Here is a 57,671-nt window from a genome sequence, read left to right as displayed (position 1 = left end):
CCATCATCTGGAAGGCGCGGGAATAGAGGAAGTCCCCCACCAGTACGCTGGGCGCGTTGCCCCACTTGGCATTGGCGGTGAGGCGGCCGCGGCGCATCTCCGAGACGTCCACCACATCGTCGTGCAGCAGGGTGGCGGTGTGGATAAACTCGATGATCGCCGCCAGGCTGATGTGGTCGCGGTCCCGGTAGCCGGTGGCGCGGCTGCAGAGCAGTACCAGCAGCGGCCGCAGCCGCTTGCCGCCGGCCTCTACCAGGTAGTGACCGATGTTTTCCACCAGGGGGACGTCCGAGTGCAGTTGGTCGATAATCAGCTGGTTGACCGCGGCAAAATCCTCGGCGGCGACCCGGTGGAAAGGCAACATGCATTGATTCCTTATACTGCTTTGTAGAGGCCTGCCCGGTGGCTCCGGAGTGGCGAAGGGCGGCTATTGTATCAATCCGGCGAATTGATTAGAATCTGCGCCCCGCTGTAACCGGGCTCTTTCGGCCCGCGGCGGCAGTTTTAAAACAACACGGCGCAAGCTCCCGAAATGCGGAGCAGTGACTGAACGGTCCTACCCGCTGCTTCGTGTCGTCCATATCGGAGCATAGAAATATGTACGCTGTTATCGAGAGCGGTGGCAAACAGCACCGCGTAGAAGAGGGCGAAGTGCTTCGCCTGGAGAAGCTGGAAGTAGCCACCGGCGAAACCATCGATTTCGACAAGGTGCTGATGGTTGTGGATGGCGACACCATCAACATCGGCGCGCCCCTGGTGGGCGGCGCCAAAGTGACCGGCGAAGTGGTAAGCCACGGCCGCGGCGACAAGGTGAGAATCATCAAGTTCCGCCGCCGCAAGCACTCCATGAAGCGCCAGGGCCACCGTCAGTGGTACACCGAAGTCAAGATCACTGGCATCAAGGCATAAGAGAGGAGTAACGACTCATGGCACACAAGAAAGCTGGCGGTAGTACGCGCAACGGTCGCGATTCCGAAAGTAAACGCCTGGGCGTGAAGCGCTTTGGCGGCCAGTCCGTATCGGCGGGCAGCATCATCGTGCGTCAGCGCGGCACCAAGTTCCACGCCGGCGTCAACGTAGGTATGGGCAAGGACCACACCCTGTTCGCCACCGCCGAAGGGGTGGTGAAGTTCGAGGTGAAGGGCCCCAACAACCGCAAGTTCGTTTCTATTGAAACAGCCTGAACGGTTGCGTAGCCCGGAGAAGCCCCGCCTAGTGCGGGGTTTTTTCATTCGGGCCATCCATGGCCCTCAGCCTTCGGCTGTACAAAACGGCTGTCCTGCCGTTTTGTGTCTCTGCTGGGAGCGCCGAGCCCCGGCTCGGCTTGCGGGCCGCAGGCCCGCCCAATAGATTGAAAACACCATGAAATTTGTCGACGAAGCTCCCATTCACGTCCAGGCCGGCAAGGGCGGTAACGGCTGCCTGAGTTTCCGCCGGGAAAAGTTCGTCGAGAAGGGCGGCCCGGATGGCGGTGACGGCGGCGACGGCGGCTCCGTGTACCTGTTGGCGGACGACTCCCTCAACACCCTGGTGGATTACCGCTACCAGCCACGCTACCGCGCCGAGAGTGGCGAGCCGGGTCGCGGGCGCAACTGCACCGGCGCCAAGGGAGAGGATCTGGTACTGAAAGTGCCGGTGGGCACCACGGTTATCGACGTGGACACCGGCGAGACCCTGGGCGATATGACCGAGCCCGGCGAGCGCCTGCTGGTCGCCCAGGGCGGTTTCCACGGCCTCGGCAACACCCGCTTCAAGTCCAGTACCAACCGCGCGCCACGCCAGACCACCAACGGCACCGAGGGGGAAGAGCGCAGCCTGAAGCTGGAACTCAAGGTGCTGGCGGACGTGGGCCTGCTGGGCCTGCCCAATGCCGGCAAGTCCACCTTTATCCGCGCCGTTTCCGCGGCCAAGCCCAAGGTGGCCAACTATCCGTTTACCACCCTGGTGCCCAATCTCGGCGTGGTACAGGTGCAAAGGCACCGCAGCTTTGTGATCGCCGATATCCCGGGCCTGATCGAAGGGGCCGCCGGGGGCGCCGGTCTGGGTATCCGCTTCCTCAAGCACCTGACCCGCTGCCGGGTGCTGCTGCACCTGGTGGACCTGGCCCCCTTCGACGGCTCCGACCCGGCGGAAAACGCCCGCGCCATCGAGCGCGAGTTGGCCGCCTTCAGCCCCACCCTAGCCGGCCGCGAGCGCTGGCTGGTGCTGAACAAGACCGACCTGGTGCCGGCGGCGGAGCTGGATCAGCGCTGTAACGCCATCGTCGAAGCACTGGATTGGCAGGGGCCGGTATTCCGGGTGGCCGCAATCCGCGGCGAAGGCACCGGCGTCCTCGCCGGCCGGCTGATGGACTATCTGGAAGAGCGCAAGGAGGAGGAGTCCGCCGACCCCGAGTTGGCCGAGGCGGAGCTGGAATCCCAGCGCCGCATGCAGCGCGAGGCCCGGGAGCGCATCGACGAGTTGCGCGAGGCTCAGCGGGCCAAGCGCCGCGTGGCTGGCGAGGATGATGAAGATTGGGACGACGACGATCACGACGTCGATATAGAATACCGCCATTGAAACGGGGCCCCGCCGGGAGCGTCGAGTTGTCTACCTTCAGCTGAGGGCTCCAGCTCGGCACGCGGGCCGAAGGCCCGCTGTTGAATTGTTTCGGGGGAAAAATGGGTTCCGCATCCGCTCGTCAGCGCCTCACTGCCAGCAAACGCTGGGTCATCAAAATCGGCAGCGCCCTGCTCACCGACAACGGCCGCGGTGTCAACCGCGCCGCCATCTTCAACTGGGTGGCGCAGATAGCCGCCCTGCGCGAACGGGGTATCGAGGTGCTGCTGGTTTCCTCCGGCGCCGTGGCCGCGGGCATGGATCGCCTCGGCTGGCGCCGCCGCCCGGATTCAATTCATCAGCTCCAGGCCGCCGCCGCCATCGGCCAGAGCCACCTGGTGCAGATCTACGAGCACGCCTTCGGCCAGTTCGACTGCCGCACCGCGCAGATACTGCTCGACCACGACGACCTCTCCAATCGCACGCGCTATCTCAATGCGCGCAGCACCCTGCGCACCCTGCTGTCCCTGGGCGCCGTGCCCGTTATCAATGAAAACGACACAGTGGTCACCGACGAGATACGCTTCGGCGACAACGACACCCTGGCGGCACTGGTGGCCAACCTGGTGGAGGCGGATGCACTGCTGATCCTCACCGATGCCGGCGGCCTGTTCACCCAGGACCCGCGGGACAACCCCGCCGCCGAACTGATCCGCGAGGCCTCGGCGGCGGATCCCAAACTGATGGCGATGGCCGGCGGCTCGCGCAGCGGTCTGGGCCGCGGCGGCATGACCACCAAGGTGCGCGCGGCCCAACTGGCGGCGCGCTCCGGCGCCTGCACGGTAATCGCCGGCGGCGCCACGGAAAATATTATCGAGCGCGTGTGCGGCGGCGAGCCGTTGGGCACGCTGCTGTTGCCGGAGGCGGACCCGCTCACCGCGCGCAAACGCTGGCTCGCCGGCCAATTGCAGGTGCGTGGCAGGCTCACCCTGGACGCCGGCGCCGAGACGGCGCTGCGCACCGGCGGCAGAAGCCTGCTGGCGGTGGGGGTAACCGGAGTGGAGGGGCGCTTCCGCCGCGGAGAGCTGGTCTCCTGCTACAACAGTTCCGGCGAGGAAATCGCCCGCGGGCTGGTGAATTACGACAGCCAAGAAGCCGGGAAAATTCTCGGCCAGCCGTCGGAGAAATTCACCGAGTTGTTGGGCTACCGCGACGACAAGGAACTGATCCACCGCGACAACCTGATTCTGCTGTAGGAGCCGGCCGCTGGGAACGCCGAGCCCCAGCTCGGCATTGCGGGCCGCAGGCCCGCTGATTCGCGAATGACTCGCACATCTATGTGCCTCGGCTTTTGGCCAACTGAAGCTGCCCAAATCCGCTATCCTGGCCCATTTGATCGCGGCCAACGGCCGCTCCTACAGGTTCTTGCAATCTGCGATAACGGAGATATCGATGATTTCTCTAACCGAATGGCTGGTATTCGCCGGCGCGGCGCTGCTGGTGGTGCTGACGCCGGGTCCGAACATGATTTACCTGGTTTCCCGGGCGGTTTGCCAGGGCAGGAGGGGCGGGTTCATTTCGCTGCTGGGGGTGATCGCCGCATTTCTGGTGCATATCCTCGCCGCCGCCGCGGGGCTGACCGCGCTGCTACTGGCGGTGCCGCTGGCCTACGAGCTGCTGAAATGGGCCGGGGCCGCATACCTGTTGTGGCTGGCCTGGCAGGCATTGCGCCCGGGTTCCCGTTCGCCGTTCGACCCCAGGCAACTGCCGCCTGATACTCCGACCCGGCTGTTTGCCATGGGCTTCCTTACCAACCTGCTGAACCCCAAGGCCGCGGTGTTCTACCTGTCCATCTTCCCGCAGTTTATCGACCCGGAGCGAGGAGGAGTGTTTGTGCAGGGGCTGCTGCTCGGCCTGACGCAGATTTCTGTGAGTTTTTCCGTGAACCTGTTGATCGTACTTTCGGCCGCGGGCGTTTCCCGCTGGTTTGCCCGCAATCCCCTGTGGCTGGCGGTGCAGCGCTATGTGATGGGTTTTGTGCTGGCCGGCCTGGCTGTGCGGCTGGCGGCGGAGCAGCGGCGGGCCTGATTCGATAAAAAGGAATGGCTATGAAATTAAATCTGATTCGCCAGGGAGACTGGCGCCGATTGCTGGTGGATACACTGGTTGTGTTGATCGGGGTGCTGGCGGCGCTGGTGTTGAACAATGTCCGCGAGGATGTGGTGGCGGAGCGGGCTGCCCGCGTGGCCACGGTGCGATTGATACAGGAGGTAGAGCAGAATGCCGAGGAATTGCGGAATATCCACGAAGAGGTGGAGCGGCGTTTGTCCCTGCTGCGCGAACTGCGCGAACAGCTGCCGGCTGACAAGAGTCTGAGGGATCTGGTGGGGCAATTCCACGGCTACTCGATGCCGGAACTGAATGCGTCGTCCTGGGAGTACCTCTCCCGCAGTGCCCTGGCGGACGCTGTCGATTCCGAACTGCTGCAGGAGGCGTTTGCCTTGTACAGCATCAACAAGCATTTCGACCGGCTGAACGAACAGATCCAGGATATTGTTTACTCTGAACTCTTTGTCTCCCCGGACAAGACTGCGGCCGCGATCGATATTTCCGAGACAATTATGTGGCAGCAGTTGCTATGGATGGAGGAGTTATTGCCAAAATACGAGCAGTTTCTTTCCCGCTATTCTGCGGAGCCTCGTGAAGGGGAGATGGGAGTCGATCTTAAATAATGCCCGCTGCCGAAGACGGCGGGGTTTTGTCGAACTGGATGGATATTCGCTGATGGCGACCCCTCCTCCACCGTCGGCTGATTTGCACATTTTGTTCAGCCGCTTTTACGCTATTTCAGGTGCCGCCTGGCGCGCCGCGAAGCCCTGCTTCTCCTGGCGCCGGTTCGAAAAGGGGGCGCATTTTATCGAGGCGGGCGCGCCGGTGGCGGAGCTGTTTTTCCTCACCGACGGCCTGGCCCGCTTTTACTACCTGGATGTACAGGGGCGGGAATTCAATAAAAGTTTTGCCGAGACGGGGGCGGTGTTGAGCAGTGTATCCGCTCTGGTTTCCGGCTCGCCCTCGTCGTTTTTTGTGCAGGCGTTGCAGTCATCGCAGTGCCTCAGCGTCGCTTACCGTGATTTTCTTGCATTGACGGAAGAGTTCGATGCGTGGCGCCAGTTGCAGTTACGGCTGCTGGAGCAACTGGTTATCAGGAAGGAGCGCCGCGAGGCCGATTTCCTGCGCCTCTCCGCCACCGAGCGCTACCAGCAGTTCCTGCGGGAATACGCCCGCGTTGCCCACGCCATTCCCAACTATCATATCGCCTCCTATCTGGGGATTACCGAAGTCGCGCTTTCGCGCATTCGCAGGCGCCTGAAATTAACTCGGGTTAATGACCCTGCGTCCGGCTGAATGAATGCTGTCGCCCTTCAGTCAACGGAGGGGAGTTTATGCATCTGAGCGGCAATACCATTCTGATCACCGGTGGCAGTGAGGGCGTCGGCTTGGCCCTGGCGCGATCGCTGATTGCAGTCAACAGAGTAATCATCTGTGGGCGCAGCAGGGAAAAGCTGAGTCGCGCAAGGGCGGAGTTGCCGGACCTGCACACTCACGCTTGTGATATCACCGACAGCGCCCAGCGGGCCCAGTTGGTGCGCCGGTTGGGCGAGGATTTCCCCGAACTCAATGTCCTTATCAACAATGCCGGGGGTAAGTCCCCCGCCGATCTGCTCGATCCCGCCGACGCAGAGTCGGCGCTGGCGATGGATATGGCGCTGAACTTTGCCGCGCCGGTGATGCTGGCCACTCAGCTATTGTCCGGTCTGCGCGCCCGGCCCTGCGCGGCGGTTGTCAATGTCACAACCGGTCTGGTGTACCTGCCCAAGGCGGAGCAGGCATTTTACTGCGCGGCCAAAGCGGCGCTGCACTCTTACAGTCGCAGCCTGCGGTGGGCGCTGCGGGATTCCAAGGTGGAGGTGTGCGAGGTACTGTTGCCACTGGTGGATACCAATTTCCACCGCGGCCGGCTGCCGCGGAATATCCGGGCGATCAGCGCCGAGCGCGCCGCCGAGTTGGTCCTGCGGGGCATTGCCCGCGGCGCGCCGGAGCTGCGCCCGGGAAGGTCGGCGCTGGCACGCTGGCTGGACTTCCTCGCACCCCATCGAGGTCTGGCTGCGGTCAACCGCTGAGGGGTCTTTTGTGGCGACCAGATATACATTTTTTATGCATCTCAACGCTACGCGCCACTGGCTGTCCCTAAGCCGGGAGGAGCGCAGGGCATTTTTCAGCGATTCGCTCGCTGGAATCTTTGCCCGCTACCCACGGGTTTCAGTGCGTTTTTACGACGTGGAGGCGTTTAGCGGCCAGTGCAGCGATATTGCGGTCTTCGAAACCGCATCGCTGCGGGATTATCGCTTCCTGATCGATGCGCTGCGGGACAGTGAAATCTATACCCGTCCCTTCTTTGAGGTGGTGGGGCTCTTTCCGGCGGTGGAGGATGGTTTTGTGGAATATGAGGGCGAGTTGCAGCGCGGCCGGACATAAAAAAAGCCCCGTCGGTTGGCGGGGCTTTTTATTCTCGCTTGCGCGGCGAAGATCAGGTGGCCAGGGCCTTGATCTGCGCGTTCAGGCGGCTCTTGTGACGGGCGGCCTTATTCTTGTGAATAATGTCCTTGTCCGCCATGCGGTCGATGACCGGCACCGCTTCCGCGTAGGCGGTCTTGGCTTTTTCCGCGTCACCTGCATCAATGGCCGCAACTACCTTCTTGATGTAGGTGCGCACCATGGAGCGCAGGCTGGCGTTGTGTTGGCGACGCTTGTCGTTCTGGCGCGCGCGCTTTCTGGCTTGAGGTGAGTTGGCCACCGATTGCTCCTGTCTGGAATCTCTGAAATCTGTATCTTCGGGCCCGGGGCCCGATTGGGACGCGACATTATCCCCAGGACCGGTTGTTTGTCAACCATGGCGGGCCCCGGATCCCGGAAAGAAAGCCGGAGCCCGGTGCGAAGGCCTGATGCCGGAGCCCGTTCGTGAAACGTTTGCCGATGAGGCTGTTGAGCGAACGGGCTCCGGCATCAGGCCGCCACGGCTTGCCCGGAGGGCACCGGGAGCCGGGGGCCCGGAAGGGAAGATCAGCGCGGCAGCCCCAGGGTGAAGACCACTCCGCTGCCATCCTCCCGATCCGCGGCGCCCAGGTGGCCGCCGTGGAAATCGGCGATCAATCGGGCGATATGCAGCCCCAGCCCCAAATGGCCGGACCTGCCGCCGTCGTCGCGCACCGAGACCAGCGAGTCGAACAGCTTGTGGGAGAAGCCCTTTGGCAGGAGGGGCCCGTCGTTGCTGACCGAGAGGCGGTATTCGCCGCTTCCCCGGGCCAGCGCCAGCTGTATTTCGCTTCCCGGCGGTGCGAAGCTGCAGGCGTTGTCCACCAGCTTGTCCAGTAACTGGGCCAGCAGCTCCGGTGCGCCGTGGGCAGGCAGTTCGCCTGCGGGCTTGTCCAGGGCGAAGCGGTGATGTGGTTGGGCATCGGCGTAGCTCTGTACCAGCACTTCCAGCAGATCCGCCAGGTCGAAGTCCTGTTTATGGCGAGCTGAAGGCTCCGTTTCCGCCTGCTGGATGCTCGCCTCCAGGTGACTGGCGGCGGAGAGGCTGTTGAGTATCCCGGACAGCCGCGCGCCTCCCTCCATGGCCCGCTCCGCGTAGCGGCGGCTGTCGCCGTCCAGTTCTCCTGCGGTCAGGTTGTCCAGGGACGAGCGCACCACCGCCAGGGGGGTGCGCAACTCGTGGGAGAGTTTGCCGGCCAGGGTGCGCAGGTACTGGTGGTACTGGTCCAGTTCCGCGAGCAGGCTGGCGAAGGCCCGGTTCAGCGCTCCTATCTCATCTCCCAGGCGGGCGCGGGGAAAGTCGCCGCGCAGCCTGCCGCTGGCATCCACGGCGTTGCGCGCCGCCCGGTGCAGCCGGCGGATGCGCCAGGACAGCCAACTGGCGTAGCCCAGCAACAGCAGCAGCGCGGTACCGGCGGCGGCGCAGGTGACCAGCCACAGGCGGTGGGCGGCGGAGCCGGTCAGGGATTGCAGGGCGTCACCAGACTGCATGGCGATCACCCGGCCCAGGAGTGGGCGCTCGACGATGTCGTCCGCACGGGTGATCACCGGTGTGCTCACCGCGCCGATCCGGCTGTCCCGCGGGCCGCGAAACCACTGCTGGGCGGTGGTCCGGCTTTCGATCATCGACTGTGGCAGTCCTTCTTCGGGAGCCGGGGGCAGTGTTTCCCGCGCCAGCAGACGCCGGTAGATCCAGTTGCGCAACCAGTGCACATCGCCGCTATCGGTGTCTGCCGATTCAACCTGGCCGGCGGAGGCGAGCAGGAAACCCTCGCTGTCCACCACCGCCAATTGCAGTTGCGGGCGGGCGAAATGCTCCAGTTCCGCCTGCAGCGGAGCCAGGGGCTGCACCAGTTTGCCCGGAAGTCCGTCCGCGGGCAGGGTGCCGGCGCTGCGCTGCGGGGTGCCGCCATCGCTGGCGTCGCGGTCCTCGACGACGATTGCCAGCTCGCCGCCGGTCAGGGTGTAAGGAAGCGCCAACTCCAGTTGGTAGCCACCGGCGGAGGCGGTCCAGCGGCCGCGCAGGCGCAGCTCGCGCTCGCGGGTGCCGCGACGGAAGTTGTGCCACAGGGCGTGGGCGGCGCCCTGGCTGGCCACCGGCAGGGTGTAGTGATTGGTTGCTGTATACAGCTGGATGGCGTCGCCACTGGCGAGCAGGCCTGTGCGAGGGTCGTGGTGGCTGGGGGTCTTGTCCAGCACAGTGAGCAGCAGGTAGACCCGTTCGCCAAATCGGCCGAGGGTGACGCGGGCCAGGGGTTCGCCGCCGGCGTCTGCCAGGGTTCGGGGGTGGAGTCGCCAGTGGCGCCAGTCGTCGCCGTAACCGTCCACGACCGGCGCCTGATCCAGCGGGTTCAGGTAGAGCTGTGCCCCGGTGGGGCGCCCCTGGCGCTCCGGGTCCGGCGCGATCAGTTGCGGCGCGCTGGCGAGCCTGGCGGCCACGGCGCTGGCGGTGGCTTCCAGCGCCTGTATCTGCCCCTGGGCGAGGGCGCTGTCCACCTGCCGCAGGTACTGGCAGCCGGCCCAGGGCAGAGCCAGGGAGACCAGGCTCACGAGCAGGAGTTGGCGGCGGAGTTTCATGGTTTTGCTGTTGCCGGGAGCGCCGAGCCCCAACTCGGCAACGTTGCACACAGCCATCCGCCATATACCGAGCTGGGGCTCGGCGCTCCCCGCGTTACACCTGCCACCGGTAACCCATACCGTAAGCAGTGCCGATGGCGTCAAAATCCTTGTCCAGCACCTGGAACTTGCGCCGGATACGCTTGACGTGGGAGGTGATGGTGTTGTCATCCAGCACCACCCGCGCGGCCTCCATCAGCTGGCTGCGGGATTTCACGTGACCAGGCCTTTTCGCCAGGGCGTGCACTATCCAGAACTCGGTGACGGTCAGGTCCACAGGCTCGCCGCGCCAGCGGCAGTGCAGGCGGGAGATATCCAGGTCGAGGTGGCCCTGGGCGAGGGTCTCGCCGTCGTCGCTCTGGTCCCGCAACACGCTCACCCGGCGCAGCAGGGCGTTGATGCGCGCCTGCATATGGGGCAGGGAGATGTCCTTGGTCAGGTAGTCGTCGGCGCCCAGGCGCAGCCCTGAGATGATGTCCAGTTCGGAGTCCCGCGCGGTCAGGAACAGGATCGGCAGGGTGGGGGCCATGGCGCGCAGTTCCCGGCACAGCTCGAAACCGCCCTCGATCTCCGCGCCCAGGCCGACATCGATCACCGCCAAGTCCGGCAGTCGCTGGCGGAAGGCACCCAGGGCTTCGGGGCGCGAGCTGTAGAGGTCGACCCGGTAGCCGCTGCGGCGCAGGGCGTCGCGGTAGTTCTCGGCGATGGCGCGCTCGTCTTCGACGATGGCAATGGTGGCAGTCATATGGAATGCGGAATGGTGAATGCGGAATGACGAATGATGCCTTATTCACGCGGAATCAAAAAGGCGGGCGCAGAGTGCCCGCAAGGTACAGCAAGTACAACAGGGGTTCGGACAAGAGCGAGTCGAGAGGGATTTGCAGTCCTATGTGCTCTTTAATGCCGTGGTCCCGGGTCCCGGGTCCCGGGTCCCGGGTCCCGAGCTCCGCGGTCCCGGGGGTTTAAAAATTCCCGGCCATGGACTCCGGCAGGCTGAAGTGGATATCCACGCGGCGCTCCAGCGCGTAGGCGTCCGCGTCCCCGCGGGGGGCCTGGGACTGGCTGGCGCCCAGGGCGCGGCGGTTGATGCGGCCGGAGTTCACACCGAAGGTCTCCAGGGCGCGCTGCACGGAGAGGGCGCGCTGGTCGGAGAGGACGTTGTTGTAGCCGTCGCTGCCGCGGGGGTCGGCGCGGCCCTCCAGGTGCACTTCGACCTGCGGGTGGCGCTGGAGGAAATCCGCCAGCGCAGACAACTGGTGTAACTGCCCCTCCTGCAGTTGGTCGTCACCGGTGGTGAACAGCAATTGGAATTGGAGGGAGTCCACAGCCAGCTCGCTGGCGTCGTTGGCCGACAGGCGGGCTGCGTCCAGTTGTTGCGCCAGAGTGCTCAGCTCTGCGCGGCTTTCGGTGAGTTGTGATGCCAGCATAGTCGCCTCTTCTGCCTGTTCAATCTGCTCGCCCAGCCAGGCCCCGCCCAGGGCGCCGGCGATAAATCCCACCGGGCCTCCCACGGCGGCGCCCGCGATGGCGGCGCCGGTGAATACGGTGGCCTGTTTGGCCTGTGTCAGTTTCGATCCCTGGAATTCCTCTGCCTGGGCGCCGGTGGTGATCAGGGAACCCAGAGCTACGGCCATCAGTGCTTTTTTCATGATTTGTCTCCTTGCGGTCTTTTGTGTCTCTCGATCTGGGCCAACTCTGTATTCCGGCCCGGTCGAGGCTTATTTAAAAGCCGCAAGACGGCACTGGCGTGGCGCCAGTGGGACAAATCTGCGCTCAATTGTGGCGAAATATGGCGGTGGGGATGTCAGCGGTATCGGCGGCGGTAGCGGCGGTCCCGGGGGGCTTCGATGCGCACGCGCACACGTTGGGGACGGGGTCCGAGCGCTACTGCGGCATACAGCAGAATTGCCAGCGCCAGAGCGATAATCAGTGCGTTGATGGTCATCCGTATCTCCTTACGCCGCCAATCCATTGGGACGCGCCACTAGCTCACTGTGAGTATAGTGTCCGTATACGTTTCCAGTAGGGAGCTGGGCCGGGCCACGCCAGGCCGGGCCACGCCAGGCCACCCCTGGCCGGGCCGAATTGCGGTAGACTTGCCGGCCACCGAACAGTGACCCGATTAAGGAAAGCCCGTTTTGTCCCAGCCCCCAGACACGCCGCAGAAGCCCAGCGAGAAGTCCGGCGCCGCCAGGCTGCTGCACGGCAGTTCCATCGTCGGGGGCGCCACTTTCCTGTCGCGGATCGCGGGCCTGGCGCGGGATATCGTGGTGGCCCGCTTCGTAGGCGCCAGCGATGCCGCCGACGCCTTTATCGTGGCCTTCAAGATTCCCAATTTCTTTCGCCGCCTGTTCGCGGAGGGGGCCTTTGCCCAGGCGTTTGTGCCGGTGCTGGCGGAGTATCGCAAGCGCGGCGGCATCGCCGCGGCCCGTGAGCTGAACGACCGGGTGGCCGGGGCTCTGGGAGGCTCTCTGCTGGTGGTCACCCTGTTCGCGGTGGTGTGCGCGCCGCTGGTCACTGGATTGTTCGCCTTCGGCTGGTGGTGGCACGGCTCCGAGCAGGAAAAGTTCGCCCTGGCCACGGATATGCTGCGCATCACCTTCCCCTATCTGATGCTGATATCCCTGACCGGTTTCGCCGGTGCGGTGCTGAACAGCTTCGACCGCTTTGCGGTGCCGGCTTTGACACCGGTATTGCTCAACCTGGTGCTGATTGCCGCCGCCACAGTGGCCGCGGGGTGGTTCGATCCGGCGGTGCTGGCCCTGGCCTGGGGAGTGTTCGCCGCCGGGGTGGTGCAGTTGCTGTTCCAGGTGCCTTTCCTGGTGCGCCAGGGACTGCTGCCGCGGCCGCGCTGGGACTGGGAGTACCCGGGAGTGCGCAAGATTCTGCGGCTGATGGCGCCGGCGATCTTCGGTGTGTCAGTGACCCAGATCAGCCTGCTGCTGGACACTTTTCTGGCCTCATTCCTGCCCAGCGGCAGTGTCAGTTGGCTCTATTATTCCGATCGCCTGACTGAGCTGCCACTGGGGGTCTTCGGCGTGGCGGTGGCCACGGTGATCCTGCCCAGCCTGTCCCGCCAGCACGCGGACGGCGATCCGCGGCGCTTCCGCCACACCCTGGATTGGGCCCTGCGCAGCGTGACCCTGATCTCGCTGCCGGCGGCGGTGGCGCTGATCGTGTTGGCGGAGCCGCTGCTCACCACCTTGTTCCTGCACGGCGACGAGATGACCGTGCGGGATATGCAGATGGCTGCCTGGTCCCTGCGCGCCTACTCCCTGGGATTGCTGGCCTTTATGTTGATCAAGGTGTTGGCCCCCGGTTATTTCGCCCGCCAGAATACCTATACGCCGGTGCGTTTCGGCCTGATCGCCATTTCCGCGAAGATGGTGCTGAGCCTGGTTTTGGTGATTCCTCTCAACTACTACTTCCGGCTCGGACATATGGGGCTGGCCCTGGCCACCGCGGCGCAGGCGGCGATCAATGCATGGCTGTTGTACAAGGGGCTGCGCCGGGACGACGTCTACCGCCCGGAGGCCGGCTGGGGCCGCTATCTGCTGCGCCTGCTGTTGGCCAACCTGGCGATGGTGGCGCTGCTGCTGGCGGCGCTGCACTACTGGCCGGAGTGGAGCGACTGGTCCTGGTGGCAGCGGGCCTGGCGGATGGGCCTGCTGGTGGCCGCCGGCGCCGGCACCTATGTCCTGGTGTTATTGGTATCGGGGTTGCGACCGCGCCACTTTAGCGGAATGGGGAATGCGGAATGATGAATGCGGAATACGCGGCGCGGCTTGTGTGCCATGGTGGTGGCTCGTGGCCGCGATCATCCCTCCCTGGAGCCGCCCCGTGGCCACCGGCCTTCCGGATCGGTAGAAGCCTGACCGCGCATTCCGCATTCATCATTCATCATTCAGCATTCCCCCCTTAATCCGCTATACTGCGCCGCTTGTTTTATGAGGATGGGAAGAGCACCTTGGCCCCCGAGCGCGAACTGATTCGCGGGTTGCACAACCTGCATCCCCGGCACCGCCGCTGCGTGGCCACCATCGGCTCGTTCGACGGTGTGCACCTGGGCCACCAGGCGATTATCGCGCAACTCAACCAGCGGGCGCGGGAGTCCGGGCTGCCCTCGGTGGCGGTGATCTTCGAGCCTCAGCCCCACGAGTACTTTTCCGGCGAGCGCGCGCCGGCGCGGCTGATGCGCTTCAAGGAGAAGGTGCTGGCGCTGTTCGGCGCCGGGGTGGACCGGGTGCTGTGCCTACAGTTCAACGAAAAGCTGCGCAACCTCAGCGGCGAGGCGTTTATCCAGCGCATACTGGTGGACGGCCTGGGAATCAGGCATCTGGTGGTGGGCGATGATTTCCGTTTCGGCTGCGATCGCAGCGGCGACTATAAGCTGTTACGAGAGGCCGGTGTCGACGCCGGCTTCTCGGTGGAGGACACAGCCACGGTGGAAGTGGCGGGCGCGCGGGTGAGCAGCACACGCATTCGCGAGGCGCTGGAGGACGGCGATTTCGCCCTGGCGGAGGCGCTGTTGGGCAAGCCCTACCGGATTACCGGGCGGGTGGCCCGCGGCCGCGCCCTGGGCCGGCAGCTGGACGCGCCCACCGCCAATGTGCGCCTGCACCGCTACCGCTCGCCGCTGGTGGGGGTGTACACGGTAAAGGTGCGGCGCACCGACGACAGGCCGCTGTTGGGGGAACGCAGGGAACTCGCCGGCGTGGCCAATGTGGGCTTCCGTCCCACGGTGGAGGGCGAGGGCGCGCAGCCGCTGCTGGAGGTGCACCTGTTCGATTTCGACAGCGACCTGTACGGCCGCGAAATCGCTGTGGAGTTTTGCCACAAGTTGCGCGACGAGGAGAAATTCGCCTCCCTGGAATTATTGAAGGCACAAATCGCCGCGGATATCCGCGATGCCAAAGAGTGGTTCGCCAATCACCCCTAAGGGTGAAAAAAGTAGGATGGGCAAAGTGCAGCGTGCCCATCAAAACCGCCGAAGATGGGCACGTCGCTGCGCTCCTTTGCCCATCCTACAGAGCTAAGCAATACACCCGATGACCGATTACAAAACGACCCTGAACCTGCCCCATACCGAGTTTCCCATGCGCGGCAATCTGCCGCAGCGGGAGCCGGCGATTTTGCAGAAGTGGCAGCAGGGCAAGCTCTACGAAAAGATCCGCGCGGCGCGCGCCGGTCGCGAGCAGTTTATCCTGCACGACGGCCCGCCCTACGCCAACGGTGATATTCATATCGGTCACTCGGTCAACAAGATTCTCAAGGATATTATCGTCAAGTCGAAAACCCTGAGCGGCTTCGACGCCCCCTACGTACCCGGCTGGGACTGCCACGGCCTGCCCATCGAGCACCGGGTGGAAAAGAAAATCGGCAAGGCCGGCGCCAAGGTGGACTACAAAACCTTCCGCCAGAAGTGCCGCGACTACGCCGCCAAGCAGGTGGAGGGGCAGAAAAAGGATTTTATTCGCCTGGGCGTGTTCGGCGACTGGGACAATCCCTACCGCACCATGGATTTCCAGTTCGAGGCGGACATCGTCCGCGCCCTCGGCCGCGTGGTGAAAAACGGCCACCTGGCGCGCGGTTTCAAGCCGGTGTATTGGAGCGTGGTGGGCGCCTCTGCGCTGGCGGAGGCGGAAGTGGAGTACCAGGACAAGACCTCCTACTCCATCGATGTCTGCTACCCGGTCACCGAGGAAACCGCGCTGGCGATCGCCGACGCGGCCGGTGGCCATGCGGGCGACGGACCACTCTCCGTGGTGATCTGGACCACCACTCCCTGGACCCTGCCGTCGAGCCAGGCGGTTTCAGTCAACGGCGAGTTGGAATACGTGGTGGTGCAGGCCGGCGATCGGCGCCTGCTGGTGGCCAAGGATCTGAAAGACGCGGTACTGGAGCGCGCGGGCCTGCAAGGCGAAGTGGTGGGCCATATCCGAGGCGCGGCACTGGAACATTTGAAACTGCACCACCCCTTCTACGACAAGCTGGTGCCCATCGTGCTCGGCGACCACGTCACCACCGACGCCGGTACCGGCTGCGTGCACACGGCCCCGGACCACGGCCCGGATGACTTCGTGGTGGGCAAGAAGTACGGTATTGATACGCTCAATTACGTGGATGAGAACGGCGTCTACCGCGACAGCGTGCCCATTTTTGCCGGCGAGCACGTGTACAAGGTGGACGAAAAGATCGTCGCACTATTGCGGGAAAAAGGCGTTCTGTTGCATCAGGACAAGCTGGTGCACAGCTACCCCCACTGCTGGCGCACCAAGACGCCGCTGATTTATCGCGCGACGCCCCAGTGGTTTATCAGCATGCAGCAGAACGACCTGCTGGATCATGCTCGGAAAGCCGCGGACGAAGTGCGGTGGATTCCCGGCTGGGGCAAGGCGCGCATCGATGCCATGCTCGACGCCAGCCCGGACTGGTGTATTTCCCGCCAGCGCACCTGGGGCGTGCCCATCGCGCTGTTCGTGCACAAAGAGACCCACGAGATTCACCCGGATACCCCGGCGCTGATGGACAGGGTTGCCGAACTGGTGGAAGCCGGCGGTATGGATGTGTGGTTCGACCTGGACCCGCGCGAACTGCTGGGTGACGACGCGGAGCACTACCAGAAAGTCACCGACACCCTGGATGTGTGGTTTGATTCCGGTGTCACTCACTACGCGGTGCTGGAGCGCCGCGACGGCCTGCGCTTCCCCGCGGACCTGTACCTGGAGGGCTCCGACCAGCATCGCGGCTGGTTCCAGTCCTCGTTGAAAACCTCCATCGCCATCAACGATGCCGCGCCCTACAGACAGGTGCTCACCCATGGTTTCACCGTGGACGCCCAGGGCCGCAAGATGTCCAAGTCCATCGGCAACACAGTCGCGCCCCAGGACGTGATCAACAAGCTGGGCGCGGATGTGCTGCGTCTGTGGGTGGCGGCCACCGATTTCAGTGGCGAAATGGCGGTATCCGAGGAAATTCTGAAGCGCACCGCCGACTCCTACCGGCGCTTGCGCAACACCGCTCGCTTCTTCCTTTCCAATCTTGCGGGCTTCGATCCGCAGAAGGACCTGTTGCCGGAGGGGGAACTGCTGGCGCTCGACCGCTGGGCGCTGGACGCGGCCGCGCGTCTGCAGGACGAAATAATCGCTGCCTACGACAACTACCAGTTCCACCAGATCTACCAGAAGTTGCACAACTTCTGCGTGGTGGAGATGGGCGGTTTTTATCTCGACATCATCAAGGACCGCCAGTACACCACGCGGGACGACAGCGCCGCGCGCCGCTCGGCGCAGACGGCGCTCTATCATATCGTGCAGGCGTTCGTGCGCTGGATAGCGCCGATCCTCAGCTTTACCGCCGAGGAGTTGTGGCAGTTTATTCCCGGCAACAACCGCGACAGCGTATTTCTCGAGGAGTGGTACCCACTGCCGAAACTGCCCGCGGACGCCGCCAAGGGTGCGGACTACTGGGCCGCCATCGCCCGGGTCAAGACCGCAGTGAACAAAGTGCTAGAAGAACAGCGCGGCGCCGGAGCACTCGGCGGTTCCCTGCAGGCGGCGGTCACCCTGTTTGCCGACGACGACCTGCGGGAAAAACTGTGCGAACTGGAAGACGAGCTGCGCTTCGTGCTGATCTGCTCCTCCACTTCGGTGCAGAGGCTCACGGACGCCGCCGGCGCGGAGGCCACCGAGCTGGCCGGACTGAAAGTTAATGTGCACCGGGTGGACCACCCCAAATGCGCGCGCTGCTGGCACTACCGCGAGGATGTGGGGGCCGACCCGGCACACCCGGAAATCTGTTCCCGCTGTGTGGAAAACGTCGCGGGCGAGGGTGAGGTGAGACGCTATGCGTAAAATCCTGATGCCGCCCTGGCGCTGGTACTGGCTGGCGCTGGTGGTGATCGGCCTGGATATCGCCACCAAGGTGTGGGCAGTGGAGCAGTTCCGCTTCGGCCCGCCGTTGCAGATTATTCCCGGCCTGCTGCAATTCACCTATGCGGAAAACACCGGAGCCGCGTTCAGTTTTCTCGCCGACGCCGGCGGCTGGCAGCGCTGGTTCTTCGGCGCCATCGCGCTGGGCTTCAGCGCTATGGTCAGCGTATGGCTGTGGCGCCTGCCGGCGGCGAAGCGCTGGGAGCCTTTTGCCCTGGCGCTGATTCTGGGCGGCGCTCTCGGCAACCTTTGGGATCGGATGCTGCTGGGTTATGTGCGGGATTTTATCTCCGTGTATTACGGCAGCTGGAGCTTCCCGGTATTCAATGTGGCGGACATGGCCATCAGTGTCGGTGCCGCCATGCTGGTGATCGAACTGCTGTTCTTCGCCGAACGCGGCAAGGACTCGAATGAGAGTGCGGAAGTCTGAGATGAGCAACAATGTGATCGGCGAACACAGCCGGGTGACCCTGCATTTCAGTCTGCAACTGGACGACGCCACCGAAGTGGATTCGACCTTCGAGGGCGATCCGGCCACCTTCCTGGTGGGCGATGGCAGCCTGCTGCCGGGCTTCGAGCGGGCGCTTTTCGGGCTGAAAGCCGGGGATGAGGCGGAGATAGAAATATCCCCGGAGCAGGGCTTCGGCCAGCGCAACCCAAGCAATATCCAGAAAGTGCGCCGGGACCACTTTTCTCCGGATATCGAACTGGAGCCGGGTCTGGTAGTCTCGTTCGACAACGGTAGCGGCGAACTGCCCGGGGTGATCCGCGAGGTGGGCGACGATGAGGTCACCGTGGACTTCAATCACCCGCTGGCCGGGCAGACACTGAACTTTCACGTAAAAATCATCGAGGTTGCCTCGGTACAGTAGGAGCCTGCTTGCAGGCGAATTGACTCCATGCAAATACGTCTCGCCAACCCCCGCGGCTTCTGCGCCGGCGTCGACCGCGCCATCGATATCGTCAATCGCGCGCTGGACGTGTTCGGCGCGCCCATCTATGTGCGCCATGAGGTGGTGCACAACAAATTCGTGGTGGACAGCCTGCGCGAGCGCGGGGCCGTATTCGTGGACGAACTCTGCGAAGTGCCCGACGACGTGATCGTAATCTTCAGTGCCCACGGTGTATCCAAAGCCGTGCAGAAGGAGGCCGCGGATCGCGGCCTGCAAGTCTTCGATGCCACCTGTCCGCTGGTCACCAAGGTGCATATGGAGGTGAGCAAGTTCAGCACCGAAGGCAGCGAGTGCATCCTGATCGGCCATGCCGGCCACCCGGAGGTGGAAGGCACCATGGGCCAGTTCGACACCGGCAGCGGCGGTGCCATCTATCTGGTGGAGGACGAAAAGGATGTAGCTGAGTTGAAGGTTAAGAACCCCGACAATCTCACCTACGTCACCCAGACCACCCTGTCCATGGACGACACCGCCCGCGTTATCGACGCCCTGCGCGCCCGCTTCCCCAATGTCCGCGGCCCGCGCAAGGACGACATCTGCTACGCCACCCAGAATCGCCAGGACGCCGTCAAGCAACTGGCCCTGGAATGCGACCTGGTGCTGGTGGTGGGCAGCCCCAACAGCTCCAACTCCAACCGCCTGCGCGAGCTGGCTGAACGCTGCGGTGCCAGCGCCCAGTTGATCGACGGCGCCGCCGATATCGATCCCGCCTGGCTAAACGGTAAACAGTCCATCGGCATTACCGCCGGCGCCTCCGCGCCGGAGGTGCTGGTGCGGGAAGTGATTGCACGTTTGCAGCAGTTGGGCGCGGATTTGCCTGAGGAGATGGCTGGGCGCGAAGAAAATATCCGCTTCTCCCTGCCCAAGGAACTGCGCTAGCCCGGGACCGCGGAGCTCCAGCTCCGCAAAGCGGGTCGCAGGCCCGCCAAAACTTCCCCACCAGCCAAAGTTTGGCGCCAAATTTATCTTCCAGACCCCACAGCCTTGGCAATTTTGGCGCCTATGTGATTACATTCACATTCTTTCCTCTGCCGCACTTCGGCATAGTGATTTTCATCCGGCGATTTGCCGGATACTTTTTTCAGGGACCGATTGGGGGAACCATGCCGCACTTCTTTTCTCTGGCCCGTCGTCTGGGCCGGTTATCCTCTCGTTTTGCTTTTTACCTGCTCTGTGGCCTGATCATGGCCCCGGCTTTCACCGCCGCGGCCCAAGCCGACACCTACACCCTCAACGGCCCCGAAACCTTTACGCGCCCCTTCGGTCCTCCGTTACGCGAAACCCGTACTTTCACCGCCCCGCATGCGGGGAGTGAATACCAATTGCGGGTACAAAACGGCACCGAGCGCGGCCTCGATTATGTGCTCTGCCGCTTGCACAAACTGTTTAAAAAGCACAGTGAGAACTGCACAAAGCCGGTCAGGAATGGGCGCATCCTGGTCAACGGCGAGGAGATTGTCTCCGCGGCCGAATTGCGGCGAGCCGGTGGCCGCCTGATTGAGAAAACCGTTGCGCTCGAAGAAAACAATAGTTTGCTCGTCGAAATCAAGGGCGCCCCGGGCAGCAGCTTTACGGTGGAGGTACTGGGATTCGACGAAACCCTTCCGCAAATCCAGGCCACGATAACGCCCGTTGCCAACACCAACGGCTGGCACAGCAGCGACGTCACCGTCACCTTTACCTGTACTGACGCGGGCAGCGGTATCGAAAGCTGCAGCACTCCAGTGACAGTCAATGAAGAGGGCGCCGGCCAAATCGCCACAGGCACAGCGGTGGACAATGCCGGCAACAGCGCGAGCACGGAAGTCACAGTAAACCTGGATAAGACCGCGCCGCTGGTATCCATAGCGGAACCTGCGGACGGTGCCCAAGTGGACAACCAGCGCCCGGAAATCCTGCTGGCCTTCTCCGACAACCTCGCGCTGGACACCGCTTCCGTGCAACTTCTGGTCAACGGCGCCGCCGCCGGCTGTACTGTGGACAGCGGCTCCGCCACTTGCCTGCCGCAAAGCGACCTGCTTCCCGGAGAGGTGACGCTCGCGGCGTCCGTCATCGACCTCGCCGGCAACAGCGCCAGCGCGGAAAGCGGCTTTACGGTAGCCGACGGCAACGGGGGCAATCCCGGCGACTTGCCCCCGGACCCGGAGGAGGTGGCCACGCCGATAGACACCACCGGCATCTCCAGCCTCAAGAGCACCACCGAGTTCCTCTACACCGGCAACAACCCGATACAGACCGGCATGGAACCGGAAACCATCGAGGAGCGCCGCGCCTCGGTGATCCGCGGTCTCGTGCGCGATAAGGACAACAACCCACTGCCCGGCGTCACCATCACCATCAAGGACCACCCGGAATTCGGCCAGACCCTGAGCCGCGAGAGCGGCGGCTTCGACATGGCCGTCAACGGCGGCGGCTTCCTGGTGATTAACTACGAGAAGCCGGGCTTCCTCCCCGCCCAGCGCCGGGTCAAGAACCCCTGGAACGACTATGCACTGGCGGAAGACGTGGTTCTGATCCCGCTGGACGACCAGGTCACCGCCATCGACCTCACCGACGGCAGCCAGCCCTTCCAGGTTCACCGGGGCAGCCTGCAGACCGACGACGATGGCAGCCGCCAGGCCACCATCCTCTTCCCCGCCGGCGCCACCGCCACCATGACCCTGCCCGGCGGCAGCGTGACATCCATCGACCAACTGAGTGTGCGCGCCACCGAATACACCGTCGGCGAAAACGGCCCCGAAACCATGCCCGGCCCATTGCCGCCCACCAGCGGCTACACCTACGCGGTGGAACTCAGCGTGGATCAGGCCATCGCCGCCGGCGCCACCCGCGTGGACTTCAGCCAGCCGTTGCCGGTGTACGTGGACAACTTCCTCGAGTTCCCAACTGGCACCATAGTGCCCGCCGGCTGGTATGACCGGGAAAAGGCTGCTTGGATACCCTCGGACAATGGTGTGGTGGTCGAGATTATTGGCATTGTCGACGGTCTCGCCGAGCTGGATGTGGATGGCAGTGGCATTGCCGCCGATGTCACCGCGCTGGGTGAGCTGGGCATTACCGATGCCGAGCGGCAGCAGTTGGCGCAGCTCTACCAGGTGGGCAAGAGCCTCTGGCGCACACCCATCACCCATTTCACTCCCTGGGACTGCAATTGGCCCTATGGCCCGCCGATGGATGCCGAGCGGCCTCAACCACCGGAGCCGGAAACCGATGAGCCGGAGTCTGAGCCAGAGTGTGAGGGGGGATCGATTATCGAGTGCCAGGGGCAGGTACTGCGGGAGCGGATTCCGGTTGTGGGCACGCCCTTTACTCTGAATTACCGCAGCGATCGTATGCGCGGGCGCAAGACCTATGCTGATATCCGGCTTACTGGTGACACGATTCCAGCTTCGCTACAGGAAATCGCGCTGGAAATTTCCGTAGCCGGCCGTGATTTCAGCTACAGCTTCGAACCACAGGCCGACCTCAGCTATCGCTTTAATTGGGATGGATTGGATTCCTACGGTCGAGAACTGGTGGGTAGCCATACGGCGAATATTCATATTGGTTATGTTTATGAGGCCGTGTACTACAAGCCGGACGAATTTGCTCGCGCATTTGCCAAGGCGGGTGAAGGGCCTGTCACCAATAATCGGGGCAGCGCAGTTGATGCACGACAAGAGGTTACCTTGTGGCAGTCAATGCAGAAGCGGTTGCAGGCAACTACTCCAAGAATGGGAGAGTTTGGAGCTTGGATTCTATCGCCGCAGCATACATATAAGCACATTGATCAAATGCTGATGCTGGGTGATGGTTCTGTCGTTAATCGGGAAGCGAGGGACGGTAGCATTATTGATACTGTCGCCGGCAATGATAATGGTGGGGGCTCGATTCGCGGTGATGGCGGCCCGGCTAGTGATGCTAGCTTAAGGTTCTTGCAAGGACTGACAACTGCCCCGGATGGGAGCTTCTATATAACTGATGATCATCTTATTCGAAAAATTGACCCAGATGGAATTATCGCTACAGTTGCGGGATCAATTAGCAATGGAGGTAGTATTCGTGGCTTTAGTGGTGATGGTGGTTTAGCTACTAGCGCGACCTTGAACGAGCCATTTGGTATAGATTACTGTGCCGATGGAAGCCTTTATATTGCGGATAAAAATAACAGTCGTATTCGGCGCGTCAGTCCGGTAGGTATTATTACCACTATGGCAGGAAACGGAGAACGGGGCTTTGGTGGTGACGAAGGTCCAGCTGCCGAAGCTAGCATGAATTCTCCATTTGATGTGGCTTGTGGTGATGATGGTAGCTTCTATGTAGCCGATACTAGGAATCACCGTATTCGTCGCGTCGATCCGAATGGCATTATTACGACTGTTGCGGGGAATGGTACGAAAGGCTTTTCCGGCGACGGCGGTCCAGCCATCAATGCCAGTTTAAGTTCCCCACAAGGTATTGCCTATGGCCCTGATGGCAACCTTTACATTGCTGATGCGGGCAATAATCGCATTCGCCGCGTTAGTGCAGATGGAATAATCACTACGATTGCCGGTAGTGGAGGATATGGGTTAAGTGGGGATGGTGGTCCCGCAATTGAGGCTGAGTTTAAGTCACCGGTAGGTATAGATTATGGAGCCGATGGGGCAATCTATGTTACAGATTGGAATGATAACCGTGTCCGCAGAATCGGGCCGGAAGGCATTATCGCCACAGTGGCTGGGATTGGTATTCCCAACGTGTGGGGTTTTAGCGGGGATGGAGGTCCAGCCACGCAAGCCTATATGACCTCGCCTACAGCCGTTGCCTACGGTGCAGATGGTTATCTATATACTGTAGATACATACAATTATCGCATTCGCCGCCTTACGAGTTCTGGCGGTCTGTCAGTTGGTGACCGTTTAGTTGCTTCTCAAAACGGCGCTCAAATATTCCATTTTGATGCGAGTGGTCGCCATCTGAATACCCACGACACCGCCACCGGCGCTCTCGTCTACCGCTTCCACTACGACGAAAACTACCTGCTAGTCCGCATCGAAGATGCTTACGATAACAACACCATCATTGAGCGCGACCCCGACGGCACGCCTCGCACTATAGTCGCCCCCGATGGCCAGCGCACAACACTGACACTGGACCCCAACGGTTACCTCGCCAGCGTCACCAACCTGGCCGGCGAAAGCTACACCATGGCCTACACCGAGGACGGCCTGCTCACCCGCCTCACCGATCCCAACCAGCACAGCTCCACCATGACCTACGATGAGGCAGGCTATCTGCTCACTGATATCAATGCGGAGGACGGCGGCTGGATCCTGCAAAAGGAAAGCCTTTCCCCCGGCCAGGAATACCGCATGACCTCCGCCGAGGGCCGCACCACCCGCTATCAGGTAATCCCGGAAAGCGTCGGCGGCCGCCGGCGTGTCAACATCCACCCGGACGGCACCGAGACAACAACCCTGTTCGGCACCGGCGGCGATGTGATTACCATCACTCCCGACGGCACCGAGAGCTACCGCAAGCGCGGCCCCGATCCCCGCTTCGGCATGGGTGCGCCAGTGCCGGAGAACGTCACCGTCACCACGCCCTCCGGCCTGGAGCAGGCGATCACCACCAGCCGCACCGCGGAACTGGAAGATAAGGCGGACCTGCTGAGCCACACATCTCTGGGGCAAACCGTCAGCATCAACGGCCGCACGACAACGGCCAGCTACAACGCTGAAACCCGCACCTGGCAGAGCACCACACCCGAAGGCCGCCAGAGCACCACAGCGCTCGATGAAAAGGGCCGCCCGGTGTCCCAACAGTCCGGCGGCTTGGCGCCCCTCGGTTCCAGTTACGACAACCGCGGCAGGCTGATTGTGTCTACGGCGGGCACAGGCACGGGTCAGCGCAGTGTAAGTTACGGTTACGGCTCCGACGGCTTCCTGGAAAGCATCACCGACACACTGCAGCGTACCACCCGCTTCGACTACGACCTGGCCGGCCGCGTCACCCGCCAGACGTATCACGATGGCCGCAGCGTCGGCTACCAGTACGACCCCGCCGGCAACCTGACCGCACTCACCCCGCCGGGGCGCGAGGCGCATATATTCAGTTACACCGACGTCAACCTGAAGGAAGACTACACCCCACCTGACCTGGACGGCGCGGAAACGGTAACCAGCTACCAGTACAACAAAGACAAGCAGCTCACCAGGGTAGAGCGCCCCGACGGCCGCAGCATCGCCTACGACTATGACGACGGCGGCCGCTTGGCTAGCCGCACCATCGCCCGCGGCAGCAACAGCTACGCCTATGACGAAAACACCGGCCAACTGAGCACCATCACCGCCCCCGGAGGCCAAAATCTCAGCTACAGCTACGACGGTTTCCTCCCCCTATCCGAAACCTGGGGCGGCAGCATCGCCGGCAGCGTCTCCTGGAGCTACGACAACAACTTCTGGCTCACCGAACAGTGCGTCAACACCACAAACTGTGTCAGCTACGGCTACGACCAGGACGGCTTGCTAACCCAGGCCGGCGTCCTGAGCCAGACCAGGGATGCCCAGAGTGGCCTGTTGACGGACTCAGTGCTGGGCAATATTTCCACCGAGTACGGTTACAACAGCTTCGGCGAACTACTCAGCGCCGAGACGGAAGTCTCAGGCGGCGCCCTGGCCAGCTTCGGCTACCAGCGCGACAGCCTCGGCCGCATAGGCAGCAAGACGGAAGCGCTTGATGGCAGCATCATTGCTGAAAGCTACGAATACGACACCGTGGGCCGCCTGGAATCTGTCACCCGCAACGGCGAAACCACCAGTTGGCAATACGACAGCAACGGCAACCGCACTCACGAAAATGGCCAACTCGTCGCCACCTACGACGAACAGGACCGCCTGCTCACATATAAGGAAGCCAGCTACAGTTACACCGCCAACGGCGAACTGAAGAGCAAGATCGAAAGCAGTGCGACAACCGGCTACAGCTATGACGAGCTAGGCAACCTGATCAACGTAACCCTGCCCGGAGACGTGCAGATCGAATACCTGATCGACGGAAGGGACCGCCGCATTGGCAAGAAGGTCAACGGCCAACTGATACAGGCCTTTCTCTACGAGGACCAGCTCAATCCAGTTGCCGAGCTGGACGACAGTGGGGATATAGTTGCCCGCTTTGTCTACGCCGAAAAAACCAATGTTCCGGCCTACATGATCAAAGGCGGAGCCACGTATCGCATTATCAGCGATCATCTTGGTAGCCCGAGACTAGTTGTCAATGCCGGTACTGGTGAAATCGCCCAGCGCATGGACTACGACGCCTGGGGCAATGTGATTGCCGATACCAATCCTGGGTTCCAGCCGTTTGGGTTTGCGGGTGGTATCTACGATCAGCACACTAAGCTGACTCGGTTTGGCGCTCGGGATTATGATGCGGAGACTGGGAGATGGACCGCAAAAGATCCAATCGGATTTTTAGGTGGGGATACGAGTCTTTATGGTTATGTAGGCAATGATCCTGTAAATCTAATAGACCCGAATGGTCAGATTATCTTCAGTGTTGCGGGTGCGGTAGTCGGTGCTGTAGTGGCTGGTGCTACCGCCGCTCTTCAAGGTGAAAGTCCATCCTCAATTATTAAACAGGCGGCCATCGGGGCATTGACGGGAGCGTTTAACCCTGCAAGCGCTGTGCTTCGAGGTGTTATGGCGCTGGCTGGTGAGGCTGCATCTCAGTCTGTGTCAGATGGTTTTAAGTGCGAAGGTTTTAATAAAGCCAGCTTACTGACGGCCGGGTTGTTGGGGGCAAAAGGTAAGGTCGCGCCAGCGGGAACATCCTTTAGAGATGCATTGAATCAACAAGCTCCAGGGGCAGCCAGGGATTCGGTGCTAACAGTGACTTCAGAAAAAGCGGCTCAGTAATGCAAGACGATAGCAGTGATAAATTGTATTGGGGATTTGCTTTTTTTATATGCTTGATGTTCGTGGGAGAAAGCTTGATTGATGAAAGGATGGATTTTCATGGTCGGTCAAGTCTTACAATCATTGCTAGTGACGAGCCCGCAGCGTATTGGGGGAGAATATTTGTTGTTTCTGCTCTTGGGCTTTATTCGTTGCGAAAGTTGCTAAAATAGAAACTATTCCAAATGGCTCTAAGGAACCTCTGAACAAGTTCATTTCGTCACTCCGGCGAAGGCCGGAGCCTAGAGAAATCAACGCGTTTCTGGATTCCGGTCTTCGCCGGAATGACGATATTCAGAGGTTCCCTAAAGTCTTTACAATTGCGCTTGGACTATTTTCTTTGTGTAAGCGATCAATAAACCCCATCTAAAACCAGACCCGCCTTCTGTATACGCTCCTGATTCTCAACGATCAGGAGATCCACATGACCGCACAGAGCAAATCCGATTTCTGGCAGCAGCACATCCGTGCCTGGAAGGACAGCGATCTTCCCCAGGCAGCTTATTGCCAGAAGCACGAGTTGAAGCTCAGCACCTTCACCTACTGGCGCAACAAGCAGAGCAAGTCCCGGCGTAAACTGATGCCGGTGTCGATACCGGCTCCGGATGCCACGGTGGAGCTGGCACTGCCCGGTGGCATCCACATGCAGTTGCCGGTATCGGCCCTGGAGCAAACCCTGCCGTTGGTCTGGCGCCTGCTACGGGAGCAGAGCTGATGCTGCGACCGCGGCAGTCGGCACAGGTCTACTTGTACATGGAGCCGGTGGATATGCGCAAGTCCATCGATGGTCTGGCTGCGTTGGTCGAGCAGGAGATGGATCTGTCCCCAGCTCTGGAAGCCCTCTTCGTATTCTGCAATCGCGGCCGGGACAAGATCAAGCTGCTGTACTGGGAACGCAACGGCTTTGTGGTCTGGTACAAGCGGCTGGAGAGACAGCGCTTCCAATGGCTCCGGGAAGATGACTTCCTCTACCACAAATGCAACGGCCGGGATCTCAACCAGTTGCTCAATGGCCTGAACATCTGGAGCCAAAAACCCCACCAATCTATCCAGTTTGACTCGGTGACATAGCCGGGAACTGCGATAAAATGGCGGCTATGAGTGAACTGGCCGCCGAGCAACTACCCGACGATGTCGATGCGCTGAAAGCGCTTCTCTTACAGAAGCAGCAGCGTATCCGCCTGCTCGAAGAACAGATCCTGTTGATGCAGGACAAACGCTTTGCCAGCAGCAGTGAACAGGCCCCAGGCCAGCTCGGCTTCTTCGACGAGGCAGAGAGCGAGGCCGATGAGAAAGGCCCAGAACCCTCCGCCTCGGAATCCGTCACCTACACCCGCAAGAAAGCTTCCGGCCGCCAGCCGATCCCGGCGGATCTCCCCCGGGCGCGTCGGGAGTATGACCTGTCCGAAGAGGAAAAGGCCTGCAACTGCGGCTGTCAGATGCAGGAGATTGGCGAAGAGGTCAGCGAACAGCTCGACATCATCCCGGCCAAGATCCAGGTGATACAACACGTTCGTAAGAAGTACGCCTGCAAAGCCTGTGAATCGGGCGTCAAAACCGCCCCATTACCGGCACAGCCCATCCCCAAGAGCAACGCCAGCCTGGGCCTGCTGGCCCAGATTACCGTGGCCAAGTACCAGGATGCCCTGCCGCTGGCCCGGCAGGAAAAGATCTTCCGCCGTATCGGCGTGGACCTTCCTCGCAACACCCTGGCGAGCTGGATTATCCGCTGCGGCCAACTGGCACAGCCACTGCTCAACCTGCTGGAAGACAGGTTGCGGGAAGGCCCGATCATCCAGTGCGATGAAACCCCGGTACAGGTACTCAAGGAGCCGGACAAGCCGCCCGAAAGCCAATCCTATATGTGGGTGCGTCTCGGCGGCCCCCCGAACGAGCAAGTGGTTCTTTACGCCTACCACCCCAGCCGCAGTGGGGAGGTAGCCCGCACCCTGTTATCCGACTTCAGCGGATACCTGCAAACCGACGACTACGCCGGCTACCATGCTGTGGGAGCAGCAACGGCCATCACCCACCTCGGCTGCTGGGCCCATGCCCGACGCAAGTTTATCGAGGCTCAGAAGGTTGCCAGCAGTAAGAGCAAAAAGACCAAGGACAAAAGCAAGAAGAATCAGCCCAGCAAAGCCGATATCGCCCTCAACTACATCGGCCACCTGTACGGTATTGAACGAAGAGGCAAGGACCTCTCCCCGGAAGAACGGCACCAGCTCCGCCAAACCGAGAGTCTACCCGTCTTGGATAAGCTGCAAAACTGGCTGGATAAAACCCTCCTCAAAGTGTTGCCGAAAAGTACTCTTGGCAAGACTCTGTCCTACCTGCGGAAAAACTGGGAGAAACTGTGCGTCTACGTTGAGGACGGTCGCCTCAGCATCGATAACAACGCTGCGGAGAACGCTATCCGTCCCTTCGTAATCGGCAGAAAGAACTGGCTCTTCAGCGATACCCCAAAAGGTGCGAAAGCCAGTGCAGGCTTGTACAGCCTGATTGAAACGGCGAAAGCTAACGGCCTTGAGCCTTACGACTATCTCCGCCACGTGTACGCCGAGCTACCGCAGGCAGAAACCGTAGAGGACATTGAGGCTCTGCTACCCTGGAACGCCAGGGCAGCAGAGCTATCAGAAAAGCGAGTTCAATCCGAGGGTGGGGGAGACTGATCGCTTACTTCTTTGTGTTGCGGAAGCCCCAGAGCCCGAGTGCATCCTGATCGGCCATGCCGGCTATCCGGAAGTGGAGCGACGGCTCCATCTATCTGGCGGAGGACGAGTAGGGTGTGGCCGAATTAAGGTGAAGAATCCCGACAACCTCACCCAGGCCACCCTGTTCACGGGCGACATCTGCTGCGCGACCCAGAACCGCCAGGATGCCGTCAGGCAACTGGCCCTGGAGTGCGACCTGGTATTGGTAGTGGGCAGCCCAAACAGCTCCAACTCCAACTGCCTGTTGTAGCGCGCCGCTCGCGGGCCGCAGGCCCGCCTGTAGGAGCTTGCTTGCAGGCGAAGAACTCTCCACGTCTGTCAGCTGTCGGGAGGGGAGCAGTCATTTGCATCCAGTTTACCGGTACGCAACCTCCCGCTGCGAAACAGTACCAGCGAATTCCCCTGGCTGTTGTCAGCAGTACAGACCTTAATGGTTCCTGCCTGAAAGGCTCCCATAGCCGACCCCACCTTCCGGCTCTCTCCAGTCCCGATGAACGACACATAATTGCTCACTGGCGCATTGGTCTCGAAGCGCACCGACTGCAATGACCCGCTGGAAAACAGAAGCTGTTCTCCGTCATCGAACACCCCGTTGTTGTTGTCGTCGGCAAACGCCTGCCATCCCAATTCCCAACTGCCCAGATTGCGCAACGTCACCCGCTGATTGCGACTCACCGCCGCGGTGCGGGCCAAATGAATAGCACTGCGCAGTTCCTCAGTGTTGGCCGCGAGCCGACTGTTCTGAATAATCGTGGAAAAACCGGGCAGACCGATAGCAAGCAGAATTGCCAGTACCGCCAAAGTGATAAGCAGTTCGAGCAGCGTCAATCCCTGTTCACGCATCTCGTCCCTCCTGGGCTTTTTGACTTATGTCTCAGTTTGGTTTCCGTTTGATCCTGTTATGTAGCCGCCTGTCGGATCTCCGTAGTTCGCCTGATAAAGCTCTGATAGGTTTCGGGGACTATAACGCCACCGTTGCGCGGGCATCCAGCCATGACCGTACAAATTTGATTAGTAATTAAGCAAAAATGAGCTGTCTTATGGGACAAAAACCACAGGTACTGCAAGGGCAGGGGGGCTTTACCCTGATCGAACTGATGGTAACCATCGCGGTGCTCGCCATTGTCGTCACCATCGCAGCCCCCAGCTTTACCACCATGATCCACAACAACCAGTCCGTGGCGCTGGGGGAAGAGCTGGTAACGGCCATCAACTTCGCGCGGGCGGAAGCGGTCAAGCGCGGGGACAATGTTTCCATCTGTGCCAGCAGCGATGGCACCACCTGTGGCGGCAACTGGACCCAGGGTTGGATTGTGGTTGCCGACAACGCCAGCGGTGCCGCGGCCCCCAACCCCGATGGCAATCCATTGCGCGCCTGGGAGGCGCCCAATGGCAATGCGGTGATTACCGTTACCCCCGGTTTCATCCGCTTTACCCGCCTCGGCACCCGGCCGCGTACCGCCGGCGCCGGCGACGTAACCATCACCTCCAGCGTCACCGGCTGCGGCAGCAACGCCGCCCGCACCATCACCGTCGGCCTGGCGGGCCTGATCAACAGCTCTCGCTCCGACTGCCAGTAGGGAGAACGAAATGCAGACAAATCACAGCCAGCGGGGCGCAACACTGATCGAAGTGATGGTCACCGTGCTTATCCTCTCCACTTCGCTATTGGGCCTCGCCGCCCTGCAGAACAAATCCCTGCAGTACAACCACAGTGCCTATTTGCGTTCCCAGGCGAATATTCTCGCGTCCGACCTGCTGGATAGAGCGCGTATCAACCGAGGCAATCTTGCCGGCTATAACCTGACGGTGGACGCCACCGTGACAGGCACATCCGTTGCCGACCAGGATCTGAGCGCGTGGCGCACCAATCTGAGCAATGCCCTCCCCAATGGTACCGGCGGCATCACCTGCAACAACACTGGCATCTGCACCGTGACCATCCAGTGGTCCGAGAAAGATGCCACCGGCGTGGCCGATGGTAATGGCCGGGTAGATAACAGCCTCAGCAGCTTTCAATACACAACAAGAATTTAATTTTAAGGGTTAGCGGATATGCGCAAGCAACGGGGTGTATCGCTCGTAGAATTGATGGTGGCCATTACGATAGGCCTGATATTGATGACCGGCGTGGTGCAACTGTTCCTCTCCAGTCGCGCCACCTTCACCACCCAGCAGGCGATTTCTCGAGTGCAGGAAACCGGGCGCTTGGCCATGGAGTTTCTGGGGCAGGATATTCGCATGGCGGGATATATGGGGTGTATGAGTCGCAATCTGAATTATGAAAGCGCTCTTAAACCGACAACTTCTCCGGCTTTCGACTTTGGTGCGGCTATCGAGGGCATTGATGATTACCCCGACGCGCAGCAGACGGGCTATCCGGACGCGCTTGAAGGAACAGATATGGTTGTTGTCAGGAGTGCCAATGGCAGTGGGGTAGGCGTGATCAGCAACAATAACGGCGCACAGCTGAATGTGGATTATACCGGGAAGGTGGCGGATGCCTGCCGGGATTCTGGGGGTGGTACCAGCGATATGCTCAGCGGCCTGTGTGAAGAAGATATATTGGTTATTTCCAACTGCGCGAGAGCTATGGTATTTCAGGCTACGGAACTTCAGGAGACTGCTGGGGGGGGCGGCACTACTGCCAGTGTGAATGTGGTGCACGCCCAAAATACAGATAATCCAGGCAACGACTTTTCTTCCTGGGGTGGATCGTCTGGCGCCATGGTCAGATTTGGGCCAGAGTCAGAAGTGATCAAGATGACAACCACTTTTTACTACGTTGCCAATAACGGCGCGGACAGACCCTCTCTATATCAGAAAGTTGGGAACGCACCTGAGGAGGAACTTCTAACAGGCGTTGAAGATATGCAGATATTCTATGGGCTGGACTCTAACGATGATGGAGTGCCGAACAACTATGTCGATGCCGACAATGTGTCGGATTGGGAGCTTGTTCTGAGTGCGCGAGTGGAACTCCTGGTACAGAGCTCGGAAGATAATGTATTGGCTGAATCGCAGTCATACACATTCCCGACTGGCGCTGCCTCAACACCGGCGACTGATCGCCGTCTGCGACAGGTTTTTGTCAATACCATCGGCATTCGAAGCCGCCTGCCCTGAACGCGTAAGGAGTTTTAGGTATGAGTACACGAGCGAGATTATCTTCCCAGCGCGGCGCGACACTGTTGGTTGGGTTGATCATGCTGCTATTGATGACAGTTATAGCCCTTGCCGCCGTGCGCGGCAGTGGCATGCAGGAATTGATGGCGGGCAATATGCGAGATCGCAATCTGGCATTCCAGGCCGCGGAAGCGGGGCTGCGCGCAGGGGAGCAAGTGTTGAACGGTGCCGCCCTGCCGGGGTTCCAAAATGGCAGCACTACCACCGGCTATGTAAAGAATCTGACTGGAAGCCGAAGAACGGGCTTCTGGGATGGGTACGATTGGGCTAATAGGTCTGCCGCAACCAGCATGGGTCTGGGTCAGGTTGAGAGTCAGCCGGTTTTCGTGATCGAGGAAGTCACCAGCACTCTGGCCAGCAGCGGCGCCGATGGCGGTGCCGTTGATTGGTTGAACATACTTAAAACAGAAGATGTCGTCTACTACCGGATAACAAGCCGCGGTGTTGGTGGTACATCTAACTCTGAAGTGATAGTTCAATCCACTTATAAGCGCTAAAAAAACCAGGAATTCAATAATGTCTTTTCTAGCTTCCGGGAAAAAACTTTACACAAGCCTGATTGGCGCTCTGCTGGGGCTTGGTGTGGCGCACAGCGCCATGTCATTGGAATTGGCTCAAACCCCCCTGTTTCTGTCGCAGCCGGTGCGCCCGGTGGTCATGTTGAATATGTCCAATGATCACCAGTTGTACTTCAAGGCCTATGACGACTATTCCGATCTGACGAAAGATGGAGTGCCGGATACCACTTATGTGCATGGCCACAAGTATTACGGCTACTTCGATAGCGACAAATGTTATAAGTATCAGAATAATCGTTTCGAACCCAGTCGCAAAGTTAATGATCGGTATTGCAATGGCGGTGGCAATAGTGGCGAATGGAGCGGCAATTTCCTGAACTGGGCGACCATGACCCGCGTGGATGTGGTGCGCAAGATTTTGTATGGCGGTTATCGCTCGACCGACAGTGATAGCGCTACGGTATTGGAACGTGCTCTTTTGCCCAATGATGCCCATTCCTTTGCCAAATACTATGATGGGACAGACATTCCCATCCTGACTCCATTTTCCCGCCCTGATGGATTTGGCAACAAGAAGAATGACGGCCTAACGATATGCAATACCACGGAGGGGTCCGGGTTTTCTCAGAGTGTCGACACCAGTTCCCATCCCCCGCTGATGCGCGTGGCCCGCGGGAATTACTCTCTCTGGGCTAGCAATGAGCGCTGGCAGTGCCGTTGGGGGCTGGGCAGTAATGCCAATGATACTGCAAAGACTGAAATTAATGCCCATTCAAGCAGTCCTGTTTTTGACAGCGATAAGCTGGGGGCCGGCGATTACAATGTTCGGGTAAAGGCCTGCGCTTCCGGTCTGCTGGAAGAAAACTGCAGGAGTTACCCCAGCGGCAGCGTCAAGCCTGCCGGCTTGCTGCAGAAATACGGAGAGAACGGCGAAATCTATTTCGGTTTAATGACTGGTTCTTACAAGAAAAATACCTCCGGTGGGGTGTTGCGCAAAAATGTCGGCGATCTGACGGATGAGATCAATGTGGAAACCAACGGAACCTTTATTAGTAATGTCAATGGCATTCTGAGCACACTGAATCGCCTGCGCATTCATGGGTATGACTATAGCGATGGCTTATACGACCATGTGAATGAAAGTTGCCCGTTTGGCTTGACTGGCATTGAAGATGGTATATGTAGCAACTGGGGAAATCCCCAGTCGGAGATATACCTGGAGTCACTGCGTTACTTGGCAGGAAAGAGCCCCGCATACAGTGCTGACGATTCCCAGTATATTCCCGGTTTGAGTGAGGCCAGCTGGACTGCACCACTCAGCACGGAAAACTACTGTGCTCCGGTCAATGTGCTGCAATTTAACGCATCCACCAGTTCCTATGACGGTGATGCCTTGAACGGAGGTGATATTGGGGCGAATATAGATACTTGGACCAATAATGTCGGAACGGCAGAGCAGATCCACGGAAAACCCTACTTTGTAGGAGAAAGTGGTGGCGATAGTGATGATGAATTGTGTACTCCCAAGACGGTAACGGCCCTTTCTGATGTGCAAGGTACCTGTCCGGATGCTCCCCGTTTGAAAGGCACCTATGATATTGCCGGCTTGGCCTATTACGCCCGTAGCAACGATATCAATTCAACGCTGACTGGTGTACAGAAGGTGCGGACCTATGGGATTGCTTTGGCGTCGGCCACGCCGTCAGTCACCGTTAAGGTGCCAGGCGGCAGCGGTAAGGTAGTCAATATTCTGCCCGCATGCCAGAACAAAAAAACAGATAATGACGGAGTACGTGAAGGCAACTGCGCGATCGTTGATTTTAAAATAGTTCCACAGACCTCAGAGGCTGGGGTGAACTCCGGCAAGTTGTATATCAACTGGGAGGCCGCCGAGCAAGGGGGGGACTATGACTCCGATATGTGGGGGGTGCTGGATTACGACGTCAGTTCTTTGGGAGTCACTATCTCTACCACAGTGGTGGAGGGCTCCTCTAGCCGTCCTTTGGAATTCGGGTATGTGCTAAGTGGCACTCAAGATGATGGATACCATGCGCATTCCGGGATAAATAACGCTATTGATGGCATATCTTGCGTGGTTTTTCCCAATAATGCGTATTGTGGGCAAAACGATCTCAACCGGCACTATTACCCAATAGGAAGTTCGAGTGCATCCCAGTTGGAATCTCCCCTTTACTATGCCGCAAAGTGGGGCGGATACGGAGAGAAAGAAAATGGGCAGGAGCCTAGCGAAAGTGAAATCCAGGCCGGAGACCCGGAAACCTATTTCTATGCCATAGACCCCGCGGAACTGGAAACGAAGCTGGCGGCGGCCTTGGACAAAGTTGCGTCCGATCTGGGTTCCGCCTCCGCGGTAGCCACCAACTCCACCCGCCTGGGTACAGATACCTATATCTATCAGGCGCTGTTCGATAGTGCCGACTGGAGCGGTGAGATCAAGGCGATTCAATTGCATAAGGATGGCTCCCTTGCGACCACGGCTTTCTGGAGCACCCGGAATAACAATATTTTCCCCTCGCACGATCTACGCACTATTTATACCTATAGCGATGGCGATGGCGATGGTATCAAGGACTTTGCCAGCTTCCAGTGGGACAACCTGAGTGTGGCGGACCAGGCGCTGCTTTCGGATGATGATGGTGAGGCAATTGGTCAGGATCGCCTCAATTGGGTGCGAGGACAAAATGTAGCCGGCATGCGCGAGCGATCCACTCTACTGGGGGATATCGTCAACTCCAACCCCGCTTATGCGGGCCGCAGGGACTATCACTTCGATCGGTTGCCGGATGGTCTGGGCGGAGATGAAATTTCTATTGAGGAAGGTGGGGTTACTACCACCGTGGGCCGCTATACCCATTACTACAACACTCACAAGAAAAACCGCCAGGAAGTGCTCTATGTCGGCGCCAACGACGGCATGTTGCACGCCTTCAATGCGAATACCGGTGCGGAACTTTTTGCTTATATTCCATCGGTAGCCATTGAAAAGCTCAAGAATATGACCCTGCCCAATTATGGCGCGCCTTCTTCAAACCCCCACAAGTACAGTGTGGATGGGAAAATCTTTGTTGGAGACGCCTACTTTACCCACAACAGTGTGACCAAGTGGCGCAATGTGTTGGTGGGTACCTACGGCGCGGGTGCCAAGGGGCTGTTTGCCCTGGATGTGACCGACCCGGGAAGCCCCGATCTGCTGTTTGAATTGAATGGGGATGACCATGATGATATCGGCAATATTATGGGACAGCCCCAGATAGCGCCGGTGGATGGTAAGTGGCAGATTGTGATTGGCAACGGTTATAACTCCGCTAATGGTCAAGCCAAGCTGATCATGGTGGATTTGAATAATCCGAGCCCGGCTAATATTCTAGCTGTTGCTACCAATGGTTCCGGCTCCAATGGCCTCGCTGGCCCCTCACTGATGGTCAATAGTGATGCAGAGGTGACTGCCGCCTATGCGGGAGACCTACTGGGCAATATGTGGAAGTTTGATAAGGCCAATAATGGCGATTGGCAAGTGGCTTATCGAGCAGGAGGTATGAATAACGGAGATCCAGTTCCGCTTTTCAAGGCGGAAGATGGCAATGGTAATGCCCAGCCGATTACTGCCGCGCCGACACTGGGGCTCAACACGAAACTGAATGGGGCCACCATGGTTTATTTCGGCACCGGCAGTTATATCGCAGGTAGCGACAATCAGGCGGGAGATGTTATCCAGAGCGTTTACACCATTGCGGATACCGGGTCGCCCATAGAGGACAGCAACCTTGAGGACGATGTCTCTGCGCGGGACGCTTATCTACTGGAAAAGGTCATTACCGAAACCAATGGCACGCGCGCGGTTTCCAACAATGCCACTGAGTGGTGGAGCACCGAGGGCGGTGCCACCGCCAAGCGTGGCTGGTATATGGATCTGTTGCCCCAGGGTGTGGCGACGCCCACCGGCGAGCGAGTGATCAGCAAACCGCTGTTGCTGTATGATCGCCTTCTTTTCCCGACATTGATTACCTCCAGCAACGCCTGCGCCTTCGGTGGCAGCGGTTGGGAAATGGAGCTGGTTGCCGTTGGGGACCAGTACAGCGGCCATTCCATCTATGGCGAGGGAGGTACCGCATCGGATTACGCAATTATCGGTTACTCGGAGGTGATCCGGGCCGGGGAGAAGGTATACCGGCCTGCCAGTGACATCAAGGGGAACCTCGAAGCTCCACCAGGCGACAAGCCGAAGGGAGTCGATGGCCGCATGTCCTGGCGCCAGTTGAAATAAATTGAGGTGATTATGAAATACACTAGAAAAGAATCCGGCTTTACCCTGATCGAACTGATGATCGTGGTGGCGATCATCGGCATTATTTCGGCGATCGCCTATCCGTCTTACATGGAGTCGGTAAGGAAGAGCAATCGCTCGGATGCCAAGGCGACCCTGAATGACTATGCGCAGCGTCTACAGCGCTGTTTCACCGCCTACAGCGCCTATAACCATGCCAGCTGCGGTGTTGCTGGGCTGATAACAGACGGGGATGCGACTACCTCAACTTCGCCAGAAGGGTTTTACTCTGTTTCTGGAGTTTTAACAGCTACTACCTATACTCTCACTGCTACCCCGGTAGCGGGCACCCCCCAGGCGAATGATGCCAAGTGCACCACTTTTACCCTGAACCAAGCTGGTGTCAGGGCTGCCACCGGCTCGGATTCAGGTAATTGCTGGTAGCCGTGCAGGAGCCGGGTTGTGATTGCCATGGATGGCGGAAATAAAGATTTTGCAGGAGCAAATACCGCGGAGCCTCCTTCTTGTTCGCCTGCAAGCAGGCTCCTACAGCTGGGCTCTTCTGGCTACTCCAATCCCAACTTCTTCAACCGATACCGCAACGAACGAAAACTAATCCCCAGCTTCTGCGCCGCGGCCGTCCTGTTCCAGCGGGTCTCCGCCAGCGCTTCTTCGATCGCACTCCGCTCGATATTTTGCAGAAACTCGTCCAGAGACCGGTAGTGGCTTGGGTCGAACTGACCCGGGTAGAGTTCCATGGTGGTAGAATGTTGTGGAATCGCCTCTGCGACGGAGTCTTCCGGCGTCGGCAGGGGAATGGGCTCCCGATCCAGCAACAGGTCCTCCGCGCGAATAATCCGCTGGTCGCTGAGGGTGAAGGCCCGCTCCAGGGTGTTTTCCAACTGGCGCACATTGCCGGGAAATGGGTAGTTTTTCAGCGCGTCCAGCGCTTCAATGGACAGCTGCGGCGGGGTGACGCCGGCATTATCAGCGATGCGTTGCATGATGGTTTCGGCGAGCAGCGGAATATCCCCGGTTCGCTCGCGCAGCGGCGGTACGGAGATTTCAATTACATTGATCCGGTAGTAGAGATCGCTGCGAAAACGGCCCTCCGCAACTTCCCTGGCCAGATCCTTGTGGGTCGCGCTTAGAATTCGCACGTCGATGGGAATTTCCTGGCTGGCCCCTACGGGGCGGATGCTTTTTTCCTGGATGGCGCGCAGCAGTTTGACCTGCATGTCCAGCGGCAGGTCCGCCACTTCATCCAGGAACAGAGTGCCGCCGGTGGCGCTCTGGAAGAGGCCGGGTTTGTCTTTGTGGGCTCCGGTAAAACTGCCTTTCTTGTGGCCGAAGAACTCGCTTTCCATCAGTTCCGCGGGAATGGCCCCGCAGTTGATGGGAAGGAAGGGTTGCTCGGCGCGGGCGCCCTGGGCGTGGATGGCGCGGGCCACCAGTTCCTTGCCGGAGCCGGACTCCCCACTGATGTAGACGGGTGCATCGCTGCGGGCCACCTTGGCGATCTGCCGGCACAGGCGCTGCATATTGTCCGATTCACCGAGCAATAGTTGTGCGGAGTCGCTTTCCTGCAGTGGCTGGGGGATTTTGCGCCCGACACGCAGTGCCAGCTGTACCAGGCCGCGCAGGCGCTCCAGGTCTACCGGCTTGCTGACAAAATCGAAGGCGCCCATTTTCAGCGCCCGGATGGCCAACTCCATATTGCCGTGGGCGGTAATGACGGCAATCGGCAATTCGCCATCTCCCTCCTGTATATGCCGAACCAGTTGCAGGCCATTGCCATCCGGCAGGCGCATATCCGTGAGGCAGAAATCATAGTTGTTGTCGCGCAGCAATTGCTGCGCATCGGCGAGCGTTGCGGCGGTGTGGCAGTGCACATCCATGCGCCGCAGGGTCAGGGTCAGCAGTTCGCAGATATCCGGCTCGTCGTCGACGACCAGTGCCAGCGGTTGGCGGTTTGCCATGGATACAGGTTCTTATTGTTGCTTCTTGTTGCTTTCGAAGTTCGGGTCAGAAAACTCTGTTCGAATGAGCGAATTCTACCCTGAAGCAGCTTTTGTTGTCTGCGTTGCGGCAGTAAAACAGGTTTGCCTGGTTCGCTTCGCAGAGTTCGCGGGCGATGTACAGGCCCAGGCCGCTGCCGCTTTGCCCGGTGGTGAAAAAAGGTTCAAAAATTTTGTCCCGATGTTCCGGCAGTACACCATTGCCGCTGTCGATCACGTCCAGTACGGCGCAGTCCGTACTTTTTTGGTAGTAGGCGGTGAGTTCCACTTCGCGCCGGCCCACACCCGCATGGGAGTGGTGAAGGGCGTTGTTGCACAGGTTAGTGACCACTTGGGCGAGTTGTTGTGGGTCAAAGCGCGCGGTTACCGGCTGTGCCGGGCATTGCAGCTTGATGCTGGCGTCGCTCGGCGCGCCGGCGCGGAAGTCGGTGATAAACTGTTCCAGCCACTCTCCCAGGTCCTGTAGCTGTGGCGCGGCGGCGCGGCGGCGGGACAGCTGCATGACATTTTCCACAATCTGGTTCACCCGCTGGCTGTGGCGGCAGATAATTTGCGTCAGGTGCTTGTCTTCGTCGCTGAGCGTCGTCGATTCCGAGAGCAGTTGTGCGGCGTGGCTGATGGCGCCGAGGGGGTTGCGCACTTCGTGGGCGATAGAGCCGGTGAGGTGCCCGAGGGAAGCCAGCTTCAATTGTTGAGCCGCCTGGGTGAGTTTGCGGTTATCCTCGATAAATACCAGGGTACTGTCGCCGTGGTCGCGGCGCAGGTTGGCGAAGCTGAGCCGCAGTTCACTGCCATTTGCCATTGTGAGCAGTACGCTGCTGACAGCCGGGTTGCGGCGCCATTCGCGTATGGCCTGCTGGAGCTCCGCCTGGCGACTGCCACCGGGCTGCAGCTGTTCGCCGAGCAACTGGCGCGCGGCGCGATTGATCAGCTCAGCCCTGTCGGCGATGTCCATCACCAGCACCCCGGTGCGCATGCGCTCGATGATCTGCTGCGCCAGGCGCTGGAGGTGCGCTGCCTGGCGGCTCTGTTGGTCGGCGCGCAAGGTAGCGGAGCGGATTCGCCCGGACAGGTACTGCAGGGCGCTGACGGTGGCGAACAGCAGTATGCCGAGGCTGCCGGCGGAGACGATATCCTGGGTCGCCGAGTGCCCCGCCAGCAATCCGTACAGCTGTTGCCCGATCACCGCGATACTGGCCACCGCGGCGAAGAAGGCGCCCATGCGCCGGTCCAGGAGCATGGAGCCAACCGAGCAGGTGATCAGCAGCAGGTAGCCTAGGCCGGAATTGAGGCCGCCGCTGGCCTGTATCAACAGCAGGAAGACGAGGATATCGCAACCCAGGATCAGGCCGACCTGTCCGGCCTCGACGCGGTAGGCGAGGCGGTGCAGGTGCAGCAGCCAGCCGAAGTTGAGCGCGGCGTAGGCGATGGCGGTGTTGAGGTAGAGTGCCGGTGCATCGGCGCCCACGGCGCCCTTGCCGATGTCCGAGGCGAAGATGCCCAGCAGTATCAGGGCGATGGCCACGCGGTAAAAGGCGTAGACCCGCAACAGTTCGTGGTGCTGGAAACTGAGTCCGCTGGTGGCCGGCGCCGCACTGTTCAAGGTGTTGTTCTCAAGGCGCAGTTCTCAATGCATTGTTTCTCGTTGTTTTACCCGTCAGTACTGTCGTACCCCGACGCAGCCATTACAATAACCGCCTCACTGGTCCGAGGTCCGAAGATGTCTACTTTGCAGCTAGTGCTGGCACAAATCAATTCTCTGGTGGGGGATATCCCCGGCAACACCGCGCAGGTGGTGGAAGTGGCGCGGCGCGCGCACCGGGAGTACGGCGCCGACCTGGTGCTGTTCCCCGAACTGACCCTGTGCGGCTACCCGCCGGAAGACCTGTTGCTGAGGCCCAGTATGTACCGGCGTATCGACAGCGCCCTGGCCCAGCTGCTGGCGGCGGAGTTGCCCTGCGCGGTTCTGGTGGGCTATCCGCGCGCGATCGACGGCGCCGTATTCAATATGGCGGGCCTGATCGAGAACGGCGAGCTGGTGGCCGAATACGCCAAGCAGAAGCTGCCCAACTACCAGGTGTTCGACGAGATGCGCTACTTCGTGCCCGGCGACGGGCCCTGTGTGGTGGATATCAAGGGAATCCCTACCGCGATCACCATCTGCGAGGACCTCTGGCGCCCGGAGCCGATGGAGCAGGCCGCCGCCGCCGGCGCCAAACTGATGCTCAATATCAACGCCTCGCCCTTTCACCGGGGCAAGATCCGGGAGCGCCTGCAACTGATGGGGGAGCGGGCGCGGTCCGGAAGGATGCCGGTGGTGTACTCGCACTGGTACGGTGGCCAGGACGAACTGGTATTTGACGGCGCCTCCTTCGCCGTGGACGCCCGCGGCGAGCTCCGCGCGCGCGCGCCGGAGTTCGTCGAGAACCTGCTGCCGGTCACCGTCGAATGGAATGGCGGCGAGGCCACCCTGCGGGGAGAGATAGCGCCGGCGCTGGAGGACCTGGCCTCGGTCTACCAGGCCCTGGTGCTGGGGGTGCGCGACTATGTGAACAAGAACGGTTTCAACGGCGTGGTGCTGGGGTTGTCCGGTGGCATCGACTCGGCGCTGACCCTGGCCATCGCCGTGGACGCCCTGGGCGCGGAGCGGGTGGAGGCGGTGATGATGCCGTTCCGCTACACCTCGGACCTGAGTAAGAACGACGCCGCCGACCAGGCGCAGAGGCTCGGTATCCGCTACCGGGTGATCAGTATCGAAGCCATTTTCGACGCCTATATGCAGGCGCTGGCGGAGGAGTTTGCCGGCAGCCCGCGGGACACCACCGAGGAGAACCTCCAGGCCCGCGCCCGCGGTATGCTCCTTATGGCGATCTCCAACAAGAAGGGCGCCATGGTACTCACCACCGGCAACAAGAGCGAGCTCGCGGTGGGCTACGCCACTCTCTACGGCGATATGGTAGGCGGCTACAACGCGCTCAAGGATGTGCCCAAGACACTGGTCTTCGAACTGGCCCGCTACCGCAACACCATTTCCGAAGTGATCCCGGAGACAGTGATCACCCGTCCGCCGAGCGCGGAGCTGGCGCCGGATCAGGTGGACTCGGACAGCCTGCCACCCTACGACCAACTCGATCAGATCCTCAACCTGTACATCGAGCGCGATTGCAGCGCCGAGGACATCATCGCCCGAGGCTTCGAGCGCCAGACAGTGGAGCGGGTGGTGCGGTTGGTGGACCGCAACGAATACAAACGCCGTCAGGCGGCGGTGGGGGTGCGCATCTCCGAGCGAGGCTTCGGGCGCGACCGGCGCTACCCGATCACCAACGGCTGGAAGGCGGGGGAATAGGAGTGGTTGGTGGTCAGTGAGTTCTCTCCACTGACCACCAACCACTGATCACTTACATCAGCTCCGGCGGCAGTGGTGCCTCTTCCTCGCGGCGGTACTCGGGGTTGTAGCGCTCGCGGGTGTCGAAGCCGCGCGGATCGGACTTCTCGAACAGCCCCAGGGTCAGGCGGTGCGCCAGGCTGCGGCCGCTGGCTCCCTTGTAGTAGTTGTAATTGAAGCTGCCGTCACTGCGGAAAGCGGGGTAATTGGGGTAGTTGGTGCGCAGCACGGCGAGGGCGTTGGCCTCCAGTTCCGGCATTTCCAGCATGTGATAGCCCTGCACCATCACCGCGAGCGCATCCGGTATCGCCGGGGTCTGCTGGAAGTTCTCCACCACGTATCGGCCGCGGTTGGCGGCCGCCAGGTAGGCGCCGCGCTTGAAGTAGTAGTTGGCCACGTGGATCTCGTAGCGGGCCAGCAGGTTGCGCAGGTGCGTCATGCGCTTCTGCGCATCCGGCGCGTAGCGGCTGTCGGGGTAGCGGGCCATCAACTGGGCGAAATAGGCAAAGGACTCACGCGCCGAGCCGGGGTCGCGGCTGGTCATATCCGTGGGCAGGAAACGCTCGAACAGCCCGGTGCCCTCGGTAAAGGAGGCTAGGCCCTTCATATAATAGGCGTAGTCCACATTGCGGTGCTGGGGATGCAGGCGGATAAAGCGGTCCGCCGAGGCGATGGCAGCGTCGTTCTGGTTGTTGCGGTAGTAGGCGTAGATCAGCTCCAGCTGCGCCTGTTCGGCGTAGCTGCCGAAGGGGAAGTTGTCCTCCAGCGCGCGCAGGTTCTTGATCGCCAGGTCCCACTGGCTGGATCTCAGCTGGCGTTGTGCCGCCTCGTAAAAGGCCTGTTCGGTGCGGCTGCCGGTGGGCAGACCCTTCTCGTCTTCCTCATCGGTGCTGGCGCAGGCGACCAGAATCGCGGACAGTACAACAAACCACAGTGTTTTCCAGGCCTGCATAGCCCCTCGCTCTATCATTATTACGCTCTACCTTATTGCCCGCTACCTGATTACACTGGCCGCCATTATAGGCAACCAAATCGGCGGCCCGCCATTTAACCACAGTCGCGGAGCTGCCCAAAGTATCATGACCGACCGACTCGCACTGGATATCGAAGTACCCGCGCACTTGGCCGGACATAGGTTGGACCAGGCCGCGGCCGAATTAATTCCCGACTATTCCCGCGCCCGCCTGCAATCCTGGATCAAGGGGGGGCAGCTGACCGTGGACGGCCGCACGGCCAGGCCCAGAGACAAGCTGTTTGGTGGCGAGCAACTGCGGCTGAACGCCGAACTGGAGGCCCGCGGCGAGTGGCTGGCCCAGCACATCGACCTGAATATTGCCTACGAGGACGACAGCCTGCTGGTTATCGACAAGCCGCCGGGACTCGTGGTTCACCCCGCTGCAGGCAATCCGGACGGCACCCTGCTGAACGGCCTGCTGCACCACTGCCCCCAACTGGAGACAGTGCCGCGGGCCGGCATAGTGCACCGGCTGGACAAGGATACCAGCGGCCTGATGGTGGTGGCCAAGACCCTGCCGGCGCAGACCGCATTGGTGGCCCAGCTCAAGGCGCGCACTGTCAGCCGCCAGTACGACGCCATCGCCCAGGGTGTGGTCACCGGCGGCGGCACCGTGGACGCGCCCATCGGGCGACACCGCCAGAACCGGCTGAAGATGGCGGTTCTGGAGCTTGGCGGCAAGGAAGCGATTACTCACTACCGGGTGCAGGAGCGCTTCCGCGCCCACACGCTGCTGCGCTGCAGGCTGGAGACCGGCCGCACCCATCAGATCCGAGTGCATATGGCGCATATCCGCCACCCGCTGGTGGGCGACCCGCTGTACGGTGGCCGCGTCAAGCTGCCGCCGGAAGCTTCGCCCGAGCTGGTGGAGGCGCTGCAGCAGTTCCCGCGCCAGGCGCTGCACGCGGCGGAGCTGGCGCTGCAGCACCCCAAAACCGGTGGGGAACTGCACTGGCGGGCCCCCATGCCGGCGGATATGCTGCGGCTGCTTGAACTGCTGCGCGCCGATTCAGAGGACGGGGGGCCAGAAGTCAGATGACAGATAACGCAGGTCACTACCTGTTCCCCGATTGGCCTGCGCCGAAGAATGTGCGGGCCGCGACCACCTTGCGCTCCGGCGGGCAGAGTGTCGGCGCCTACGCATCCTTCAACCTGGGGGCACACGTGGGCGACGACGCCGAGGCGGTGGCCGCCAATCGCGCCCAACTGCGCCGCGAGCTCGGATTGCCTGCGGCCCCCCAGTGGCTGGAACAGATTCACGGCGACAGGGCCGTCGAGGCGCGGGCCGACGGCCTGGTGCGCACCGCCGACGCCAGTTTTGCCCGCGCCCCGGGTGCCGTCTGCGCCGTGCTCACCGCGGACTGCCTGCCGCTGCTGCTGTGCGACAAATCCGGCACCCGCGTAGCCGCGGTGCACGCCGGTTGGCGCGGGCTGGCCGGCGGCGTCGTGCGCAGCGCCCTGGAGGCATTGGACTGCGCGCCGGAAGAACTGCTGGCCTGGCTGGGCCCGGCGATTGGTCCCGACGCCTTCGAAACCGGTGTCGATGTGCTGGAGGCGTTTTTTGAAAGTGCGCTGGACAGCAGGCACGCCGAAGCCGTGGCCGGATGTTTCCGCCCGCATCCGCAAAAGCCGTTGCATTTCCGCGCCGACATCTATGCTCTCGCCCGCGCCGAGCTGGAACGGTTGGGGGTCAGCGAAATCTACGGCGGCGAATTCTGTACGGTTAATGACCCCGAACGCTTTTATTCGTACCGCCGCGACAAGATCACCGGGCGGATGGCGTCACTGATCTGGATCAATGACCATTGATCATTGTTGCTTGATCATTGAAAACCTCCTTTCAGGCCGCACATTGCTGACTAGACTGATTGGCAATGTCGCCGAATAAATCGAGGGAGGTTTGCAACTGTGCGTATCGATCGAATGACCAACCCGCTGCAGGCCGCGATTGCCGATGCGCAATCCCTTGCCGTGGGCCGCGATCACAACCAGATCTATCCGGAACACCTGTTGCAGGCACTGCTCGATCAGTCCGGCGGCAGTGTGCCCGCATTTCTCTCCCAGGCGGGGTTCAATCTCAACAGCCTGCGTAACGACCTGGCGAAGCGGCTCGACAGCCTCCCCACCGTTGGCTCGCCGACCGGCGATGTGGGCATGTCTCAGGAACTGGCGCGGCTTTTCAATTTGGCGGATAAAAAAGCCCAGCAAAACGGCGACACCTTTATCGCCAGCGAGACGGTACTGCTGGCGGCCTTCGATCCCGCCGCCGGGGAGATTTCCAAAATCCTCAACGCCAACGGCGACGTAAAACAACTGCAGGCCGCGGTGGATAAAATCCGCGGCGGGGAAAAGGTCGACGACCCCGGCGCCGAAGACGCGCGCCAGGCGCTGGACAAGTACACCCTGGATCTGACCGAGCGCGCGGTGGCGGGAAAACTGGACCCGGTAATCGGCCGGGACGACGAAATTCGCCGCACCATCCAGGTGTTGCAGCGGCGCACCAAAAACAACCCGGTACTGATCGGCGAACCGGGTGTGGGCAAGACCGCCATCGCCGAGGGCCTGGCGCAACGCATTGTCAACGGTGAAGTGCCGGAGGGGCTGAAAGACAAAAGACTTCTATCGCTGGATCTGGCCGCGCTGGTCGCTGGGGCGAAATTCCGCGGCGAATTCGAGGAACGCCTGAAGGCAGTGCTCAACGAACTGGCCAAACAGGAAGGCCGCATCATTTTATTTATCGACGAATTGCACAATGTGGTCGGCGCCGGCAAAGCGGAGGGATCCATGGATGCGGGCAATATGCTCAAACCCGCACTGGCCCGCGGCGAGCTGCACTGTGTGGGCGCCACCACCCTGGACGAATACCGTAAATATATCGAGAAGGACGCGGCCCTGGAGCGGCGCTTCCAGAAAGTGCTGATCGACGAGCCCACCGAAGAAGACACCATCGCCATCCTGCGTGGACTGAAAGAGCGCTACGAGGTGCACCATGGGGTGGATATCACCGACTCGGCCATTATTGCCGCGACCAAGCTATCCCAGCGCTATATCACCGATCGCCAGTTGCCGGACAAGGCCATCGACCTGATCGACGAGGCCGCCAGCCGCATCCGCATGGAGATCGATTCCAAACCGGAGTCCATGGACAAACTGGAGCGCCGCCTGATCCAGCTCAAGATCGAGCGCGAGGCGGTGAAAAAAGACAAGGACGACGAGGCCGCGCAGAAGCGCCTGGAAAAACTCGAGAAGGATATCCACCAGGTGGAGAAGGAATATTCCGACCTGGAAGAGGTATGGAAGGCGGAAAAAGCCCAACTGGCCGGCAGCCACGACATCAAGAACAAACTGGAGCAGGCCAAGCTGGATATGGAGGCCGCCCGTCGCGCCGGCGATCTCACGCGCATGTCCGAATTGCAGTACGGTGTGATCCCGCAACTGGAGCAGCAGCTCGAGGCCGCCGCCAGTGTTGAGAGCAGCGAGGAGCCGCGCCTGCTGCGCAACCGCGTCACCGACGAAGAAGTGGCGGAAGTGGTGTCTCGCTGGACCGGTATTCCAGTATCGAAAATGCTCGAAGGCGAGCGGGAAAAACTGTTGCGTATGGAGGACGCTCTGCACAAGCGGGTGATCGGCCAGGACGAGGCGGTACAGGCGGTGTCCAATGCGGTGCGCCGCTCCCGCGCCGGCCTCTCCGATCCCAACCGTCCCAACGGTTCCTTCCTGTTTCTCGGTCCCACCGGCGTGGGCAAGACGGAGCTGTGCAAGGCGCTGGCGGAATTCCTGTTCGACACGGTGGACGCCATGGTGCGCGTGGATATGTCCGAGTTTATGGAGAAGCACTCGGTGGCCCGCCTGATCGGCGCGCCCCCCGGCTATGTGGGTTACGAGGAGGGCGGCTATCTCACCGAGGCGGTGCGGCGGAAACCCTACTCGGTGATCCTGCTGGACGAAGTGGAAAAGGCCCACCCGGAAGTGTTCAACATCCTGCTGCAGGTACTTGAAGACGGCCGCCTTACCGACGGGCAGGGGCGCACGGTGGATTTCCGCAATTCCGTGGTGGTGATGACCTCCAACCTGGGATCGGACCTGATCCAGAAATACGCCAGCAGCAAGGACGACGACGAACTGGACAGCGAGATTCACTACCGGCAGATGAAGGGCGCGGTGATGGAGGTGGTGGGCGAACACTTCCGCCCCGAATTTATCAACCGTATCGACGAGGTGGTGGTCTTCCATCCCCTGGCAAAAAACCAGGTGCGCGCCATCGCCGAAATACAACTGGACCAGTTGCGCAAGCGCCTGGCGGATCGCGATTTAAAACTGGAAGTGACGGAACCCCTGCTGAACAAGTTGGCCGAGGTGGGCTTCGATCCGGTATACGGCGCACGCCCACTCAAGCGCGCCATCCAGATGTGGCTGGAGAATCCCCTGGCCCAGGAAATACTGGCCGGCAAATTTGCCGCCGGCGATACGATTCACGCCGATGTCGAAGGCGACAAGGCGGTCTTCCGCTGACGGGTGCCTGTCCACCCCTGTAGGAGCGGCCCATGGCCGCGATCGGTCTCAGCCAATAGCGCAGATCAATCGCGGCCATGGGCCGCTCCTACAGACAAATTCTCTCCCCATCTTCAGTCACACATATTCCCAACCAAAAACCTACGCCAGGCCGAGTGCAACTCCGCGGCAGAACGCAGGCGCAAATAGCCATTTGTTCATAAACTGAATTTTGCTGTCGGCGTCGCTGGCGGATTCCGGAGTCGCGATTCGGTGGAATGGCTCAGTGTCTAACAGGGTTTTGAACAAACGCATGCTGTTGATGCTGCTGGGTAGCGCGCTGCTGTTCGGCGGTATTTTTGCCTTCAAGATATTCGGCAACTATATGATGAACAGGGCCTTCGACACCATGCCGCAGCCGCCGGCCACTGTGACCTCCACCGCCGCGGAGATACAGATCTGGCGGGAGAGTCTTTCGGCGGTAGGCACAATGCGCGCGGTCAACGGCGTCGATGTCACCACCGAGGCCCAGGGAGTGGTCCGCGCCATCCACTTCAAATCCGGCCAGACCGTGAATAAAGGCGAACTGCTGCTGGAGCTGTCCGCGGAGCCGGAAAAGGCCCAGTTACAAGTTCTACAGGCGGAACTGCGTCTGGCACGGCGCAACCACCAGCGCACCAGTATCCTGCGCGAAAGGGGCGTTACCACCGAGGCGGAGCTGGACCAAACACTGAGTACCCTGGAACAGGTGCAGGCCAACATTGAGGTGCAGCGCGCCACCGTGAACGAACGCCGCGTCACCGCGCCCTTTAGTGGGAAGCTGGGTATACGGCTGGTGGATCTGGGGCAGAACGTGGACCCGGGGCAGGCAGTGGTTTCCCTGGAGCAGCTGGACCCCATCTATGTGGATTTTTTCCTTCCGGAAAGATACTTCTCCCGGGTCGCGCCACAGCAGTCGGTAAAGCTGACCTCAGACGCCTATCCCAAGAGAATTTTTCAGGGACGCATCACGGCCATTGCCGCGCGGGTGGATAGCGACAGCCGCAATTTCCAGGTGCAGGCCACTCTGCGCAACCCCGAACAGAAGCTGCGCCCGGGGATGTTTGCCGAAGTATCGGTAGAGCTGCCGACACAGCGGCGCGTAGTGGTAGTACCGCGCACCGCTCTCAGCTTTGCCCCCTATGGCGATGCGGTATTCGTGCTGCAAAGAAGTAAAGAGGGAGACGGCCTCGTTGCGCAGAAGCGCGTGGTCAAGACCGGCGAAGAGCGCGGCGACCTGGTGGAGATAGTGCAGGGCTTGCGCGAGGGCGAACAGGTGGCCACCAGCGGACTGCTCAAGTTGCGCAACGGCAGTCCGGTGAACATCGACAACGCGAACAAACCGCCGGCGGAGACCAATCCGCAGCCGGAGAACAGTTAGGCCCTCTCCCCCAACCCCTCTCCCTTTGGGGAGAGGGGCCGGGGGAGAGGGGGAACCTAGGAGCCGCGATTGAACTTCACGGAAATCTTTATCCGCAGACCGGTACTCGCCTCAGTGGTGAGCCTGTTTATTTTCCTGCTCGGCCTGCGCGCCCTCACCGAGCTGAATGTGCGCCAGTATCCGGAACTGGAAAATGCCGTAATCACCGTCACCACCGTTTATGTAGGCGCCGACGCGGACCTGGTGCAGGGTTTTATCACCACCCCGCTGGAACAGGAGATCGCCACCGCCGACGGCATCGATTATATGGTGTCCACCAGTGTGCGGGGGGTGTCCATCATCCAGGCCTATGTGCGCTTTGACTATGACTCCAACGAAGTGCTCACCCAGGTGGTGGCCAAGGTCAACCGGCTGCGCAGCGAAATGCCCGAAGAGTCGGAGGACTCCTCCATCGATATGGCGGTGGGACAGAGCACCGCGGCCATGTATCTGTCCTTCTCTTCCGAAATTCTCGACAACAACCAGATCACCGACTACCTGACCCGGGTGGTGCAGCCCAAGCTGTCCACCATTGCCGGGGTGCAGCGCGCAGAGATTCTCGGCAGCCGCACCTTCGCCATGCGCATCTGGCTGAAGCCGGCGGAGATGGCCGCGCTGGAAGTTACTCCTGGGGACGTGAGCGAGGCGCTGGTGCGCAACAATGTGCTGGCCGCGGTGGGCGCCACCAAGGGCATGCGGGTGGCCATTGATATTCGCGCCGATACCGATATCTCCTCGGCGGAGGATTTCCGCAAATTGGTGGTGCGCGCCGACGGCGATCAGTTGGTGCAACTCGGTGATGTGGCGGAGGTGGAATTGGGGGCGGAATCCTACGATACCTCGGTCACCTTCAACGGCAGTTCTGCCACCTTTATCGGCGTTCGGGTCGCCCCGGATGCCAATGCGCTGGAGGTGATCAAACAGGTGCGGGAAAAACTTGAGGACGAGATATTCCCGCAGCTTCCCGAGGGCATGATCGGCGAGATTCCCTATGACAGCACCGAATATATCCAGGACTCCATCAACGAGGTGGTGAAAACCATCGTAGAGGCAGTGCTGATCGTGATTCTGGTGATCTACCTGTTTCTCGGCTCAGTGCGCAGTGTAGTGATCCCGGCCATTGCGGTGCCGCTATCGCTGGTGGGCGCGCTTTTCCTGATGTTGCTGATGGGCTTTTCCATCAATCTGTTGACGCTGCTGGCGATGGTGCTGGCGATCGGCATAGTGGTGGACGATGCCATCATTGTGCTGGAGAACGTGCACCGGCATATCGAGGATGGCATGTCGCCGATGGAAGCGTCGATTGTAGGCGCGCGCGAACTCGCTTGGCCGGTAGTGGCGATGACCACTACCCTGATCGCGGTGTACCTACCGATCGGTTTTCTCGGCGGCCTTACCGGCACACTCTTCACCGAATTCGCCTTTTCGCTGGCCGGCGCGGTGCTGCTGTCCGGCGTGGTCGCCCTGACCCTGTCGCCGATGATGGCGTCGAGGATACTGCGCCCCCACGACGGCAACGGCGGCACGCGGTTGGAAATCTGGCTGGAGCGCCGGTTTCACCGCTTGCAGCGGGGCTATCGCAACAGCTTGCATTCCGCCTTGGACGACCGCCTGGTGATACTGGTGTTCGGGGTCATAGTACTGTCCAGTTGCTATTTTCTTTTTGTCACTTCCCCCCGGGAACTGGAGCCGCAGGAGGACCGCGGCCTGGTCCTGACCCTATCCACCGCCGATCCCTACGCGACCCTGGACTACGTGGAACAGTACACCCGCGAGCTGAACGAAATTGCCGAGCGCCTCAGCGAGGTGGAGAATATTTTTCTGCTGAATGGCGTCGGTGGCAGCGGCGATTCCAGCAATAGCGCCATCGCTGGTTTCGTGCTGGAGTCCTGGAACAAGCGCGACAGGGATACGACCCAGATGCAGGAAATTATCAGTGGCGAAGTGGCGCAGATAGCGGGATTGAAAGTGGCCGCCTTCGTGCCGCCGAGCCTGCCCACCGCCGGCGGCACACTACCGGTGGAATTCGTGGTCGGCGCCACCGAGCCGGTGGAAAACCTGGTCGCCTTTGCCGACGAAATCATGGAGCGGGCGCGGGCCAGCAAAAAATTTATCTTTATGGACTCCGACCTGCAACTGGACAAGCCCAGGCTGTCAGTGGTCATAAACCGGGACAAGGCCGCCGCCATGGGTATCACCATGGTGGATATCGGTCGCGAACTGGGTGCGATGATGTCCGGCAACTATACGAATCGTTTTTCCCTCGACAACCGCAGCTACAAGGTGATTCCCCAGGTGGTGCGCAGGGAGCGCCTCACCGCGGATCAGCTGAAACAATACTATATCCGTAGCGGCAGCGATGAACTGGTGCCCCTGTCGACTCTGGTGAGACTGCGTGAATCGGTGGAGCCGCGGCAACTCAAGCACTTCCAGCAACTGAACGCAGTGACCATCTCCGGCGTGCCGCGCCCGGGTGTGACGCTGGGAGAGGCACTGGACATTATCGAGAGCGCTGCCGCGGAAATACTGCCGTCGGGTTATTCCATTGATTACTCCGGCCAGTCGCGCCAGTACAAGACCGAGGGCTCCAAACTGGTGGTGACTTTTTTCTTCGCACTGGTTGTCATTTATTTGGTGCTCGCCGCCCAGTTTGAGTCCTGGCGCGATCCGCTGATCATGCTGGTGACGGTGCCCATGAGCGTGTGCGGGGCGATGATCTTCGTCAGTCTTGGCCTCACCACCCTGAATATCTACACTCAGGTGGGACTGGTGACATTGATCGGGGTGATCTCCAAGCACGGCATCTTGGTAGTGGAATTCGCCAACAAACTGCAGGAAGAGGGGCGCTCCAAGCGCGAAGCGATCGAAGAGGCCGCCAGCATCCGCCTGCGCCCAATTCTGATGACCACCGCCTCGCTGGTACTGGCCATGGTGCCGCTGCTGATCGCCGCCGGCCCCGGAGGCGGCGCGCGCTTCGCGATGGGGCTGGTAGTGGCCACGGGAATGACCATCGGCACTCTGTTCACCCTGTTTGTGGTGCCGGCGATGTATCTCTACCTGGGTACGGATTATCACAGGCCCGCGCAGCCGGCGTAGGGGGCGGGTTTTATCCGGTCAGCAATTCTCGCGAATCGTCTGCTGCGCCCGCGCGATGCGCTCCTGGCGCTCCTCCTCACCCAGTACCCGCAGGTTGCCGCTGGCATCCACCTCGCGTACTCGGCTGTGGGTCTGCAGTTCCTGCAGGTTGCCGCGCGCCTGCTGGCAGCGCTGGGCGCGTATCGCGAGTTCCGCGGGGGAGGGGCCGGCCTGCTTTTGGGGTTCCGGCTTGGTCTCGGCTTTTGCCGCGGGCTGCTTTTCGGCTTCGGCCTTTTGCTCTTTCGCTCGCTGCTGCGCCATCAATGCCTGTTGCTCTGACTCCCACTGCTTGTAGCGGTCTGACTTGGGCTTCTTGACCACTTCCACTTGCTCTTTCTGCGGTGGCGGTTGCGAACCGAAATGCACCACCCCATTCTCGTCTTCCCACTTGTAGATGCCGTCCGCCTGGGCGGCCATTGCCAGGCCGGTGATCAAAGCTGCGAGAGCGATGCGCATGGGTTGCCTCTTTATATTGTCAGTTGTCGCACGCCATTGTACCGGCCTGCGGGGCCATTCCCACAACCGCTTTAACACTTTGTGCCATCTCTTGTTGACAGGCCGGCCTCAGTTTGCAGAATCAGTCCCTCTCTCGGCGAGTAGATATCACCGCACACCCCGTGGACTCTGTTTTCTACCTCCCAGCGGGTTAAGCCCCCGCCCCCGTCGAGATGGTCTCCCCCCACCCCTGGAGGCCTGCGAGCCCGCCCCGGCCCCTCGTCGCCGGCCGTGCGGCTTGCGCGCACATTCCGTACCAACAAAGCTATCCTAAAAGTTGGGCAAAAATTGTGCTTTAGGCTGATATTCGTCACCATTTTCCTTTACAATCGCCGTTTGACTTTCTCGTCGTCCGGCGCTTTTCCGGCTTTTGGATGATGAATATCCTATGAAACAGGAAATTTGAAGGGGGCTTCAGTGGAATTACTCTCCGGCGGCGATATGTTGGTTCGCGCGCTGCAGGATGAAGGGGTGGAATTGATTTTCGGCTACCCAGGGGGTGCGGCGTTGCATATCTACGACGCCATCTTCCGCCAGAAGGGAATCAAGCACATTCTGGTACGTCACGAGCAGGGGGCCACCCATGCTGCGGACGGTTATGCCCGCTCCACCGGCAAGGCCGGCGTGGTGCTGGTGACTTCCGGCCCCGGCGCCACCAATGCGATCACCGGTATCGCCACCGCCTATATGGACTCCATTCCCATGGTGGTGGTCTCAGGCCAGGTGGCCAGCGACAAGATCGGTGAGGACGCCTTCCAGGAGACGGACATGGTGGGCTGTTCGCGGCCGATCGTGAAGCACAGCTTCCTGGTCAAGAGCGCCGAGGAGATCCCCGAGATCGTCAGGAAAGCCTTCTATATCGCCACCACTGGCCGCCCCGGCCCGGTGGTGATCGATGTGCCCAAGGACGTCACCAATCCCGCGGACCGCTTCCCCTACCGCTATCCGGAAAAGCTGCGCATGCGTTCCTACACGCCGGCGGGCAAGGGGCACAGCGGCCAGATCCGCAAGGCGATGGCACTGCTGCTGTCCGCCAGGCGCCCGGTGATCTACGCCGGTGGCGGTGTGGTGCAGGGCGACGGTGCGGAGCTGTTGACCGAGCTGGCACAGCGGTTGAACTATCCGGTGACCAATACCCTGATGGGGCTCGGTGCCTATCCCGGCAGCGACAAACGCTTTCTGGGCATGCTGGGGATGCACGGCACCTTCGAGGCCAATACCGCCATGCACCACGCGGATGTGATCCTGGCGGTGGGAGCGCGCTTCGACGATCGGGTGACCAACACTCCGGCCAAGTTCTGTCCCGGGGCCAAGATCATCCATGTCGACGTGGACCCGGCATCCATCTCCAAGACCATCGTCGCCGACGTTCCCATCGTCGGCACCGTGCAGTCGGTGCTGGGCGAACTGCTGGAAATGCTCAAGGCGTCCGAGGAGCAGCCGGACCAGTCGGCGATCGTCGACTGGTGGCGGCAGATCGACGATTGGCGCGAGCGCCACGGCATCTACACGGCGTCGCGCTACCGTACCGACGGCGACATGATCATGCCCCAGGAGGCGATCAAGGCGATGTACGAGGTCACCGGAGGGGACGCCTTCGTGACCTCCGACGTGGGCCAGCACCAGATGTTCGCTGCCCAGTACTACCTGTTCGACAAGCCGCGCCGCTGGATCAACTCCGGCGGCCTGGGCACCATGGGTTTTGGCCTGCCCGCGGCGCTGGGGGTGAAAATCGCCCACCCGGACCAGGATGTGGTGTGCGTGACCGGTGAAGGCAGTATCCAGATGTGTATCCAGGAATTGTCCACCGCCACCCAATACCACCTGCCAGTGAAAATCCTGTGCCTCAACAACCAGGCCCTCGGTATGGTCAAGCAGTGGCAGGAGATGCAGTACGAGGGGCGCTTGTCCCACAGCGTCTACGAAGAGTCGCTGCCGGATTTCGTCAAGCTCGCCGAGGCCTACGGTCACCTGGGTATGAAGATCGAGCGCCGTGACGAGTTGCACGACAAAATGCGCGAGGCTTTCGCCATCAAGGACCGCACTGTGTTTATCGACGTCTACGTCGATCCGTCCGAGCATGTGTATCCCATGCAGGTGATGCCCAATGGTTCCATGCGGGATATGTGGTTGAGCAAAACGGAGCGGACGTAAGGTAGGCAAAGATGCGCAGAATTATTTCAGTCCTGATGGAAAACGAACCCGGGGCCCTCTCCCGCGTGGTGGGCCTTTTCTCCCAGCGCGGCTACAACATCGAGAGCCTCACTGTGGCGCCGACGGAAGACGAAACCCTGTCACGTCTGACGCTGGTAACCATTGGTGACGATCACAAGATCGAGCAGGTCACCAAGAACCTGAACAAGCTGATTGATGTGATAAAGCTGGTGGATCTCACCGAGGGCGCGCATATCGAGCGCGAACTTCTGTTGGTGAAAGTGCGCGCTACCGGTGCCCAGCGCGACGAGGTGAAACGCAGCGTGGATATTTTCCGCGGCCAGATAGTGGATGTCACCAGCAATATGTACACGGTGCAGGTTTCCGGCACCAGTGAAAAACTGGACGCCTTTCTGCAGGCGCTGGGCGAACATACCATTATGGAAGTGGTCCGTTCCGGTGTGTCCGGCATCGCCCGCGGTGAAAAGGTTCTAAGTGTTTAACTTTGATTTGAGATAGGAAGTGCTTTTATGCAAGTTTATTACGACAAAGATTGCGATTTGTCTTTGATCCAACAGAAAACCGTGGCCATCATCGGCTACGGTTCCCAGGGCCACGCCCACGCCAACAACCTGAAAGATTCCGGCGTTAAAAATGTGGTGGTCGGCCTGCGCGCGGGTTCCAGCTCCTGGCAGAAAGCGGAAAAGGCTGGACTGCGCGTGGCGGAAGTGGCGGACGCGGTCCGGGATGCCGACGTGGTGATGATCCTCGCCCCGGACGAGCACCAGGCGGTAATCTACCGGGAACAGGTGGCTCCCAACCTCAAATCCGGTGCCGTGTTGGGCTTCGCTCACGGTTTTAACGTGCACTTTGAGCTGATCGAACCGCCGAAGGATGTGGACGTGATCATGGTCGCCCCCAAGGGGCCCGGGCACACTGTGCGCTCCACCTACCTGGAAGGCGGCGGCGTACCCACACTGATCGCGATTTACCAGAACGCCTCCGGCAAGGCCAAAGAGCTGGCGCTGTCCTACGCCTCCGCCAACGGCGGCGGTCGTTCCGGTATTATCGAAACCAATTTCCGCGAGGAGACTGAGACCGACCTGTTCGGCGAGCAGGCGGTGCTCTGTGGCGGTATGTCCGCACTGGTGATGGCCGGCTTCGAGACCCTGGTGGAAGCGGGTTACGCGCCGGAAATGGCCTACTTCGAGTGCCTGCACGAACTGAAGCTGATCGTCGACCTGATGTACCAGGGCGGCATTGCGGATATGCGCTATTCTATTTCCAATACCGCCGAGTATGGCGACTACGTCACCGGTCCGCGTATCGTCACCGACGAGACCAAAGAGGAAATGCGCCGGGTGTTGAAGGACATCCAGACCGGCAAGTTCGCCAAGGACTTTATCCTCGAATCCCAGGCCGGCCAGCCGCGCCTCAAGGCAGAGCGCCGTATCAGCGGCGAGCACCAGATCGAACAGGTGGGCGCCAAGTTGCGTGCGATGATGCCCTGGATCGAGGCCAACAAGATCATCGACAAGACCGAGAGCAGCAGCTGACAAAGCTGGGTGGCAGGTTGAAAAGCGGCGGGGAGACCCGCCGCTTTTGTTTGTGTGGGTGTATATGCGCACCGCTGCCAATCGCTGTACACTCGCCGCCTGCAAATGCACTATTGGAGCCGATATGAGCGACAAAGGGGAAGAGAGGAAGGTAGCAGGTGCTGAGGTAAGCGGCGACGCCGAAGAGAGCCGCCTGCCGATCGATGAGCATATCGAGGAAGAGGTTTCCGCCAGCGGTAAAAAGGTCCGCGCCCGCGGCGTCTACCTGCTGCCAAACCTGATCACTACCGGCGCCCTGTTCAGCGGCTTCTACGCCATAGTGGCCGGTATGAACGGCAACTTCGAAGCTGCCGCCATCGCCATCTTCGTGGCCATGATCCTGGACGGCCTGGACGGCCGCGTCGCCCGTCTGACCGATACCCAGAGCGCCTTTGGCGTACAGTATGACTCCCTGTCGGACATGGTTTCCTTCGGCCTGGCGCCGGCGCTGGTCGTGTTCAGCTGGGCGCTCGGCCACCTGGGCAAGCTTGGATGGGCCGCGGCCTTCCTCTATGTGGCCTGTGCCGCGTTGCGGCTGGCCCGATTCAATACCCAAGTGGGCACCGTGGACAAGAATGTCTTTATCGGCCTCGCCAGCCCCACTGCTGCGGCCATTGTCGCCAGCATGGTATGGGCGGGTCACGATACAGATGTGGGAATGGGGCTCGCCGTGG

46 protein-coding genes and 1 pseudogene (2 of these 47 only partly in view) are annotated in these 57,671 nt (G+C 60.8%); 36 read left to right on the top strand and 11 right to left on the bottom strand.

Features of this window, described 5'->3' with window-relative positions; all coding sequences use genetic code 11:
• Nucleotides 1-364 carry the beginning of a polyprenyl synthetase family protein gene (locus PP263_RS12240; protein WP_308363792.1) on the bottom strand. It extends 599 nt beyond the left edge of the window, so the window shows 364 of its 963 coding nt (coding positions 1-364); it begins with the start codon at nt 362-364; its stop codon lies beyond the left edge, outside the window.
• Nucleotides 365-597: 233 nt separating this feature from the next.
• Between PP263_RS12240 and rplU the strand changes: the two genes are divergently transcribed.
• From rplU to PP263_RS12195, 9 genes are all read left to right on the top strand, one after another.
• Nucleotides 598-909 carry a 50S ribosomal protein L21 gene (gene rplU / locus PP263_RS12235; protein ID WP_183462894.1) on the top strand — a complete coding sequence of 104 codons (312 nt, stop codon included), beginning with the start codon at nt 598-600 and terminating at the stop codon, nt 907-909.
• A gap of 17 nt (nt 910-926) precedes the next feature.
• The gene (gene rpmA, locus PP263_RS12230) at nt 927-1,184 is read left to right on the top strand and encodes a 50S ribosomal protein L27 (RefSeq protein WP_308363790.1); all 258 of its coding nucleotides are present in this window, start codon (nt 927-929) and stop codon (nt 1,182-1,184) included.
• A gap of 178 nt (nt 1,185-1,362) precedes the next feature.
• Nucleotides 1,363-2,559 (top strand): Obg family GTPase CgtA, encoded by a 1,197-nt coding sequence (gene cgtA, locus PP263_RS12225; RefSeq protein ID WP_308363789.1) that lies wholly within the window; start codon nt 1,363-1,365, stop codon nt 2,557-2,559.
• A gap of 101 nt (nt 2,560-2,660) precedes the next feature.
• Nucleotides 2,661-3,794, top strand: coding sequence for a glutamate 5-kinase (gene proB, locus PP263_RS12220; RefSeq protein WP_308363788.1), 1,134 nt, complete (start codon nt 2,661-2,663; stop codon nt 3,792-3,794).
• 196 nt (nt 3,795-3,990) lie between these two features.
• Nucleotides 3,991-4,626: a LysE family translocator gene (locus tag PP263_RS12215; protein WP_183462886.1), complete on the top strand. Its 636-nt coding sequence runs from the start codon at nt 3,991-3,993 to the stop codon at nt 4,624-4,626.
• Nucleotides 4,627-4,646: 20 nt separating this feature from the next.
• Nucleotides 4,647-5,270 (top strand): hypothetical protein, encoded by a 624-nt coding sequence (locus tag PP263_RS12210; protein ID WP_308363786.1) that lies wholly within the window; start codon nt 4,647-4,649, stop codon nt 5,268-5,270.
• 52 nt (nt 5,271-5,322) lie between these two features.
• Nucleotides 5,323-5,943, top strand: a complete 621-nt coding sequence (locus PP263_RS12205; protein WP_308363784.1) for a Crp/Fnr family transcriptional regulator — start codon at nt 5,323-5,325, stop codon at nt 5,941-5,943.
• A 38-nt stretch (nt 5,944-5,981) separates the two neighbouring features.
• Nucleotides 5,982-6,719: an SDR family NAD(P)-dependent oxidoreductase gene (locus PP263_RS12200; RefSeq protein ID WP_308363783.1), complete on the top strand. Its 738-nt coding sequence runs from the start codon at nt 5,982-5,984 to the stop codon at nt 6,717-6,719.
• 10 nt (nt 6,720-6,729) lie between these two features.
• Entirely contained in the window at nt 6,730-7,074 is a 345-nt protein-coding gene (locus PP263_RS12195) for a darcynin family protein (RefSeq protein WP_308363782.1), read from the top strand.
• Between the two features lie 52 nt (nt 7,075-7,126).
• Here PP263_RS12195 and rpsT read toward each other — a convergent pair whose 3' ends face one another.
• The 5 genes from rpsT to PP263_RS12170 form a co-directional block, all read right to left on the bottom strand.
• Entirely contained in the window at nt 7,127-7,393 is a 267-nt protein-coding gene (rpsT, locus tag PP263_RS12190; RefSeq protein WP_308363781.1) for a 30S ribosomal protein S20, read from the bottom strand.
• Between the two features lie 266 nt (nt 7,394-7,659).
• On the bottom strand, nt 7,660-9,765 hold the full coding sequence (locus PP263_RS12185) for an ATP-binding protein (RefSeq protein WP_308363780.1): 2,106 nt from the start codon (nt 9,763-9,765) through the stop codon (nt 7,660-7,662).
• A gap of 37 nt (nt 9,766-9,802) precedes the next feature.
• A complete protein-coding gene (pdsR, locus tag PP263_RS12180; protein ID WP_308363779.1) occupies nt 9,803-10,492 on the bottom strand; it encodes a proteobacterial dedicated sortase system response regulator in 690 nt (229 codons plus the stop codon).
• A 217-nt stretch (nt 10,493-10,709) separates the two neighbouring features.
• Nucleotides 10,710-11,396, bottom strand: a complete 687-nt coding sequence (locus PP263_RS12175; protein ID WP_308363778.1) for an OmpA family protein — start codon at nt 11,394-11,396, stop codon at nt 10,710-10,712.
• A gap of 155 nt (nt 11,397-11,551) precedes the next feature.
• The gene (locus PP263_RS12170; RefSeq protein WP_183462874.1) at nt 11,552-11,692 is read right to left on the bottom strand and encodes a hypothetical protein; all 141 of its coding nucleotides are present in this window, start codon (nt 11,690-11,692) and stop codon (nt 11,552-11,554) included.
• Between the two features lie 193 nt (nt 11,693-11,885).
• Between PP263_RS12170 and murJ the strand changes: the two genes are divergently transcribed.
• The 11 genes and pseudogenes from murJ to ispH (PP263_RS22725) all read left to right on the top strand — a co-directional run.
• Nucleotides 11,886-13,508 (top strand): murein biosynthesis integral membrane protein MurJ, encoded by a 1,623-nt coding sequence (gene murJ / locus PP263_RS12165; RefSeq protein ID WP_308363777.1) that lies wholly within the window; start codon nt 11,886-11,888, stop codon nt 13,506-13,508.
• A gap of 206 nt (nt 13,509-13,714) precedes the next feature.
• Nucleotides 13,715-14,686, top strand: coding sequence for a bifunctional riboflavin kinase/FAD synthetase (ribF, locus tag PP263_RS12160; protein WP_308363776.1), 972 nt, complete (start codon nt 13,715-13,717; stop codon nt 14,684-14,686).
• Nucleotides 14,687-14,795: 109 nt separating this feature from the next.
• Nucleotides 14,796-17,600, top strand: a complete 2,805-nt coding sequence (gene ileS, locus PP263_RS12155; protein ID WP_308363775.1) for an isoleucine--tRNA ligase — start codon at nt 14,796-14,798, stop codon at nt 17,598-17,600.
• Complete coding sequence (gene lspA / locus PP263_RS12150) at nt 17,593-18,108, top strand: signal peptidase II (RefSeq protein WP_308363774.1); 516 nt, start codon at nt 17,593-17,595, stop codon at nt 18,106-18,108. The genes ileS and lspA overlap by 8 nt, the downstream gene beginning before the upstream one ends.
• Nucleotide 18,109: 1 nt before the next feature.
• Entirely contained in the window at nt 18,110-18,550 is a 441-nt protein-coding gene (locus PP263_RS12145; protein WP_308363773.1) for a peptidylprolyl isomerase, read from the top strand.
• Between the two features lie 27 nt (nt 18,551-18,577).
• Nucleotides 18,578-19,510 (top strand): 4-hydroxy-3-methylbut-2-enyl diphosphate reductase, encoded by a 933-nt coding sequence (ispH, locus tag PP263_RS12140; RefSeq protein WP_308363772.1) that lies wholly within the window; start codon nt 18,578-18,580, stop codon nt 19,508-19,510.
• Between the two features lie 224 nt (nt 19,511-19,734).
• Nucleotides 19,735-26,508 (top strand): RHS repeat-associated core domain-containing protein, encoded by a 6,774-nt coding sequence (locus PP263_RS12135; RefSeq protein WP_308363771.1) that lies wholly within the window; start codon nt 19,735-19,737, stop codon nt 26,506-26,508.
• Nucleotides 26,509-26,971: 463 nt separating this feature from the next.
• Entirely contained in the window at nt 26,972-27,262 is a 291-nt protein-coding gene (locus PP263_RS12130; protein WP_308363770.1) for an IS66 family insertion sequence element accessory protein TnpB, read from the top strand.
• Nucleotides 27,262-27,618, top strand: coding sequence for an IS66 family insertion sequence element accessory protein TnpB (gene tnpB, locus PP263_RS12125; RefSeq protein ID WP_308363769.1), 357 nt, complete (start codon nt 27,262-27,264; stop codon nt 27,616-27,618). The genes PP263_RS12130 and tnpB overlap by 1 nt, the downstream gene beginning before the upstream one ends.
• 26 nt (nt 27,619-27,644) lie before the next feature.
• A complete protein-coding gene (locus PP263_RS12120) occupies nt 27,645-29,219 on the top strand; it encodes an IS66 family transposase (RefSeq protein ID WP_308368608.1) in 1,575 nt (524 codons plus the stop codon).
• 175 nt (nt 29,220-29,394) lie between these two features.
• Nucleotides 29,395-29,505 (top strand): annotated as a pseudogene (gene ispH, locus PP263_RS22725) (4-hydroxy-3-methylbut-2-enyl diphosphate reductase); the annotation flags it as partial.
• A 74-nt stretch (nt 29,506-29,579) separates the two neighbouring features.
• Here ispH (PP263_RS22725) and PP263_RS12110 read toward each other — a convergent pair.
• Nucleotides 29,580-30,104 carry a GspH/FimT family protein gene (locus tag PP263_RS12110; protein WP_308363768.1) on the bottom strand — a complete coding sequence of 175 codons (525 nt, stop codon included), beginning with the start codon at nt 30,102-30,104 and terminating at the stop codon, nt 29,580-29,582.
• A gap of 197 nt (nt 30,105-30,301) precedes the next feature.
• Between PP263_RS12110 and PP263_RS12105 the strand changes: the two genes are divergently transcribed.
• Genes PP263_RS12105 through PP263_RS12080 form a run of 6 tightly spaced genes read left to right on the top strand, consistent with a single transcriptional unit; the run spans nt 30,302 to nt 37,694 of the window.
• On the top strand, nt 30,302-30,841 hold the full coding sequence (locus tag PP263_RS12105; RefSeq protein ID WP_308363766.1) for a GspH/FimT family pseudopilin: 540 nt from the start codon (nt 30,302-30,304) through the stop codon (nt 30,839-30,841).
• 10 nt (nt 30,842-30,851) lie between these two features.
• Complete coding sequence (gene pilV, locus PP263_RS12100; RefSeq protein WP_308363765.1) at nt 30,852-31,298, top strand: type IV pilus modification protein PilV; 447 nt, start codon at nt 30,852-30,854, stop codon at nt 31,296-31,298.
• Between the two features lie 18 nt (nt 31,299-31,316).
• Nucleotides 31,317-32,387 (top strand): PilW family protein, encoded by a 1,071-nt coding sequence (locus tag PP263_RS12095; RefSeq protein WP_308363764.1) that lies wholly within the window; start codon nt 31,317-31,319, stop codon nt 32,385-32,387.
• Between the two features lie 20 nt (nt 32,388-32,407).
• A complete protein-coding gene (locus tag PP263_RS12090) occupies nt 32,408-32,944 on the top strand; it encodes a PilX N-terminal domain-containing pilus assembly protein (protein WP_308363763.1) in 537 nt (178 codons plus the stop codon).
• A gap of 19 nt (nt 32,945-32,963) precedes the next feature.
• On the top strand, nt 32,964-37,250 hold the full coding sequence (locus PP263_RS12085; RefSeq protein WP_308363762.1) for a PilC/PilY family type IV pilus protein: 4,287 nt from the start codon (nt 32,964-32,966) through the stop codon (nt 37,248-37,250).
• A 12-nt stretch (nt 37,251-37,262) separates the two neighbouring features.
• Nucleotides 37,263-37,694, top strand: a complete 432-nt coding sequence (locus tag PP263_RS12080) for a type IV pilin protein (RefSeq protein WP_308363761.1) — start codon at nt 37,263-37,265, stop codon at nt 37,692-37,694.
• Nucleotides 37,695-37,816: 122 nt separating this feature from the next.
• Here the strand turns inward: PP263_RS12080 and PP263_RS12075 are convergent, their stop codons facing one another.
• Nucleotides 37,817-39,229, bottom strand: coding sequence for a sigma-54 dependent transcriptional regulator (locus tag PP263_RS12075; RefSeq protein ID WP_308363760.1), 1,413 nt, complete (start codon nt 39,227-39,229; stop codon nt 37,817-37,819).
• 46 nt (nt 39,230-39,275) lie between these two features.
• Nucleotides 39,276-40,871 carry an ATP-binding protein gene (locus tag PP263_RS12070; protein WP_308363759.1) on the bottom strand — a complete coding sequence of 532 codons (1,596 nt, stop codon included), beginning with the start codon at nt 40,869-40,871 and terminating at the stop codon, nt 39,276-39,278.
• A 117-nt stretch (nt 40,872-40,988) separates the two neighbouring features.
• Here PP263_RS12070 and PP263_RS12065 point away from each other — a divergent pair, with 117 nt between their 5' ends.
• A complete protein-coding gene (locus tag PP263_RS12065) occupies nt 40,989-42,614 on the top strand; it encodes an NAD+ synthase (protein ID WP_308363758.1) in 1,626 nt (541 codons plus the stop codon).
• 52 nt (nt 42,615-42,666) lie between these two features.
• On the opposite strand, the gene PP263_RS12060 is transcribed toward PP263_RS12065, so the two are convergent.
• Nucleotides 42,667-43,605, bottom strand: coding sequence for an outer membrane protein assembly factor BamD (locus tag PP263_RS12060; RefSeq protein ID WP_308363757.1), 939 nt, complete (start codon nt 43,603-43,605; stop codon nt 42,667-42,669).
• Nucleotides 43,606-43,732: 127 nt separating this feature from the next.
• Between PP263_RS12060 and rluD the strand changes: the two genes are divergently transcribed.
• From rluD to PP263_RS12035, 5 genes are all read left to right on the top strand, one after another.
• Complete coding sequence (gene rluD, locus PP263_RS12055; protein WP_308363756.1) at nt 43,733-44,707, top strand: 23S rRNA pseudouridine(1911/1915/1917) synthase RluD; 975 nt, start codon at nt 43,733-43,735, stop codon at nt 44,705-44,707.
• Entirely contained in the window at nt 44,704-45,477 is a 774-nt protein-coding gene (pgeF, locus tag PP263_RS12050) for a peptidoglycan editing factor PgeF (RefSeq protein WP_308363755.1), read from the top strand. Before rluD ends, pgeF begins: the two co-directional genes overlap by 4 nt.
• A gap of 99 nt (nt 45,478-45,576) precedes the next feature.
• Entirely contained in the window at nt 45,577-48,180 is a 2,604-nt protein-coding gene (clpB, locus tag PP263_RS12045) for an ATP-dependent chaperone ClpB (RefSeq protein WP_308363754.1), read from the top strand.
• A gap of 265 nt (nt 48,181-48,445) precedes the next feature.
• Complete coding sequence (locus PP263_RS12040) at nt 48,446-49,579, top strand: efflux RND transporter periplasmic adaptor subunit (RefSeq protein ID WP_308363753.1); 1,134 nt, start codon at nt 48,446-48,448, stop codon at nt 49,577-49,579.
• Between the two features lie 69 nt (nt 49,580-49,648).
• Nucleotides 49,649-52,714, top strand: a complete 3,066-nt coding sequence (locus PP263_RS12035; RefSeq protein WP_308363751.1) for an efflux RND transporter permease subunit — start codon at nt 49,649-49,651, stop codon at nt 52,712-52,714.
• A gap of 18 nt (nt 52,715-52,732) precedes the next feature.
• On the opposite strand, the gene PP263_RS12030 is transcribed toward PP263_RS12035, so the two are convergent.
• Nucleotides 52,733-53,209: a DUF4124 domain-containing protein gene (locus tag PP263_RS12030; protein WP_308363750.1), complete on the bottom strand. Its 477-nt coding sequence runs from the start codon at nt 53,207-53,209 to the stop codon at nt 52,733-52,735.
• A gap of 456 nt (nt 53,210-53,665) precedes the next feature.
• On the opposite strand from PP263_RS12030, the gene PP263_RS12025 reads away from it, so the two are divergent.
• From PP263_RS12025 to pssA, 4 genes are all read left to right on the top strand, one after another.
• Complete coding sequence (locus tag PP263_RS12025) at nt 53,666-55,402, top strand: acetolactate synthase 3 large subunit (protein WP_308363749.1); 1,737 nt, start codon at nt 53,666-53,668, stop codon at nt 55,400-55,402.
• An 11-nt stretch (nt 55,403-55,413) separates the two neighbouring features.
• The gene (ilvN, locus tag PP263_RS12020) at nt 55,414-55,905 is read left to right on the top strand and encodes an acetolactate synthase small subunit (protein ID WP_308363748.1); all 492 of its coding nucleotides are present in this window, start codon (nt 55,414-55,416) and stop codon (nt 55,903-55,905) included.
• A gap of 27 nt (nt 55,906-55,932) precedes the next feature.
• Nucleotides 55,933-56,958: a ketol-acid reductoisomerase gene (ilvC, locus tag PP263_RS12015; protein WP_308363747.1), complete on the top strand. Its 1,026-nt coding sequence runs from the start codon at nt 55,933-55,935 to the stop codon at nt 56,956-56,958.
• Nucleotides 56,959-57,082: 124 nt separating this feature from the next.
• Nucleotides 57,083-57,671, top strand: partial view of a CDP-diacylglycerol--serine O-phosphatidyltransferase gene (gene pssA / locus PP263_RS12010; protein ID WP_308363746.1) — the 5' portion only. 272 nt of this gene lie beyond the right edge of the window; only the first 589 of its 861 coding nucleotides appear in the window; it begins with the start codon at nt 57,083-57,085; its stop codon lies beyond the right edge, outside the window.

The sequence above is a fragment of the Microbulbifer sp. TB1203 genome, assembly GCF_030997045.1.
In the GTDB taxonomy this organism is placed as follows: domain Bacteria; phylum Pseudomonadota; class Gammaproteobacteria; order Pseudomonadales; family Cellvibrionaceae; genus Microbulbifer.
Note: the sequence above shows the minus strand (reverse complement) of the source record. Positions and strands in the feature narration are given on the sequence as shown.

What these genes read in the sequence shown, in the direction of transcription:
- rplU (WP_183462894.1), top strand. Translation starts at nt 598, where the DNA reads ATGTACGCTGTTATCGAGAGCGGTGGCAAACAGCACCGCGTAGAAGAG.
- rpmA (WP_308363790.1), top strand. Translation starts at nt 927, where the DNA reads ATGGCACACAAGAAAGCTGGCGGTAGTACGCGCAACGGTCGCGATTCC.
- cgtA (WP_308363789.1), top strand. Translation starts at nt 1,363, where the DNA reads ATGAAATTTGTCGACGAAGCTCCCATTCACGTCCAGGCCGGCAAGGGC.
- proB (WP_308363788.1), top strand. Translation starts at nt 2,661, where the DNA reads ATGGGTTCCGCATCCGCTCGTCAGCGCCTCACTGCCAGCAAACGCTGG.
- PP263_RS12215 (WP_183462886.1), top strand. Translation starts at nt 3,991, where the DNA reads ATGATTTCTCTAACCGAATGGCTGGTATTCGCCGGCGCGGCGCTGCTG.
- PP263_RS12210 (WP_308363786.1), top strand. Translation starts at nt 4,647, where the DNA reads ATGAAATTAAATCTGATTCGCCAGGGAGACTGGCGCCGATTGCTGGTG.
- PP263_RS12205 (WP_308363784.1), top strand. Translation starts at nt 5,323, where the DNA reads ATGGCGACCCCTCCTCCACCGTCGGCTGATTTGCACATTTTGTTCAGC.
- PP263_RS12200 (WP_308363783.1), top strand. Translation starts at nt 5,982, where the DNA reads ATGCATCTGAGCGGCAATACCATTCTGATCACCGGTGGCAGTGAGGGC.
- PP263_RS12185 (WP_308363780.1), bottom strand. Translation starts at nt 9,765, where the DNA reads ATGGCTGTGTGCAACGTTGCCGAGTTGGGGCTCGGCGCTCCCGGCAAC.
- pdsR (WP_308363779.1), bottom strand. Translation starts at nt 10,492, where the DNA reads ATGACTGCCACCATTGCCATCGTCGAAGACGAGCGCGCCATCGCCGAG.
- PP263_RS12175 (WP_308363778.1), bottom strand. Translation starts at nt 11,396, where the DNA reads ATGAAAAAAGCACTGATGGCCGTAGCTCTGGGTTCCCTGATCACCACC.
- PP263_RS12170 (WP_183462874.1), bottom strand. Translation starts at nt 11,692, where the DNA reads ATGACCATCAACGCACTGATTATCGCTCTGGCGCTGGCAATTCTGCTG.
- ileS (WP_308363775.1), top strand. Translation starts at nt 14,796, where the DNA reads ATGACCGATTACAAAACGACCCTGAACCTGCCCCATACCGAGTTTCCC.
- lspA (WP_308363774.1), top strand. Translation starts at nt 17,593, where the DNA reads ATGCGTAAAATCCTGATGCCGCCCTGGCGCTGGTACTGGCTGGCGCTG.
- PP263_RS12145 (WP_308363773.1), top strand. Translation starts at nt 18,110, where the DNA reads ATGAGCAACAATGTGATCGGCGAACACAGCCGGGTGACCCTGCATTTC.
- ispH (WP_308363772.1), top strand. Translation starts at nt 18,578, where the DNA reads ATGCAAATACGTCTCGCCAACCCCCGCGGCTTCTGCGCCGGCGTCGAC.
- PP263_RS12135 (WP_308363771.1), top strand. Translation starts at nt 19,735, where the DNA reads ATGCCGCACTTCTTTTCTCTGGCCCGTCGTCTGGGCCGGTTATCCTCT.
- PP263_RS12130 (WP_308363770.1), top strand. Translation starts at nt 26,972, where the DNA reads ATGACCGCACAGAGCAAATCCGATTTCTGGCAGCAGCACATCCGTGCC.
- tnpB (WP_308363769.1), top strand. Translation starts at nt 27,262, where the DNA reads ATGCTGCGACCGCGGCAGTCGGCACAGGTCTACTTGTACATGGAGCCG.
- PP263_RS12120 (WP_308368608.1), top strand. Translation starts at nt 27,645, where the DNA reads ATGAGTGAACTGGCCGCCGAGCAACTACCCGACGATGTCGATGCGCTG.
- PP263_RS12110 (WP_308363768.1), bottom strand. Translation starts at nt 30,104, where the DNA reads ATGCGTGAACAGGGATTGACGCTGCTCGAACTGCTTATCACTTTGGCG.
- PP263_RS12105 (WP_308363766.1), top strand. Translation starts at nt 30,302, where the DNA reads ATGGGACAAAAACCACAGGTACTGCAAGGGCAGGGGGGCTTTACCCTG.
- pilV (WP_308363765.1), top strand. Translation starts at nt 30,852, where the DNA reads ATGCAGACAAATCACAGCCAGCGGGGCGCAACACTGATCGAAGTGATG.
- PP263_RS12095 (WP_308363764.1), top strand. Translation starts at nt 31,317, where the DNA reads ATGCGCAAGCAACGGGGTGTATCGCTCGTAGAATTGATGGTGGCCATT.
- PP263_RS12090 (WP_308363763.1), top strand. Translation starts at nt 32,408, where the DNA reads ATGAGTACACGAGCGAGATTATCTTCCCAGCGCGGCGCGACACTGTTG.
- PP263_RS12085 (WP_308363762.1), top strand. Translation starts at nt 32,964, where the DNA reads ATGTCTTTTCTAGCTTCCGGGAAAAAACTTTACACAAGCCTGATTGGC.
- PP263_RS12080 (WP_308363761.1), top strand. Translation starts at nt 37,263, where the DNA reads ATGAAATACACTAGAAAAGAATCCGGCTTTACCCTGATCGAACTGATG.
- PP263_RS12075 (WP_308363760.1), bottom strand. Translation starts at nt 39,229, where the DNA reads ATGGCAAACCGCCAACCGCTGGCACTGGTCGTCGACGACGAGCCGGAT.
- PP263_RS12065 (WP_308363758.1), top strand. Translation starts at nt 40,989, where the DNA reads ATGTCTACTTTGCAGCTAGTGCTGGCACAAATCAATTCTCTGGTGGGG.
- PP263_RS12060 (WP_308363757.1), bottom strand. Translation starts at nt 43,605, where the DNA reads ATGCAGGCCTGGAAAACACTGTGGTTTGTTGTACTGTCCGCGATTCTG.
- rluD (WP_308363756.1), top strand. Translation starts at nt 43,733, where the DNA reads ATGACCGACCGACTCGCACTGGATATCGAAGTACCCGCGCACTTGGCC.
- pgeF (WP_308363755.1), top strand. Translation starts at nt 44,704, where the DNA reads ATGACAGATAACGCAGGTCACTACCTGTTCCCCGATTGGCCTGCGCCG.
- PP263_RS12030 (WP_308363750.1), bottom strand. Translation starts at nt 53,209, where the DNA reads ATGCGCATCGCTCTCGCAGCTTTGATCACCGGCCTGGCAATGGCCGCC.
- ilvN (WP_308363748.1), top strand. Translation starts at nt 55,414, where the DNA reads ATGCGCAGAATTATTTCAGTCCTGATGGAAAACGAACCCGGGGCCCTC.
- ilvC (WP_308363747.1), top strand. Translation starts at nt 55,933, where the DNA reads ATGCAAGTTTATTACGACAAAGATTGCGATTTGTCTTTGATCCAACAG.